Annotated in this window: 44 protein-coding genes and 2 pseudogenes; 12 read left to right on the forward strand and 34 right to left on the reverse strand. The window is 40.0% G+C overall.

Annotated features, from left to right (window positions below; all coding sequences use genetic code 11):
* Positions 1–813: 813 nt before the first annotated feature.
* The 15 genes and pseudogenes from QT327_RS15195 to radC all read right to left on the reverse strand — a co-directional run bounded on the left by QT327_RS15195 (position 814) and on the right by radC (position 19,007).
* Complete coding sequence (locus tag QT327_RS15195) at positions 814–1,965, reverse strand: beta-helix domain-containing protein (protein ID WP_130855803.1); 1,152 nt, start codon at positions 1,963–1,965, stop codon at positions 814–816.
* A 50-nt stretch (positions 1,966–2,015) separates the two neighbouring features.
* Positions 2,016–4,754 (reverse strand): TonB-dependent receptor, encoded by a 2,739-nt coding sequence (locus QT327_RS15200; RefSeq protein WP_289553245.1) that lies wholly within the window; start codon positions 4,752–4,754, stop codon positions 2,016–2,018.
* Positions 4,755–5,463: 709 nt separating this feature from the next.
* Positions 5,464–5,667, reverse strand: coding sequence for a hypothetical protein (locus tag QT327_RS15205; RefSeq protein ID WP_289553246.1), 204 nt, complete (start codon positions 5,665–5,667; stop codon positions 5,464–5,466).
* A 240-nt stretch (positions 5,668–5,907) separates the two neighbouring features.
* A complete protein-coding gene (locus QT327_RS15210; protein ID WP_289553248.1) occupies positions 5,908–6,825 on the reverse strand; it encodes an EamA family transporter in 918 nt (305 codons plus the stop codon).
* A 396-nt stretch (positions 6,826–7,221) separates the two neighbouring features.
* The gene (locus tag QT327_RS15215; RefSeq protein ID WP_289553249.1) at positions 7,222–8,079 is read right to left on the reverse strand and encodes a sugar phosphate isomerase/epimerase family protein; all 858 of its coding nucleotides are present in this window, start codon (positions 8,077–8,079) and stop codon (positions 7,222–7,224) included.
* A 29-nt stretch (positions 8,080–8,108) separates the two neighbouring features.
* Positions 8,109–9,005: an aldo/keto reductase gene (locus tag QT327_RS15220; protein WP_289553250.1), complete on the reverse strand. Its 897-nt coding sequence runs from the start codon at positions 9,003–9,005 to the stop codon at positions 8,109–8,111.
* 5 nt (positions 9,006–9,010) lie between these two features.
* Entirely contained in the window at positions 9,011–9,724 is a 714-nt protein-coding gene (gene bamJ, locus QT327_RS15225) for a BamJ family beta-barrel-assembly machinery protein (RefSeq protein WP_242627172.1), read from the reverse strand.
* 260 nt (positions 9,725–9,984) lie between these two features.
* Positions 9,985–11,319, reverse strand: a complete 1,335-nt coding sequence (locus QT327_RS15230) for a GH1 family beta-glucosidase (RefSeq protein WP_289553252.1) — start codon at positions 11,317–11,319, stop codon at positions 9,985–9,987.
* The gene (locus tag QT327_RS15235) at positions 11,316–12,308 is read right to left on the reverse strand and encodes a glycosyltransferase family protein (RefSeq protein ID WP_289553253.1); all 993 of its coding nucleotides are present in this window, start codon (positions 12,306–12,308) and stop codon (positions 11,316–11,318) included. The genes QT327_RS15230 and QT327_RS15235 overlap by 4 nt, the downstream gene beginning before the upstream one ends.
* 132 nt (positions 12,309–12,440) lie before the next feature.
* Positions 12,441–12,968 (reverse strand): Mpo1 family 2-hydroxy fatty acid dioxygenase, encoded by a 528-nt coding sequence (locus QT327_RS15240; protein ID WP_130855796.1) that lies wholly within the window; start codon positions 12,966–12,968, stop codon positions 12,441–12,443.
* A gap of 153 nt (positions 12,969–13,121) precedes the next feature.
* Positions 13,122–14,675: a ribonuclease Y gene (gene rny, locus QT327_RS15245; RefSeq protein ID WP_013667203.1), complete on the reverse strand. Its 1,554-nt coding sequence runs from the start codon at positions 14,673–14,675 to the stop codon at positions 13,122–13,124.
* A gap of 331 nt (positions 14,676–15,006) precedes the next feature.
* Entirely contained in the window at positions 15,007–15,297 is a 291-nt protein-coding gene (locus QT327_RS15250) for a cell division protein ZapA (protein WP_041387595.1), read from the reverse strand.
* Between the two features lie 36 nt (positions 15,298–15,333).
* On the reverse strand, positions 15,334–15,642 hold the full coding sequence (locus tag QT327_RS15255; protein ID WP_013667205.1) for a hypothetical protein: 309 nt from the start codon (positions 15,640–15,642) through the stop codon (positions 15,334–15,336).
* 26 nt (positions 15,643–15,668) lie between these two features.
* Positions 15,669–18,067, reverse strand: a pseudogene (gene pheT, locus QT327_RS15260) (phenylalanine--tRNA ligase subunit beta).
* 238 nt (positions 18,068–18,305) lie between these two features.
* Complete coding sequence (radC, locus tag QT327_RS15265) at positions 18,306–19,007, reverse strand: RadC family protein (RefSeq protein WP_013667208.1); 702 nt, start codon at positions 19,005–19,007, stop codon at positions 18,306–18,308.
* 177 nt (positions 19,008–19,184) lie between these two features.
* Here radC and QT327_RS15270 point away from each other — a divergent pair, with 177 nt between their 5' ends.
* Positions 19,185–20,051, forward strand: a complete 867-nt coding sequence (locus QT327_RS15270; protein WP_130855792.1) for a 3-keto-disaccharide hydrolase — start codon at positions 19,185–19,187, stop codon at positions 20,049–20,051.
* A gap of 52 nt (positions 20,052–20,103) precedes the next feature.
* Here the strand turns inward: QT327_RS15270 and rpsT are convergent, their stop codons facing one another.
* A complete protein-coding gene (rpsT, locus tag QT327_RS15275; protein WP_013667210.1) occupies positions 20,104–20,358 on the reverse strand; it encodes a 30S ribosomal protein S20 in 255 nt (84 codons plus the stop codon).
* A 249-nt stretch (positions 20,359–20,607) separates the two neighbouring features.
* On the opposite strand from rpsT, the gene QT327_RS15280 reads away from it, so the two are divergent.
* The 3 genes from QT327_RS15280 to QT327_RS15290 all read left to right on the forward strand — a co-directional run bounded on the left by QT327_RS15280 (position 20,608) and on the right by QT327_RS15290 (position 23,416).
* A complete protein-coding gene (locus tag QT327_RS15280; protein ID WP_289553256.1) occupies positions 20,608–20,823 on the forward strand; it encodes a phospholipase C/P1 nuclease family protein in 216 nt (71 codons plus the stop codon).
* A 53-nt stretch (positions 20,824–20,876) separates the two neighbouring features.
* On the forward strand, positions 20,877–21,419 hold the full coding sequence (locus QT327_RS15285; RefSeq protein ID WP_289553258.1) for a phospholipase C/P1 nuclease family protein: 543 nt from the start codon (positions 20,877–20,879) through the stop codon (positions 21,417–21,419).
* A 122-nt stretch (positions 21,420–21,541) separates the two neighbouring features.
* Positions 21,542–23,416, forward strand: coding sequence for a TonB-dependent receptor plug domain-containing protein (locus tag QT327_RS15290; protein WP_149105721.1), 1,875 nt, complete (start codon positions 21,542–21,544; stop codon positions 23,414–23,416).
* 56 nt (positions 23,417–23,472) lie between these two features.
* Here the strand turns inward: QT327_RS15290 and QT327_RS15295 are convergent, their stop codons facing one another.
* The 3 genes from QT327_RS15295 to QT327_RS15305 all read right to left on the reverse strand — a co-directional run bounded on the left by QT327_RS15295 (position 23,473) and on the right by QT327_RS15305 (position 27,563).
* Positions 23,473–24,528, reverse strand: coding sequence for a sugar phosphate isomerase/epimerase family protein (locus QT327_RS15295; protein WP_130855789.1), 1,056 nt, complete (start codon positions 24,526–24,528; stop codon positions 23,473–23,475).
* A 192-nt stretch (positions 24,529–24,720) separates the two neighbouring features.
* Entirely contained in the window at positions 24,721–26,049 is a 1,329-nt protein-coding gene (gene xylA, locus QT327_RS15300; protein WP_130855788.1) for a xylose isomerase, read from the reverse strand.
* 32 nt (positions 26,050–26,081) lie between these two features.
* On the reverse strand, positions 26,082–27,563 hold the full coding sequence (locus QT327_RS15305) for a xylulokinase (protein WP_130855787.1): 1,482 nt from the start codon (positions 27,561–27,563) through the stop codon (positions 26,082–26,084).
* A gap of 257 nt (positions 27,564–27,820) precedes the next feature.
* Between QT327_RS15305 and QT327_RS15310 the strand changes: the two genes are divergently transcribed.
* From QT327_RS15310 to QT327_RS15325, 4 genes are all read left to right on the forward strand, one after another.
* A complete protein-coding gene (locus tag QT327_RS15310; RefSeq protein ID WP_289553260.1) occupies positions 27,821–28,846 on the forward strand; it encodes a LacI family DNA-binding transcriptional regulator in 1,026 nt (341 codons plus the stop codon).
* 73 nt (positions 28,847–28,919) lie between these two features.
* A complete protein-coding gene (locus QT327_RS15315; protein WP_165446954.1) occupies positions 28,920–30,215 on the forward strand; it encodes a TolC family protein in 1,296 nt (431 codons plus the stop codon).
* 257 nt (positions 30,216–30,472) lie between these two features.
* Positions 30,473–31,468, forward strand: coding sequence for an efflux RND transporter periplasmic adaptor subunit (locus tag QT327_RS15320; RefSeq protein WP_289553261.1), 996 nt, complete (start codon positions 30,473–30,475; stop codon positions 31,466–31,468).
* Positions 31,469–31,521: 53 nt separating this feature from the next.
* A complete protein-coding gene (locus tag QT327_RS15325) occupies positions 31,522–34,614 on the forward strand; it encodes an efflux RND transporter permease subunit (protein ID WP_013667220.1) in 3,093 nt (1,030 codons plus the stop codon).
* A 7-nt stretch (positions 34,615–34,621) separates the two neighbouring features.
* On the opposite strand, the gene mgtE is transcribed toward QT327_RS15325, so the two are convergent.
* Positions 34,622–36,001: a magnesium transporter gene (gene mgtE, locus QT327_RS15330; protein WP_013667221.1), complete on the reverse strand. Its 1,380-nt coding sequence runs from the start codon at positions 35,999–36,001 to the stop codon at positions 34,622–34,624.
* Between the two features lie 407 nt (positions 36,002–36,408).
* On the opposite strand from mgtE, the gene QT327_RS15335 reads away from it, so the two are divergent.
* The 3 genes from QT327_RS15335 (at position 36,409) to QT327_RS15345 (ending at position 39,249) form a co-directional block, all read left to right on the forward strand.
* Positions 36,409–36,747 (forward strand): hypothetical protein, encoded by a 339-nt coding sequence (locus QT327_RS15335; protein ID WP_013667222.1) that lies wholly within the window; start codon positions 36,409–36,411, stop codon positions 36,745–36,747.
* A 209-nt stretch (positions 36,748–36,956) separates the two neighbouring features.
* Positions 36,957–38,585: a SulP family inorganic anion transporter gene (locus QT327_RS15340; RefSeq protein ID WP_289553262.1), complete on the forward strand. Its 1,629-nt coding sequence runs from the start codon at positions 36,957–36,959 to the stop codon at positions 38,583–38,585.
* 1 nt (position 38,586) lies between these two features.
* Complete coding sequence (locus QT327_RS15345) at positions 38,587–39,249, forward strand: carbonic anhydrase (protein WP_013667224.1); 663 nt, start codon at positions 38,587–38,589, stop codon at positions 39,247–39,249.
* Between the two features lie 78 nt (positions 39,250–39,327).
* On the opposite strand, the gene QT327_RS15350 is transcribed toward QT327_RS15345, so the two are convergent.
* The 14 genes and pseudogenes from QT327_RS15350 to QT327_RS15420 all read right to left on the reverse strand — a co-directional run bounded on the left by QT327_RS15350 (position 39,328) and on the right by QT327_RS15420 (position 53,345).
* Positions 39,328–40,254, reverse strand: a complete 927-nt coding sequence (locus QT327_RS15350; protein ID WP_013667225.1) for a bestrophin family protein — start codon at positions 40,252–40,254, stop codon at positions 39,328–39,330.
* A gap of 25 nt (positions 40,255–40,279) precedes the next feature.
* Complete coding sequence (locus QT327_RS15355; protein WP_013667226.1) at positions 40,280–40,774, reverse strand: hypothetical protein; 495 nt, start codon at positions 40,772–40,774, stop codon at positions 40,280–40,282.
* Between the two features lie 168 nt (positions 40,775–40,942).
* A complete protein-coding gene (locus tag QT327_RS15360) occupies positions 40,943–41,908 on the reverse strand; it encodes a sensor histidine kinase (RefSeq protein ID WP_289553264.1) in 966 nt (321 codons plus the stop codon).
* On the reverse strand, positions 41,908–42,315 hold the full coding sequence (locus tag QT327_RS15365; RefSeq protein ID WP_289553265.1) for a hypothetical protein: 408 nt from the start codon (positions 42,313–42,315) through the stop codon (positions 41,908–41,910). Before QT327_RS15365 ends, QT327_RS15360 begins: the two co-directional genes overlap by 1 nt.
* Positions 42,316–42,380: 65 nt before the next feature.
* The gene (locus QT327_RS15370) at positions 42,381–43,076 is read right to left on the reverse strand and encodes a response regulator transcription factor (protein WP_013667228.1); all 696 of its coding nucleotides are present in this window, start codon (positions 43,074–43,076) and stop codon (positions 42,381–42,383) included.
* 121 nt (positions 43,077–43,197) lie between these two features.
* Entirely contained in the window at positions 43,198–43,503 is a 306-nt protein-coding gene (rpsJ, locus tag QT327_RS15375; RefSeq protein WP_013667229.1) for a 30S ribosomal protein S10, read from the reverse strand.
* A gap of 61 nt (positions 43,504–43,564) precedes the next feature.
* Positions 43,565–45,673, reverse strand: coding sequence for an elongation factor G (gene fusA / locus QT327_RS15380; RefSeq protein WP_130855780.1), 2,109 nt, complete (start codon positions 45,671–45,673; stop codon positions 43,565–43,567).
* Between the two features lie 173 nt (positions 45,674–45,846).
* The gene (gene rpsG, locus QT327_RS15385) at positions 45,847–46,314 is read right to left on the reverse strand and encodes a 30S ribosomal protein S7 (RefSeq protein WP_013667231.1); all 468 of its coding nucleotides are present in this window, start codon (positions 46,312–46,314) and stop codon (positions 45,847–45,849) included.
* A 19-nt stretch (positions 46,315–46,333) separates the two neighbouring features.
* Entirely contained in the window at positions 46,334–46,747 is a 414-nt protein-coding gene (gene rpsL / locus QT327_RS15390; RefSeq protein ID WP_002993550.1) for a 30S ribosomal protein S12, read from the reverse strand.
* 113 nt (positions 46,748–46,860) lie between these two features.
* Positions 46,861–47,825, reverse strand: a pseudogene (rimK, locus tag QT327_RS28260) (30S ribosomal protein S6--L-glutamate ligase).
* Between the two features lie 68 nt (positions 47,826–47,893).
* Positions 47,894–48,325 carry an ATP-dependent zinc protease family protein gene (locus QT327_RS15405; protein WP_130855779.1) on the reverse strand — a complete coding sequence of 144 codons (432 nt, stop codon included), beginning with the start codon at positions 48,323–48,325 and terminating at the stop codon, positions 47,894–47,896.
* A 42-nt stretch (positions 48,326–48,367) separates the two neighbouring features.
* Positions 48,368–49,543 carry an AIR synthase related protein gene (locus QT327_RS15410; RefSeq protein ID WP_013667234.1) on the reverse strand — a complete coding sequence of 392 codons (1,176 nt, stop codon included), beginning with the start codon at positions 49,541–49,543 and terminating at the stop codon, positions 48,368–48,370.
* Positions 49,544–49,667: 124 nt separating this feature from the next.
* Entirely contained in the window at positions 49,668–51,857 is a 2,190-nt protein-coding gene (locus QT327_RS15415) for a glutamine synthetase III family protein (protein ID WP_130855778.1), read from the reverse strand.
* A 510-nt stretch (positions 51,858–52,367) separates the two neighbouring features.
* Positions 52,368–53,345 (reverse strand): cation diffusion facilitator family transporter, encoded by a 978-nt coding sequence (locus QT327_RS15420; protein ID WP_149105723.1) that lies wholly within the window; start codon positions 53,343–53,345, stop codon positions 52,368–52,370.
* Between the two features lie 208 nt (positions 53,346–53,553).
* Between QT327_RS15420 and QT327_RS15425 the strand changes: the two genes are divergently transcribed.
* Complete coding sequence (locus QT327_RS15425) at positions 53,554–54,759, forward strand: pyridoxal phosphate-dependent aminotransferase (protein ID WP_013667237.1); 1,206 nt, start codon at positions 53,554–53,556, stop codon at positions 54,757–54,759.
* Positions 54,760–54,791 lie beyond the last annotated feature (32 nt).

The raw sequence follows: 54,791 nt of genomic DNA on the forward strand, positions 1-54,791 counted from the left end.
GTCGGTGATGGGAATAGGCCCTACGTCCTCATTTAACTCCTACTCCATTCACTATTAACTACTCACTACTTCCTATTCATCTCCTTCCAGTGAACAAGGGAATCTGGTAGTTGGGAACATGCCTTACGTCCTCATTTAAGTCCTACCCCATTCACTATTAACTACTCACTACTAACTGCTCCCTATTAACTACTCACTACTCCCTCCAGCCTCAAACCAATCCCTAATGACATTAAAACAAGCCTAACTAGTATTGACGTAAAGTCAACCGGGATCGTCATAAAGACAACCATATTTAATACAAATTTGATCACCTTTATTATAAAGCCGATCAACATAAATGTAACGGCAATTAGCTTTGCTTTAAAGAAGTACGGAATTACCTCAATTCCAATTGACTTTAACGTAATCCCAATTGTCTTTATAGTAAAGTCAACGGTTTTTACTATAAACCCATATGACTTTATTATAGATGGAAACGTCCTTCATATAAGGTCGATCAACTTTGCTACAAAGTCGTACAGCAATGAAATAAACCCAAAAGGATTCATCATAAACCCAACCGACTTTGAAGTAAAGACGACCGGAATTAAGGCAAAGTTGTACGGAAACAAGATAAAGGCAAACAACTTTAAATTAAATCTGAATGTGTTTATTATAAAGCCAATAGTGTTTGCTATAAGGACGAACGTCTTTGAAGTCAGGTTTTAGTTAAACCTAACAGTCATCCTATATCAAACATCCAAGTATAGATAACAAAAAAGCGGCTATCTAACAGGATAGCCGCTTTAAAGCATTTATGTTAACAATAGACTAGTTGGCAGTTAAATGCGACTCAGCCCAAGTTGACCAATTAGGACGAGCAGCACCGTTACCAGCGCCCGTAGCGTTAGGATCTTCTTCGTACGTTCCAGCAGTACCTTTATTTGGTACGTTATCAAAACGAACTTGTTTCACTTTATTAGCTTGAAAATGAGCTAAAGATTCTGCACCACTTGCAACAACGCCTTCTCCAGCGATAAAATCTTTTAGATAAACATTGGTGATTGAGCCTAATGTACCACGACGCAACATCATTCCCGCTTCCGAAGTTACAGAGGTGCTATTACGACCTATTAATGTTAAATTTGTTAACGTCGGACTTGAAACAGGAGCTAAAGTTGGATTATCCTGGTTGCTGTCCGCTTCAATGCCACGGCTATCTGAAGAATAAGTTGTAGCTGCAGATTGATCAGCATACAAGTTCGTCACTCTACCATTCCAGCCTTCAGCCCAGTCAAAGGAATCATCTTGCGACCCGATCACTGTCAAATTTTCAGCATTTACCGAACCTCCAAACCATTCTACACCGTCATCGGAAACTTGATTGATAAATATATTGTTTACAGTAGTCCCGTTACCAACAGCGTATAACGTAAGCGCATTGAATTCAGATTCGTCATTAATTTTATTGCCTGAATACTCAATAATGATGTGTGATAAGACACCTGAATTATCAGTATTATTATTACCGCCATATATCAAACCAGCCACTTCTGCTTGTGCATTTGCACCTTTATTAGTGCCAGCATTTCCGCAAATAACAATGCCACCCCATTGCCCAGCAGCAGGTGTAGCAGCGCCTGAAGTAAATACTATTGGATTTTCCGCTGTTCCGGCAGCATTGATCATAGCACCTCGTTCAACAGCTAAAAAAGCTACATTTGTTACATTCTCTGAATATTCCGCTTCAATACGCACACCTGGTTCAATTGTTAAGGTTGCTCCTGACTTAACATAGACCGGACCACGCAAAGTATATGTTCTCCCCGCGGTTACACGAGCGTTTCTATCGATATTTCCACTAATAATACCATCCTCAAAAGTAATTTCTCCACCATCAGGGCCTGGATTATTATCATCATCGCTGCTACAGCTTGCAAACATAGTTGCGATAACCATCATGCTTAAGAATAATTTTTTCATAATTGTCATTTTGAATGAATAACTCTGTTGTTTTCTGTTTTTATTTTTGTCTAAAAAATCTTGTATTTAATACCTAAACTAAAGTCCAATCCTCTCCTGTAGTTATATACCTCTACACTTTGATCGGTATTTTCCTGTTCCATACGCACTTCATTATTTAATAAGTTATTAATTTTCAATCCTACCTCCCATCTTTCATTTATTGCAGTGTTTGAAATAAAATTCAAAGTAGGGTAGCCTTTTTCTACTATGTTCCCTCTACCGAAAGCTCCCAATGAAAAAATTCGATCATAGAAGTAATTTCCTACGACAGCAACAGTTGGCCTGATTTTTCCAGTATTTAACTTATAAGTCAAGTCTGCATTCACCAACAAAGGCGAGGCTCCTTGTAGGCGATCATGATCACCATTAAAATTAACACTCATTGTGTAGTCGGTCTCTTCCGCAACTTTCTCGGGATCCAACTCTTGGCGACTATACATATAAGTTACGTTCATCCCTCCCGAAAAACCGCCAGCAATGTTCTTTCTCATCTCTACTTCGGCACCAAATACGTAAGCATAATCTCCAGCATTTAGAAATGAAAACAAGTTCGATGCCGCTGACGTGATTAATGTTTGGCTAATCGGATCTTTGATATATTTACCAAAGATTCCTGCCGAAAATAATTCATCAGAACTTGGAAACTGCTCCCATTTGATATCTAAATTATAATTGTCTGCGGGCTTTAACGCTCCGTTTCCGAAGGTCAAAGATGTCACATCTTCGTATTGAAAAGGGGCTTTTTCTAAGAATTGAGGAAGCGTATAAGATTTACTAGCTGCTACTCGTAAGTTTTGATTTTCCGACAAAGCATATTTAAGAGTAGCTTCAGGTAATATAAAAATTTTATCAATGTCCGCTTGATCAAAATCTACTATGGGTTGCAGAATATTTACGTCCCATGTCATTTTTTGTAAGACCTTGTCTGCTCTTAACCCCAATGTATAGGTAAGTTTTTTGTTTGGACTATGCTCAAAAAGGGCGAAGCCACCATGTATATTTAAATTAGCGTCGTATGTTTGGGGAACCAAACTTAAAACTCTTGCGGTTTCAAAGCGAAACGTTGGACCTGTACCAGTAGCAGTTGTAAAGTTATCTGCATTCAAAAATGCATCTAGATTGTTAGGATCAGCTGCTATGCCGGACTGTTGGATGCGAGCGTTAATTTGAGTAGCTTCGAAATCCCGTTTTTTATACCGTCCGGTGTAACCCACACTTAGTTTTCCGTCGTATTCCCCTGCTTCATTTTCAAACAGCTTATAATTAAAAGCAAATCTCCCTGCGACTTCTTTCTCATTAATATATTGAAAATACCTATTCTGATTATTTACCTGAGAATTGTTGAACTCAAAACCTCCACTGTTACTAGTTGATAAGGTACTAGTAATCCGATCAGGCATATCAGCATTGACGATACCATAAGATGCTCCCCAGTCTAAAGATAAACGTTCTTTTAATTGATGTTCTCCGAGCAACTGATTCAAGAATAATTGGTTTTGCTGGGTCAATGTTTGTCGTGTAAATTGTATTGGTTCATCTAATGGAGCCACATCATAATCATTCACAGCACTAGAAGAGCCATTAATGAATATGCTATTCCACCTTAATCGGTTTTTTGAATTAACTCGATAATCTAGGTTGAACATACCAGTGGTATTCGTCTCGTAAACATTCTTCTCTATGTTGAAGTAATCGGCATTGACGATATCAACCCTTGAACCCATTACTTTCTCAGAACCTTCTCTAAACTGATAATTGTTTTTATGAGAGACAGTTGCAAAAACATTTAATCTCCCTTCTTGGCCTATCTGAAAACTTTTTCCCCCTTGAATAGAAAAGTCATAATTAAAAGGCTTATCAACAGTATTAGGCGACCATTTACTCCCGAAAGTATATTGTTGCAGCGTAGTAGGTGGCTTAATATTATAGAAACCAAAGCGTTTCCCATTATCTGCTCTTTTAAAATCAGACCGAAAAGCATTTGTGTTTAAACCACCACCAATTTCTACGCTTAGTGTAGGATTACCAACGTGTTCCTTCGAAAGAATGTTAACAGTAGCACCTCCAACATCACCATAGTCCTCTGCAGTATATGTTTTGCTAATGCCAATTGATTGAATAACATCCGTTCCAAATAAATCTAGCGAGATGTTCTTACTTGTTGGCTCATTCGATGGCAACGGCAAACCATTTAACAAGGTATTATTATAACGATCTCCTAAACCGCGGACAAACACACCCGTTGTCCCTTCTTGTTTGGCAATACCAGTTACTTTCGTAATAGCGACTGCAGCGTTGCTAATACCTTTTCGGCTCATTTCCTGTGAGCCAATGCTTTGTGTAATGACCGCCGAGTTCATCTGTTTTCTTAACAAAGCCGATTCAGTATCCTTCCTTACTTCACCAACAATCACCACATCATCGAGCATCTGCGCATCAGAGGCCATGGCTACATTAAGATTAACGTTGTTTCCGGCTTTTACAGTGACTGTATCCCGTAAAGTTTGGTAACCTACATAACTAAACACGAGGATATGAGTTCCAGGATTAAGTTCTAATTTGAATTTTCCGTCGATATCTGTATTGGCACCCAACTTGGTACCTTGCACGGCGACGGACACCGCGGGCATGGTTTCATTATTTAATGAAGCATCTACCACAACACCACTAACGATTCCCTTTTGTTGAGCAAAAGTAATTGAACCGCTAAATAATAGAGTTAAAAAGATTAGGGTCTTGACTTTCATGTAACTTGTAATATTCCGCTACAAAGGACGCAAGAACAGGTAAACAGAATGTTAAGTTCGTATTATTCTTATATATATCTATTGTTAATATAGTGTTAAGACTAAACAAGGATTGAATTGTTAGACATACCTTGTCATTGGAATATTAAGCATAAAATCAGCATTTTATATAAAGCTTAACACTTCCATAACCTCTTTATAATATTGCTTTCGCAATTCGAGACTATAAAATAACTTAAATAAAATCTTCATGATTTCGGAACTCGTAAATGGATCATTTCGTGTTCGTTCATAAAAAACACCCCCTCGAAGTGATGTTATAAATCATCAACAGTTCAAAAAAGATAACGGAGACAGCTATCTACTTGTATTTAAATGTAAGACTAAGCACATATACACTGCCTGAAGCTGCGCTGCTTAGCATGCCATAGTCTAAAAAGCATAATCAACTTCGGGTTAAATTCGTACCAAATTCGAGATTTCATCAGATGTTTACCAGATCCCATCAGGTTTTTATCAGATAAACCTGACTAAAATCTGATAAAACCTGCATAATACCTAATAAACTTACGAATTTGATACGGAGTTAAGGGGTAATTGAATGGAATAAAAAGGGATTACCACGTGGATTCGATGAATCATCAGGCATAAGACAGAACGTCGTAGATACTATTTAAGCACCTGTCGAAGATAAGATCTGAAAAGCTATCTAGTTACTCCCTCGCTCCTCCCCATCCTCTCCCCAGCGAGCTAACTTGAGCGGGGTTGAAGGCGCACTTAATGGAGCGTTTCCCCAAGGATCTCGCCACGAGTCCCCATTGAGCTCCGACCAAGGTGAATCGAACCACCGAAGCCATCTCCAAAAGAGGTACAAGCGAGGGGCCCAAACTTCTTTCACACGATCTTTGTTCATGCTTGATCGCATATATAGCTTAGTTCGATAGGAGTCCGATAGGTATTGCTTAAAAAGCCGTGTTTTGGGCCTTTTTACGTACCATATAAGGATATCACTGGGATATAGGGCGAATGGGACACGGATGGAGCACGGCTCAAGGTCGGATCTAAGTGCTTGCAACAACCGCGTCCCAAATCAATTCAGTAGAAGCATACTAAAATAGATAAAAGGCTAAACCAGGTACATATAATGCTTAAATTATGGAGACAATGCAGAACCTGATTGTTTTTCTTTTTTGTTTTTTAGTGATTTATAATAATTCATTGTCGATATTGCTGCCAACATCACAAGTATGCCTACAATCTGCACGAACCCTAGTTGTTCATTCAGGACGATGCTTGCACAAAGGACGGCGACGGGAAGCTCGATCGTCATTAGTATGGAGCTGATGCCTGCTCCGACCTTTGGAATAGCGGTTGCAAAAAGCGCTGTAGGAATGGTCGTTCCGATGATGGCAAGAAAAACTGCCATCATTGCAAATTCATAGCTGAAATAGCTTCCCACCAAAATCGTTTTTACATTGATGATAAAAATAGTCAATGCAGAACCCGTCATGATTACCATGCTTTTAGGCAACCAACCCACCGCGTGGCCAACCCTACTATTCGCAACGATATAGATGGCATAGGTCAACGATGAACAAAGTGCCAAGGCAATACCGATCCACGAAAAGGATTGGACATCTTCTCCGAAAAGGTTTGCGGCCATAACCGTGCCGATAAGAATGAAAACAACCGTCAGCAATTCCGACTTATTTGGCTTTTTACCGAACACAGTCCAATCCAGTAATAGACTGAACCATGTAAACTGCATAAGAATTACGATAGCAAGTGATGCGGAAATATAGCTTACGGACTGATAGTATAAATAATTGGTGAGACCAATCGCTCCGCCTGTTGCTAAGAGAGATATAAATTCATTCCGTGCGAGGCGTACTTTTCCCTTACGGGAAAGGAATTGGGCTGTCCCGAGAAATACTGCTGCCAAGAATGCTTGTGAAAAGGATAGTTCACCGGCATGGTACCCGCGTGAATAGAATAACTTTACGAACGAGGACATTGTACCATACATGATGCCTCCCATTAAGACCATTATGATGTATTTTAAATTTGTCATTTCAAGATTGTTAGAAAATAATTACGTTAATACCTGCTTAGAGGCCAAACAACCTTGAATGGTCACATGAAAATGTAGACAATATCCCCTCACTGAAAAAGTGAGAACATGAAAATGATAAATCCGGTTATTTAGCCTTTAGGCTACTGGAGGGGGCGTATTTGAGGAAAATTGTTTATTCATAAGAATATATGATAATTAAGGCGAATATAATAAATTCTTGATGTATTTAAAATCAGTGGAAATGTTTGTAATAAATAAACGAAAGCCCCGCCTTGCTGTGACACGATAGCTTCAAAAAAAATTTTACGTTGATTTGTAAATAAAAAAGCCACTGCAGTGTGCAATGGCTCCATTCTATACTGTATAACTTACAACGTATAGCTTAAACTTATCCTACTCTAAGTCTTTCACTAATTTGCGGAAGTTTTCAGCACTAGCCGCGATATCTACAGAATTGGCTAACCAATTGTATTCGTATTCCGCTGAAAGCATCCCTTTAAACTTTTGGTTTTTTAATTCTTGCATCACCCCTTTTATATTTCCTACACCGGTACCCCAGTGTACGTCATGTGCATCTCTGGATTTTTCGTTCAAATCTTTAAAATGTAAATGGTTGATATGTCCTTTATACTTTTGTAGACATTCTATGGGATCTAAACCGGAACGTACCCAGTGGCCAATATCGGCACAGGCGCCTACATATTTACTGTTTGCCAGTTGGATAGCATTTAACACAATTTCAGGGCTCCAGTAGTGGGTTGGATTCGGATGGTTGTGAATGGATACTTTGATTTTAAACTCAGTAGCCAACTTTCCGATTAAAGGAAGATCTTCTTGCTTAGGCTCAGTATTGATATTTTTAATACCCATGGCTTTGGCAAACTCAAAAAGTTGACGCCAAGCTTCCGGCGAATCGGCGCTTACAACACCGAAAGCAACCAAGGTAATTCCTTTGTCTTTCAACAATTGCAAAACCTGTGCTCTTTTTTCTTTGCTCATGGCAAAATCCATTTTACCTTCTATCCCACCACCAATAGTTTGACCTGGATAAGCTTCAATATACTTCAATTTACAGCTATCTACTTTAGCAATTGCCTCGGCGAAAGTAAATCGGTTAAAACTATAGGCCTGGGCGCCTAATTTCCAACCTAATTTTTCTTCCGGCCTATCTTGCGCTTTTAAAACGCTTGTTGTAAAAACGATTGCTACGATAGCAATCAGGCTACTCCATACATGTTGTTTATAGTTCATCTTGATTTTATTTGGTTTGTGGGTTTATTCTATCTATGGCTATCGTAGGTAAAGCTTCGGACTTGCGTTCTTAACACCTGCAGTTCATCAGATGATAGTTTCGGCCGGTTTTTCAAAATGCTTAACCCTTCATCTAACTGCTCTTCTGTACGAAAGCCTGTTACGGCCGAAGCTACTGCCCGATTTTCGAGTACATAGGCTAATGCCACAGCAGTATCCGATGTATCCAACTTTCCGGCTAGTTTATGAATGGCTTTAGCGGCTTTGAGTACCTCACTCGAACTGAATTGCAAATAATCTCCTTCTTTCTTTCCAAGCAATCTTCCTTGAGCCAAAGCTCCTCTACTGATTACACTAATATGGTGATCAGCTAACAACTTCAGTATCTCCTCTTCCGGACGATGATCCAACAGACTGTATTGCATCATCACCGACACAATACTAGATCGCTTAATATATTCGCGAATGACATTTGGTCGAATCGATGAAATTCCATACCACCTAATTTTACCCTGTTGCTTCAATAGTTCGAAGGCCTCAATCGTCTCATCTATTGGATCTTCTATGGTACCGCCATGAAGCTGGTACAGATCGATATAGTCCGTCTGCAAACGTCGAAGGCTTTGCTCTACCGCTTTGAGAATGTACTCTTTCGAAGGATTCCACTCCCAGCCATTTCCATCTGGTCGCCATTGATTTCCAACTTTTGTGGCAAGAACAATCTCTTTTCTGACCGATTTCAGCGCTTCGCCAACATAGGTTTCGTTCATCCCTTTATCGTAGAGATCGGCCGTATCGAAAAAGTTAATGCCATTGTCAAAAGCTTTACGTAATAAGTGACTTGCATGCGATTGGTTTTCTCCTAAGGACATACAGCCAAAGCTGATTTCGCTAACTTTTAAATCGGATTTTCCAAGCGCATTCATGAATACTAGCCTCCTATTTTAAGCAGCTCAACATCAAATACCAAAACGCTAAATGGAGGAATATCGTTTCCGGCGCCGCGCTCTCCATATCCTAATTGATAGGGTATATAGAAGCGATAGTGCGCCCCAACAGGCATTAACTGCAAGCCTTCCTGCCATCCCTGAATAACGCGATTTAATTGAAATGAAATCGGTTCGCCCCGATCGTAAGAGCTATCAAATACTTTTCCACTTAAAAGTGCACCCTTATAGTTTACGGTAACGGAATCTGTCGCCAATGGTTTCGGTCCGACAGCGTCCCGAATAATTTCATATTGCAAACCACTCGTTGTAGTATGAACCCCTGCTTTCGTTTTGTTTTGTGCTAAGAAGGAATCACCCGCAGCTGTTTGCTCTTTCTTTAAATCTTCTGCTGCCGCTGTTAACACGTCGCTGATAGCCTTATATTCATCTTCTTCTTTTATACGGATAGGACTCTCTGAAAAATAGTCCTCGATAGCCTGTGCTACTAATTTTCCGTTTAGATTTTTCAATCCTCTCTTCTTTAAATCTCTTGCCATACTTAAACCAAAGGCATAAGAAGCTGAGTCGATTTTACTTTCGAACATGGGTGTAACTTTATTTTGCTTGGGTATTATTTTTTGTTTCGTTTTTTGCTGCGCGAATGTAGGAAGTGCCGACACAGCTACAAGACCCGCGATAATTAATGGTTTGATCATGATAGGCAAACATAAAAAAATTAGTTGAGTGGGGAAATAGTTAGTGGGAAAATAGTTAAGGGAGTAGTTTTAAGTTGCGAGTTGTGGGTTGCGCGTTTTCTTCCCCTCCTATGTCTTAGGAGGTATCAAGTATCAACACTTCCTGTCTTACATCCTATGTCTATATTAAGCTATAGGCATGAACTATTCTACTCTACGCAAAAATTCATCATTCATTATTCATCATTCAACATTCATCACTTAAGACCCTACTTAACAAATCAACGACTTAACCACTCTCCATACCATTTCCCGCTTTCTTTAACGATACGTTTTTGCGTTTCAAAGTCGACATGCACCAGACCGAAGCGCGGATGGTATCCTTCCGCCCATTCAAAATTATCGGTAAAGGTCCATACAAAATAGCCACGCACATCCACTCCCTCCTCTTTAGCGCGCAAGACCTGCTGAATGTGATCTTGTAAATATTTTGTCCGCTCCGCATCATAAACACGATCACCGATCACTTCGTCTTTAAATGCAGCCCCATTTTCGGTTATGATAATAGGCGGCATATTGGGATAGCTCTGAAATCTTTTGAGTGCCTCATAGATAGATGATGGATAAATCTCCCAATCCATCGCCGTCGTGTGTTTTATCCCCCTTTTGCGAGGTTCAACAATGTTAGCCCACACATAAGGCATCAGCATTGAAAATTGGATAACCTCTCGGGTATAAGTTTGAAGTCCAATAAAATCGAAATTAAAAGCAATATTATCTTCATCGCCGGGGAGGATGTATTTCTTTAAATTTTTAAGCGCTTTGACAGCGTCGATGGGATATCCCATCCCTAAGATAGGTTCTAAAAAAAGGCGATTCATAATAGCATCAGCCCTTCTAAGTGCATGGATATGTCTCGTCTTAAGGGATATGGGCTCGAGCACCGAATGTGAAAAAGTAGTGCCTACCATTGCCGTAGGATAACGCTCTTTTATAATTTTGGCCCCTCGGGCCATGCTAAGGGTAGCATGGTGCACCGCCGGCAAAAAATAACGGAGGCCCCACCGTCCCGGCGCGTGCTTTCCGAAAAAATAGCCCGCACCAACGAAGGCAACCGGCTCGTTCATAACCATCCAATGCTTTACACGATCGCCAAAAGAATCAACACATAAACGGACATAGGTCTCAAACCATTCTAAAATGGAACGGTTGGTCCAGCCACCTTTGTTTTCCAGTGCTTGCGGAAGATCCCAATGATATAAGGTTACCCAAGGCGTAATTCCATGTTGGATACACGTATCAATGACCCGGTTATAAAAGTTGATACCCTCGCGATTAATTTCTCCCACACCTTCCGGCAGTATACGTGTCCAAGCAATGGAAAAGCGAAAATGCGGGATATTCAGCTGTTTCATTAGTAAAATATCGTCTTCATACCGATTGTAAAAATCGCACGCAACTTCCGCATGATGCCCGTTTCTGATTTTTCCTTTCTTTTTACTAAAAACATCCCATATGGATGGGCCTTTCCCGTCAGCATTATGCCCCCCTTCTATCTGATAAGCGGCCGTAGATACGCCCCAGATAAACTCTTCACCAAATAAACTGCGATTCATATATGGAGGTGCGTGGCTAAAATCTTATCTACAATCTCTTGTGTATTGTCAGGGTAACTAACTTTTACCCCCTGATCGGTATTTATCCAGCGCGCAATAGCTTCATCATTCTTTGATTTGAGATTTTTGATAACCGGTACGCCCATTTGCATTAACGCCGCCGCATTTAAATGTTGCTCATATTGATTTTTCATCGGAACAACCATTAACTTCTTACCCAAAAAAAGCGCTTCAGCAGGTGTCTCAAAGCCCGCCCCGCATAAAATACCATGGCAAGAGGCCATACTTTCCACAAATTTCTGATTATTAATAGGCTGAACGTTCACATTCTTGAGTGAAAAGGGCACTCGATTATGCTTAGAGAACACGTCCCATTGAACTTGATCAAAGCGTAGCAGGCTTTTTAATAGACGTGCGTCATCATAGGCCGGTAGGTACACCGTATAGTGCCCCTTATCACTGATTTCCTGCTCCCGGATTTGCCTTCTGATAACCGGTGTAAATATAGAGGGACTGTAAGGCTGAAAATGGAAGCCGTAACTTACATCTACGGGGGCATAATGCTTTAAAATAAACTTACCCATCATGTCCACTTCTTCAGGCTTTGGCGATTTGGAATCCAAAACAGCTGATTGATGGCTCATGCCGATGCAAGGGTGTTCACGTAGATGACAGGCCCAAGCCGTTACAGGTTCAAAATCGTTGATCACGAGATCATAATCCTCAACAGGCGTTTCATTTACCTCTTTTACGATATCTCGAACTTTATTACTCATAAAAGTTCGCCAAAGGTCAACACCGCCTGCTTTTCCAAAGATAAAGCTAAGCCCGTGCTTACGATATTTGACCTCAAAAGGCAAATCTAAATCGGCTTGGATACCGCTCACAAGAATATCTACCTCTGCCCGTTTTTTTAAACAAGGGATCACATCCATCGCCCGGCTTAAATGTCCGTTACCTGTTCCCTGTACAGCATACAATATCTTCATTTGATAATGATAAGTACTATACTTAATCTTTTGGTTAGGTTAAAGTTAATTATTTGTAACCAAAATTGTTTGTTGTTGGTTACTGGTTATTGGTTGTTAGGATTGAAGACCTAACAGCTAATACCTAAGACCTTAATACGGTATTCCTAGCCTTTTGAAAATAAAATGCCATAACCAAACCGGACCGATTAAAAGAAACTTGATATCTGTCAAAAACGATGGTTTCTTACCTTCAATTTTGTGACCTATAAATTGTCCGATCCATGCTATAACAAAAATGATCAGGCATATCAACCAAGGTGCAGGCCCTCCTGCTTTTTCCCAATACTCCAGTTGTACGATAATATAGCTGAAAACCCCAAAGCTAAAAAGCATCGCATAAGATAACGTAGGAGCTAAACGGAGATAGTAGTAAACCACCAGTGCCATTGCGATGGTAAACCAGTTAATAAAGCCATTATAGCGCCCTAAGAATTCAAGATGTGGAAAAGGAATGAACCAGATAAGCCCGGAAATACTAAAGGTTATAAGTGGAACACAGATCCAATGAATCAGTTTGTTGCTTGAACGTTGGTGGTGTTCAGCATATTGCTCAAAATAAAGATCAATAGGGCGTTTCTTTGTCTGTATTTGCTTCGCCGACTTAAGCTGTTTTGACATAAGAGTAAGAATTTAGAGGATGCCTAAAAGCTTTCCCGATGTTCATTCGACCGTGTACTCATATCTCAACTTATTTCGATTGCCTACCAGCGATGAGCAAGCAATCGAAAAAATGTCAAGAAAAGGCCTTTTTAAACAACCTCCTTGTATTATTTATTTTGCAAAGGCCACTGATCGGGTTTCGCGGATAACCGTAACCTTAATCTGCCCGGGATATGTCATTTCGGTTTGTATACGATTGGATATATCTGCCGCTAATATTTCTGCCTGGGCATCAGTAACTTTTTCACTTTCTACCACCACACGCAATTCCCTACCGGCTTGTATCGCAAACGTTTTTTCCACGCCTGGATAAGAAAGTGCTAGCTCTTCCAACTCTTTTAAACGCTTGATATAACTTTCAACAACTTCTCTCCGTGCTCCCGGTCTCGCACCGGAAATAGCATCGCAAGCTTGCACAATTGGAGAAATAAGTGAAGTCATTTCGATTTCGTCATGGTGAGCTCCAATGGCATTACAAACTTCCGGATGTTCTTTGTATTTCTCAGCCAATTGCATACCCAAAATCGCATGAGGTAATTCCGGGTTATCATCAGGTACTTTGCCAATATCATGCAATAAGCCGGCACGTTTTGCCAGTTTTACGTTTAACCCTAATTCAGCTGCCATGGTTGCACAAAAATTAGCCACTTCGCGCGAGTGCTGCAACAAGTTTTGCCCATAAGAGGAACGATAACGCATTCTGCCAACCATCCGGATCAACTCCGGATGTAAACCATGAATGCCTAAATCAATAACGGTACGTTCGCCAATCTCTACAATTTCGTCTTCTATCTGCTTTTTGGTTTTCGCTACAACTTCTTCAATGCGGGCGGGGTGAATACGTCCATCTGTAACCAATCGGTGCAAAGCAAGCCGCGCAATCTCTCTTCTTACCGGATCAAACCCGGACAAGATAATCGCCTCAGGTGTGTCGTCAACGATGATCTCTACGCCAGTAGCTGCTTCCAATGCACGGATATTACGTCCTTCACGACCGATAACGCGTCCTTTGATTTCATCATTTTCTATGTTAAAGATGGAAACCGTATTTTCGATAGCGCTTTCGGTAGCCGTACGCTGTATAGTTTGAATGACCACCTTTTTTGCTTCTTTACTGGCGGTGAGTTTGGCCTCATCTACAATGTCTTTTATCTGGATCATTGCTTTCGACCGTGCCTCTTCTCTTAGGTTATTTACCAGTTGTTCTTTCGCTTCTTCCGCCGATAAACCCGCAATTGTTTCTAACTGCTTAATGTGCTGCATTTTCAAATGCTCCACCTCATCCTGTTTTTTGTTGTTCAGCTCAATCTGACGTTCCAGATTTTTCTTAACGTTATCAAGCTCTTGCTTTTCCCGATTAACTTGCTCTAATTTGGAATTAAGTGATTGTTCTTTTTGGCGAAGCGAGTTCTCCTTCTGATTGATCGCATTATTTTTTTGGTTAACTTCGCGCTCGTGTTCGGCCTTTAAATGAAGAAACTTTTCTTTTGCTTCCAATAAACGATTTTTCTTCAGCATCTCCGCCTCTTGTTCAGCCTCTTTTAAGATACGTTTAACCTTATTCTGTGCTGCAATTTCTTGCTTCTTAAGTAAGCTACGGAGTAAAAAGCGTCCGATCAATACGCCAATAGCCAAACCTAATAACACATAAATTACTATTTCCATGTTGTTTATATATATATTTAGTTGATAATAGAACCGGGGGATCATACTATCCCCGTTTCTAGAACCGTTGATTGCTTAATCATCGTGCAAAACCAACACCTTTCCCATAAGGTCAGGAAGGTTTACGCAAAAAAACAACGCAGTTAAAAATAGGTTCCAATTATTTTAAACTTCTATATACAGGTTTAGCGTACTAACTATCTCCAGGTGGCGAAAGCAAAATGGAGTATGTCTATTTACGCTTCTTTATATTGAAGTGTTAAGTTTAAAAATAGTGAAACCCGAATTAACTGCGGTTAAATCTTATAGCTCTATATTTCAAAAGAACGAATCAATCTTTAAAAAACTCGGATAGCAATTGATCTAATTGGTAAACTTTATCGGATACGCTTGTATCCTCTTCTCTCACCTTTTTTTCTGCTTTTAAGGCTGCTGTAGCATAATGCAATACAGCCATGGAAAGCAGATCTTGCTTATCTCTTACCGCATAATTCTCCTGTAGATCTTTTATACGGTCGTTAATTAATTTCGCTGCATGACGGATAATCTCTTCTTCTTCCATCTCTATCCGTAAAGGATATATCCTGTCTGCAATATTTATTTTTATGGAAATATCTCCCATAGAATGAGCTTGATTCACTATATAATTTGGGTTACTCTATTTTAGTAACTCAATACATTTATCTATTTCTCGCACAAAATCGTTAATTTTTTGCTTGATGTCAAGTGTTTTTTCATTAATGACTTCCTTTTCTACCGGTGCACCTTCCAAAGAACGGGCAACAGTTAGCGCCTTCAGTTTCTCCTCCAGATCCTTATTTTTATCTTTGGACGCTTCAAATGCTACTTTAATGGATTGATTCTCCAATTTAAGCATGTCGTTTTCTTCTTGTAAAGATAAACATAATTCAATCAGTTTTGCTGTTTTCTCTACGACATTATCTAATTGCGCTGAAACCGTTGACATCTCTATTTAGCATTTTTAGTTAGCCTCTATCCCTTTCTAATTTCTGCACCTACTTCTTTTTCAAAGTTAAGTATTAATTTTGTATCACCGAATCAATTTGTTTATCTGTTAAGGTTTTTTCCTCGTCTTGCAACTCAAAGCTCAAAGCGTAGGACTTCTTTCCCGCCGGCAACTTGTCACCTACATAAACATCAAAAACACCTACTGATTTGAGAAGTTTACGTTCGGTTCGTTCGGCTATATTCTTTAAAGCGTCGAAGGTTACTTGCCGATCAATCAATAGCGATAAATCTCTTCTTACCGCAGGAAATTTGGCTACTTCCTTATAGGTGATTTTATTTTTACGGATGGCCTTTAGTAGTAATTCCCAATTGAATACCGCATAATATACCATGCCGTTCACATCGGCTTTTTTTAAAGCCTTTGTAGAAATTGCGCCAAATTTCACTAAGGTCTTTTGTCCTTTAACATATTGTAGGCCATATGAAAAATGCACGCTCTCCAAGTCTTCCGTTTTGAGATCGCGAATGTTAAGACGCTTCACTAAGGCATCAACTGCTGCTTTTATATCGTAAAAAGAAACGGGCTGCGACGGTTGGTTCCATTGCTGGGTATGTTGAGCGCCCGTAATGGTTAAACTTAATTGCTGTTCTTCTTCGTAAACGCCGTCTACCATATGATAAGTCTTCCCGAACTCAAATAATTTCAAATCGGGATTTTTTCGCTTTTGATTATATGCAACAGCTTCTAATGCGGAAAAGAGCAAGTTTTGTCGCATGACGTCCAAATCACTGCTTAAGGGATTTAGTATCTTAACCACTGTCTCTTCATTATCGGCATAGGCTAGTTTAGTAAGCGAGTTGGATAAAATCTCATTAAATCCATTGGCTATTAAAGTATCCGCAACAAGGTTCTGAATCACTTCTTTGTCCGGTTTTGCAGAAGTATTCAATGAAGCCTTGATTTGCTGCTTCATCTCGATATTATTATAACCGTAAATGCGCAAAACTTCTTCGGTAATGTCAACCTCCCGCGTCACATCAACTTTATAGGGCGGAACAGAAACCGTCAAAACGCCTGCGTCTTTGCTTGCTACCTGTATTTGTAATGCCTGTAAAATATCAACAATATTTTCGTCAGTGATATTTTTACCGATCAAACGTCGAACGTTGTCCGGATTGACCTCAAAAACAAAGGGTTTTACCGGAGCAGGATAAGTATCTGATATCTCGGAAGATATTTCTCCACCTGCGACTTCCACCATTAGCAACGCAGCCCGTTTAAGCGCATAAACGGTCATATCGGGATCTGTACCACGTTCAAATCGGAACGAAGCATCTGTTTTCAAGTTATGTCGCTTTGACGACTTTCTAATAGAAACGGCATCAAAATAGGCGCTTTCCAAAAACACATTCATAGTCGTTCCGGTAACGCCTGAATTTAGTCCGCCAAATACGCCAGCAATGCATAGGGGCTTCTCCTCGTCACAAATCATAAGATCTTCCGAAGATAGCTTACGTTCTACCTCGTCTAATGTAACAAAAGCCTCGCCTTCTTTTGCGTTGCGAACGATAATGTGACTACCTGCTACCTTATCTGCATCAAATGCATGCAGTGGTTGCCCTAGCTCGTGAAGGACATAATTGGTGACGTCAACAATATTATTAATGGGTCTTAAGCCAATTGCCCTTAGTTTTTCCTGTAACCACTCAGGTGAGTCGGCAACTTTTACGCCACTAATACTCAGGGAAGAATAACGCTTACAAGCATTGGTGTTATCCACAGTGACAGGCATCAAACGACCCGATCCCGCTTTGAAGGAGCTAATATCCGGCAACTTTACTTCCTGTCTCAAAACAGCCGCTACATCCCTAGCAACGCCTAAATGAGAGGCGGCATCAGCACGATTCGGCGTCAGCCCGATTTCGAAGCAATAATCGTCTTTTACACCGAAAAAATCTTTAGCCAAACTTCCAACGGGTGCGTCAGCGGGCAATACCATAATTCCTTCGTGCGATTTGCCCAAACCTATTTCATCCTCCGCGCAGATCATCCCTTCGGAAACTTCTCCTCTTATTTTCGATTTATTGATTTTAAAAGGCTCACCCTCCAATGGGTAAACCGTTGTACCAACGGTTGCTACTACTACTTTCTGGCCGGCAGCGACATTTGGAGCCCCGCAGACAATGTGTAATAAAGAAGCTTCACCGACATCGACCGTAGTAATACGCAGTCTATCAGCATTTGGGTGTTGCTGGCAAGTTTTCACCTCTCCGATCACTAAACCTGTCAAACCCCCAGGAATGCCCTGGATTTCTTCAACACCTTCAACTTCTAAACCAATATCTGTTAATATTTGTGAAAGTTCGTTCGGGTTTTTATCAGTAGATATAAATTGTTTGAGCCAGTTGTACGATATCTTCATGGAAATAGTCTGTTTTCTTTGCTTTTTTATTTCGACGTTGCTAGGGTGACAGATTAAATAAATATCGCCAATAAAAGTTTATTAAATCCAGACTCAATACGGAGGCTGCAATAAACAGGCTACCTGTTAATCGTCCCACCGGTTGCAACGCTAAAAATTGTTGCAAACTTAGCATATTTTTTATTTTTATCGTACTTTGAGATAAGATAGATCACGAATATTAACTTGAATTCGGTTACTAGATATCTCCATGATCTAAAAAGCTGTAATAGCCTTCATCGGAAATGATGAGATGATCCAGTACCCTAACGTCAAGCAGTTTCCCTCCCTCAACAATTTTCTTCGTCAGCTGTTTGTCTGCCATGCTTGGCCTCAGCGAGCCGGAAGGATGGTTATGGCTTAAGATCAAACCCGTTGCCTTTGCCTGCAATACCGCTTGGAACACACCCTTGGCATCAACAGCCACTACACCGCTCCCACCTTTGCTTATTAATTCCTTTGCAATTACCCTATTATTTGTATTTAATAACAGAATCCAGAATTCCTCATGAGATAGATCAGCATAAACCGATTGCAACACCTGATAGGCATCTTCGCTACTCTCAATTTGAGGCTTTAGTACCGAGGCATTCTCTTTTCTCCGTCGTCCCAGCTCCAAAGCAGCAATGATGGCAATAGCTTTCGCCTCTCCTATTCCCTTATAATTGCATAAATCTGCAAGGGTTAATCGCGCTAAGTCACTCAGGTTGTTTTCCACATCACTTAAAATACGCTTACTGAGCTCAACAGCGGTTTCCTCTTTTGATCCGCTGCCTATTAAAATGGCTATCAGTTCAGCGTCACTGAGTAAACGACGGCCATTTAATAATAACTTTTCTCTTGGTCTGTCTTGTTCTGCCCATTGTTTTAAACGCATTCTTTTGGTGTAGGTTTCCTGCATAATTTTAATTCTAAGGTTTAAAAAAGATTTTCAGGTTCAGTGAAATTTATAGGACTAAGATAGTAAATTTCGGTTGGAAATCCTCTCTCCTCCTCCCGATAGCTAAAACCCAAATCTTATAGTAGCAAATTCATCTAAGTTTACTATTTTAGGCCTTAATTTACGCAATTATAAGCAATGAACAAATTACTACAGTTAGGAATGTGCGCATTGATCGGCGGAACGCTATCGGCTTGTCAACACATTCAATCGAAAGAAGCAAAAATGGAAACACCGTCTTGGGTTGATTTATTCAACGGAAAAAACCTTGATGATTGGACGGTAAAGATTGCCAAACATGAGGTTGGCGAAAATTATGCTAACACGTTTCGGGTGGAAAATGGCGTTATCAAGGTAGGCTACGAAGGATATGATCAGTTCGACCAACAGTACGGACATATTTTTTATAATAAACCGTATTCTTATTATTTGTTAAGAGTTGAATATCGATTTGTTGGTGAGCAAGCAAAAGGCGGTGAAGGTTGGGCCTGGAGAAACAGCGGTATTATGCTTCATGGGCAGGAACCTCATACTATGTTAAAAGATCAAGACTTTCCGATTTCTCTTGAAGCACAACTTCTTGGCGGGAATGGAAAAGAAGAAAGAAGCACCGGAAATTTATGCACGCCGGGTACCGAGGTCGTTTATAAAAATGAGCAATATACGCCTCATTGTTTGAACTCTAATTCAAAGACCTATGCCGGTGATCAATGGGTTACTGCGGATGTGCTAGTGCTCGGTGATTCCATTATCAAACATATCATCAATCGTGATACCGTAATGGTTTATACCAAGCCGACGATAAATGGTGGTGGCGTTAGCAATTACGACCCTAAAGTGAAACAAGATGGGAAATTGCTGAGCAGCGGATATTTTTCCCTGCAAAGCGAAAGCCATCCAATAGAATTTAGAAAAGTTGCTATTATTGATTTAGAACCTTATGCTAAAGATCCAAAAAAGTTGGATGGTATATTGAAGGAAATTCGTGAAAGGGACACCAAATAATAAAAGGGGTTGTGGAAAAAATCCCAACCCCAAAAATCTTAAACTATATATCTTAAGCTAAACCGTTAACGAACTTCGTCAATTTAGACTTATTGTTAGATGCTTTGTTTTTATGAATCACGTTTTTCTTTGCTAAACGATCTAGCATTGATATTACACGAGGTAATAAAGTAGCAGCTTCTTCTTTCGAAGTTGTCGCACGTAATTTCTTAATAGCGTTACGCGTTGTTTTTGCTTGGTAACGATTTCTTAAACGCTTCGCAGCGTTAGCTCTAATTCTTTTAATTGAAGATTTATGGTTTGCCATTTTTTTAGCCTTTAATCCTTAATGTTTTTTTTCGGACTGCAAATATAGAATTAAGATTTGGATATTACAAAAAAGTTTTAAAAAGAGTTTGAAACGAATCTTGCTTATGAATCGTATCCTGACATTTTTATTAGCCTGTACAACCATATTTTTCTTAAGTTCTTGGGGCTTTTATGCCCACAGAGAGATCAATCGCTTAGCCGTTTTCACTTTACCAACCAATTGGCTCCTTTTTACAAAAAACATCTGTTGTATTTAAGTGAACACGCGGTGGATGCTGACAAAAGAAGATATGCCAATGAATACGAGGCGGCCCGACACTATATTGACATCGATGCTTATGGAAGCCATCCATTTGATAGTTTACCGAAGCATTGGTCGGAAGCCGTCTCAAAGTACGGCGAGGATACGCTCAACAGCCATGGTATTGTGCTTGGCAGATCGATCGAACCTACCGTCTTTTAACAAAAGCCTTTAGCGATGGCGAACTTTCGAAGATTCTACGATATTCTGCTGACTTGGGGCACTATATTGCCGACGCACATGTTCCACTTCATACGACGCACAATTACAATGGTCAATTGACCAATCAAGTCGGGATCCACGCGTTCTGGGAAAGCCGTCTTCCTGAATTGTTTGCTCATCAATATAATTTTATTGTCGGCCGTGCCCGGTATGTTGCAGATCCGCTAGATGAGGCTTGGAGAATCGTCCAGCAAAGTTTTTTACTCGTCGACAGCGTGTTGACTTTGGAATCTACGCTTAACGATCGGCATCCCAAGGAAAAAAAATACACCTATGAAAACCGGCTACGTACATTGGAAAGGGTCTATTCCCGTTCTTACTCAACAGCTTATCATCGATCATTGGGCGGAATGGTAGAAAGACAGATGAGGAAATCAATCTTAGCTACCGGCAGTTTCTGGTATTCGGCATGGATCGATGCCGGGCAGCCCGATCTGGAAAATCTTTTAAAAATTGATAGCCGCCACCTGGTTAATCCCGAAAAAGATAGCATCCCCCCTAATGGTAAAGCCTTTGGCAGGGAAGAATGGCAATAAGTAATCCGGACTACCTCTAATATTAAAACCGGACTACCTAATCTAACGTAATAGCTGTTTAATTTGCACCGGTTTCTACTATGAGAAACCGGAAGAAGCACTTTTAAAAACACCTAGCTGTCATGAGAGTTTTTACGTTTATAGTCTTTTGCCTCTTTACAAAGGCCCTATTAGCACAATCGCCCCTATCATCTATTGACACGGATACCGTAACTACTTCACTAAATGAAGTGATTATTAATGAAAATCGCCTTCAGACACCTTTTTCGGAACAAAACAGAAATATCAATATCCTAACGAAAGAGCAAATAAAGAATTTACCTGCGCGTTCGGTTAGTGAGTTGCTCAGCTTTATACCCGGTGTGGATGTTCGACAGCGAGGTCCGTGGGGTGCACAAGCGGATATCAGTATTGATGGGGGTACTTTCGAGCAAACGATGATTTTGATCAATGGTATTAAAGTAAATGATCCACAAACCGCACACCATTCCATGAATATCCCAATTCCTATCGGAGCCATAGAACGAGTGGAAGTTATCCGTGGGCCAGCGGCTCGTGTCTATGGTATAAATAGTTTAACCGGAGCCATTAACATCGTCACCCGAACACCTGATAACGATTTCTACGAGGGAACTGTCCAACTCGCTTCCAGTTTAAAAAGCAAGGAAGAAGGCAGCGGCCTTTATAACGGACGCACTATCCAATTGGGCACCGGATTCGCAGATAGTACTGCGACGCATCTCGTATATGGAAGTCATGATTCCGGAAATGGATATCGTTATAATACGCCCTACAATAACAGCAAGATTTTTTATCAAGGAAAGATAAAAAACCATCATGAGGGACTGTGGAACCTCATGGGAGGCTATACCTATAATAATTTTGGAGCCAATGCTTTCTACGCTCCGCCAAATGACAAAGAAGCAAAGGAGATTGTACAAACCGCCCTTTTTTCGCTTGGGTTTACCAGCAGCACTTTAAATCGATGGAAGTTTTCACCGCGACTGAGTTATCGATATAATTATGACGACTATCGTTACAACCAATATAATTTAAGCTTGTTCAGAAATTTACACCATTCTCATGTAGTTAACACAGAGTTCAATGCTACCTATGGCACAGGAAGGGGTGTATTAGGATTAGGTATAGAGTTGCGAAATGAATTTCTCATCAGTACGAATATGGGTGATCGACAACGAAATAACTATGGCCTGTACGCTGAGTATAAAACTGAATTTTCGGAACGGTTAACAGCTAATATCGGCGCCTATTTGAATTATAACACACATTTCGGCTGGCAGGTATACCCTGGCTTAGACTTGGGCTATAAATTAGCTCCTCATTGGCGTCTCTATATCAACGCGGGTTCGGGACAGCGAATTCCTTCTTTCACCGATCTTTACACCAATGGTGGAGGCAACGTTGGTAATCCTGATTTAAATTCCGAAAATGCTTGGTATACAGAAGGGGGATTAAAATATAACAATGAGCGTAGTTTTGTAAGCATCAGTTATTTTTACAGGAAAATAACTGATTTTATTGATTGGACAAGGGCTAACACCGATGAAAGTTGGCGTGCTTCCAATTTTATGCAAAATCAAGTGCAGGGTTTTAATGTAAATGCCAATTGGCAATTGAGCACCCTCGCTAATAGTAACTGGTATCTCGGTCTTGCCTATAATTACCTAGATCCCAAGGTAAAGGCAGTTTACCGGGATCCTGTTATGTCCAAATACGCCATTGAGAGTTTAAGGCATCAAGCAGCACTGCAATTAAGCTTTAGATCAGAACCTATATCATTCAGTATATCAGAACGTTTTGTTGAGCGGATAAGTTATAAAAATTATTTTTTAACAGATGTAAAACTGAGCTATAACTGGAAGAATTACAGACTGTTCTTAGACGCCAATAATATATTCGATACGAGCTATATTGAAGCATCAGCTATTCCGCTGCCGGGACGGTGGTTTAATCTCGGATTTAATTGCAGTTTCTAAATCTAAGTAAGAGGTCGTCCGGAAACTACTTTCTAGACGACCTCCTACTCTTTGATCTAGCGGATTCCTAGTATCTCTTTATTGAGTTTCTCATTCACCCCGGTAGAAGCAAAATCATCGAATGTTTTATCCGTTACTCGAATAATATGTTCACTAATAAACTTAGCCCCTTCTTTAGCACCATCTTCGGGGTGTTTTAGTGCGCACTCCCATTCCATAACAGCCCATCCGCTAAAATCGTACGCGGTGAGTTTACTAAACACTGACTTAAAGTCTACCTGACCATCGCCTAACGACCTGAATCGACCCGCACGTTCAACCCAACCCTGATATCCTCCATAAACACCTTGTTTACCTGTTGGATTAAATTCGGCATCTTTTACATGAAACATTCTAATACGCTCATGGTAATGATCTATATAGGCTAGGTAATCCAAGCATTGAAGTACAAAGTGAGATGGATCATATAAAAGACAAGCTCTTTTGTGGTTATCGACTTTATCTAGAAACATCTCGTAGCTAATACCATCATGTAGGTCTTCCCCCGGATGAATTTCGTAACATAAATCAACACCAGCTTCGTCAAATGTATTTAAGATGGGTAACCATCGATTAGCCAACTCTTTAAAGCCTTCTTCCACTAGACCCGCAGGGCGTTGCGGCCAAGGATACACGGTATGCCACAGCAAGGCACCGCTAAAAGTAGCATGCTCGGTAAGGCCAAGATGCTGTGAGGCTTTCGCTGCATATTTGAGCTGCTGAACCGCCCATTCGGTACGAGCTTTCGGGTTATTATGATACTTCTCCGGAGCAAAGCCGTCAAACAATTTATCATATGCGGGATTCACTGCTACCAGTTGTCCTTGTAAATGGGTTGATAACTCCGTAATCTCTAAACCGTAACTATTTACAAGCCCTTTTATTTCATCAGCATAGGTCTTGCTTTCAGCGGCTTTTTGCAAGTCGAAATAAGAAGTCGCCCATGTGGGAATTTGTATACCTTTGAACCCTAAATCTTTAGCCCACTTACAAATAGAATCTAGGGTATTAAATGGTGGATTTTCTCCAATAAATTGTGCTAAAAAAATGCCTGGTCCTTTAATTGTTTTCATCTATTATTTTTTTTAATTGCTGATGAGAGCTCGCGTAAATAATATTGCTCTATGTGTCAATATTATTTACGTCTCGGTTTCATTCCAAATTTTACTTTTTGTTGGCTTTTCTAATACTGAGGGTTCAATATATTACATTTTTTTGAGCAAACCAAAAACCCTGCTTATGGGGCAGGGTTTCCGAGTACATTTTTAAATATACCGATTAATCAGATTCTCCAAATATTCTTGTTTACCACTGATTGCTTTCGGTTCACCAAGCGAAATCGCCAGGTTTCGAAGATCCGCTAACGATAGCTTTCCTTCCTCATAGGCTTTGCCATCACCGCTATCGAAAGAAAGGTAGCGCTCTCTTCTTATTTTAGTATAGTCAGAGTTTTTCAAAATTTTGTCTGCCACTAATAAAGCACGTGCAAAAGTATCTGCGCCACCGATATGTGCGTAGAATAAATCGGCCGGATCGGTTGAGTTTCGTCTAATTTTAGCGTCAAAGTTAATACCGCCTCCAGCAAAACCACCCGCCTCTAAAATGATCAACAGGGATTCCACCAGTTCGTTGATATTATTCGGAAACTGATCCGTATCCCATCCATTTTGGTAATCGCCACGGTTAGCGTCAATGGAACCTAATAATCCCGCATCCGCAGCTACTTGTAGCTCATGCTGGAAAGTATGTCCTGCTAAGGTAGCGTGGTTCACTTCCAGATTTAGCTTAAAATCATTTAACAAGTCATATTGACGTAGAAAACCTATAACAGTCGCGGCATCGTAGTCATATTGATGTTTTGTAGGTTCACAAGGTTTGGGTTCAATGAAGAAGGTGCCCTTGAAACCTTGCGAACGTGCATAGTCTTTTGCTATATGTAACATCTTCGCCAAATGCTCCTGTTCCCTCTTCATGTCCGTGTTCAGCAAGGTCATATAACCTTCCCTACCACCCCAGAAGACATAATTTTCACCACCTAAAGCGATTGTTGCGTCGAGCGCCGCTTTGATTTGTGCGCCCGCGTGTGCCACTACATGGAAATCAGGATTCGTTGCAGCGCCGTTCATATAGCGTTTATGACTGAAGAGATTAGCCGTCCCCCATAGCAATTTTACGCCACTAGCCTGTTGTTTTTCTTTTGCATAAGCGACTAATTTTTGTAGACGTTCTTCATTTTCCATAACATTATCTCCATAATCCACTACATCTACATCATGGAAGCAATAGTATGGCATGTCAATTTTGGTAAAGAACTCAAATGCGGCATCCATTTTGTCTTTTGCCCGCTGAATTACGTCTGCGTGCTCATCCCACGGAAACACATGCGTTTGACCACCAAAAGGATCCGAACCCGTTCCGTTGAATGAGTGCCAATAGGCTACAGCAAAGCGAAGATGCTCTTTCATGGTTTTACCTCCTACTACCCGGTTAGGATCGTACCAACGATAAGCTAATGGGTTATCACTTTCCGGACCTTCATACTTTATTTGTCCGATTCCTTTAAAATACTCGCGTTCTCCAATAATAATTGACATATGATATCTATTTATTAGTTTATTATAATACATTATTTCAGTTGATTCTCTAATAGATGCAGCCATTGACCATATTCCTCCTCATAGTTCCAGTTGGGATTTGGTTCAATTACCCTAAGTGCTTTTGCGTTTTGAAAAGCCTCTTTCGATGAATTAAAAACGCCGGCACCAATACCTGCTCCAAGCGCAGCTCCAACACTGCCATCGTTATTGTAAAGTTCGACGGGGGTATCCGTTACGTTCACAAAAATCTGTGTGAATAGGTCACTTAAAAATAAATTAGCTTTACCCGCACGTATCACCTCGGGAGACATACCGTTCTCTCTCATAATATCAAGACCATATCGAAAAGCAAAGGCAATTCCCTCCTGGCTAGCTCTAAATACATGTTCACGCTGATGCTTATTTAAATCCAGATTGGCTAAGTGCGCACCAAGTATACGGTTTTCCAAAATCCGTTCGGCACCGTTTCCAAATGGCAGTATCTTAAGTCCATCGCTTCCTAAGGAAACTGTCGAAGCCAGCCTATTCATATCCTCATAATCAAGTCCCTTTCCGAATTGTTCTTTAACCCATCTATTTAAAATCCCCGTGCCGTTTATACAAAGCAATACACCAACCTTCGGGTCATCTAACCCGTAATTGACGTGAGCAAATGTATTCACACGCGAGAGGCGATCATAAACAAGTTGGTCACTTACACCATAAATAACGCCGGATGTGCCTGCCGTTGCGGCCACCTCTCCCGGATTTAAAACATTTAAGGATAATGCATTATTAGGCTGGTCTCCTGCCTTATAACTTATAGGAATACCGGCAGCAAGACCCAATTTATCGGCTATCTCCTTGCTAAGCCTGCCGTGTTCCCCGAAAAGGGGTGCCACTGTTGGTATTAGATCTTCTCTAAAGCCAAAATAGTCCATAAGTTCTTTGGATAATCGCTTGTTCCGAAAATCCCAAAATATCCCTTCAGAAAGAGCTGAAATACTTGTCGTAATGGTTCCTGTTAATTTCATGGCAATATAATCGCCTGGAAGCATTACTTTATATACGCTATCATATAGAACTGGTTCATATTCTTTTATCCATCCCAATTTAGCAGCGGTGAAATTTCCGGGAGAATTGAGCAAGCTAGCAAGAGCGGCTTCTTCTCCTAATGCACGAAAAGCCTTCTCTCCTATTGAAACAGCCCGACTGTCACACCAGATAATCGCGTTACGAAGATTATTTAACGCTTTGTCAACCATGACCAATCCATGCATTTGATAAGCAATACCAATAGCCTTAATATCTTGCGGGTTATAACATTTTTGATTGTTTAATGAGCGGATCGCTTGTTGAACATGCTCCCACCACATATCGGGTGATTGCTCCGCCCAGCCTGCCTCGGGAGTTAAAATCGCTGTCTCCTCTTCTTCGGGATATCTTAACGAGGCGACACAGCTTTGCTTGTCAGCGTCTACCACTGATATCTTAATAGCAGATGTTCCAATATCTATTCCTAATAATAACATAGATCTCCAGTTTACTTAGGTTAATGCTAACGTTGGCATAAAAATAGAACTAAAGAATGAAAATTGCAATAGGCAGCGTATTATTTTATTGTTTTTGGCTTCACAATGATATCGCCCGCTGCTATATAGCAAAATTGCATATCACCTTCATTTTTTCTATGTTTGATAAATTATTTCGTATATTTTCTATAATAGCCGTGGATCTTTGCTTTGGTGGTCTAGTTCCGGCAACCCAAGTTTAAATATTATATTACCGAATGAAGAAAGTCACTATACTGGATATTGCCAAAGAACTGAACATCACATTTTCAACTGTTGCAAGGGCCTTAAATGATCATCCTGCTATTAGTAAATCAACAAAAGAAGCTGTAAAGAAGACAGCCGAGAAACTAGGGTATAGTAAAAACAAGATTGCCTCTTCGCTACGTTCGGGCAAAAGTAATATCATCGGTGTCCTCGTCCCTTCGTTGGACGTTAGTTTCTTCAGCTCAGTGGTACATGGTATTGAATCTATTATGAACCAACATGGATATTCGATACTTTTATACCAATCGCAGGAATCCTATAAAAAAGAGGACAAAGGTATTGAAACGCTGCTTAATTCGCGTGTTGATGGCATCATTACCTCATTTGCTATCGACCGTGAAGATAGTACCATCTTTGAGGAAATTATCTCGAAAAATATTCCGCTTACGTTTTTCGATCGTGCGTTATATCAATTGAATGCACCGTCCGTTACTATAGACGATTACAAAGGTGGCTATATGGCAACAGAACACCTCATCCAATCTGGGTACAAAAAGATCGTCCACATTACAGAAACAAGGGATCTATCCATTTTTAAGGAACGTCTAAAAGGTTATTTAGATGCTTTGAAAGCCTATAATATTCCCGTTAACGAGGATTTAATTCTTAAGGGCAACTTATCGCTGAATTTCGGTAAAGACTGTGTAAAGGAGTTGACAAGCAGAGGCATCGACTTTGATGCTATTTTTACACTAGAAGACTTTACTGCTATGGGAGTTATACAGCAGTTAAAATCACAACAGATCAGAATACCGGAAGAAGTAGGTGTAATAGGCTTTGCCAACGAAGCTTTCGGCAGTCTGGTTACGCCATCTCTTTCAACCATTGATCAACAAACGCATTTGATGGGACAAGAGACAGCACAGTTATTTTTGACGATGTTAAAAGAGGGAAGTTTTTATAAAATGGCCCCGCAAAGAATCAAGCTTGACCCCTTACTAATCGTAAGGGAAAGTTCAAAAGGCCCACAACTTTAATCTAACTCTAATATACTTATAAAGTATTCCTAATAAGGCGTGCCTCATCTTTGCTGCATTATAATGAATGATAATGACGGCAAAGACACCTATTCTATTGGTTATATTTTTTCTTTCTTCCATTTGTAGCGTCTCTTACGGACAGATAAAACCGGATACGCTCCGCATATATCCCGAAGAAGCGGAACAGCTATTTCTTCGCAATAACTTATCATTGATAGCCGAACGATTAAATATCGATCAGGCAAATGCTTTGATACTGCAAGCGAAAGTTTGGCCAAACCCAAACTTGAGTATTGATGAAATCAACTTGAATCGCAATTCTACATCCGAATCCATTCCGCCTCTATTCGGAAGCTTTGCGCGCAATCAACAATTTACCGTACAACTCGAACAATTGATCTTAACGGCTAGGAAAAGAAAGAAAAACATAAGCCTTGAAGTCAGCAATAAACAATTAGCGGAAAATACGTTCATCGATTTTTTACAATCATTAAAAGTAGAGTTTAGGGCGCTTCTGGCTAATTTATTATTTAATCAGGAAACTTTTTCGGATCTGGAACGACAAGCACAGCTCGTTAACAAGCTAGTAAAGGCACAGGAGGTGCAACTGCAGGAAGGAAATATATCGCAAGCCAGCTATCTACGCCTCAAGGCGCTTGGAATTGAGCTGCTCAGTGAACTTAATGAAACTAGCGAAGAACGCAATAAGTTGCAATCAAATCTAAAAACGCTTATGGCCATTAGTGGTTCTACCTTCATTGTACTAAATGACAATAAACTTAACGAAAAGACGATTAATAAATGGTCCGATATGCCCTATACGGCATTGCTTGAAATGGCTGATCATCATAACAGTCAACTTAAGATTGCCAATAGTCTAAAAGAAGTTTCATCATCTACATTGGCTGTTGAAAAAGCAAAAAGGATTCCAGACCTGACTGTTAATTTAAACTATGATCGCAATGGTTCTACGATGTTCAATTTTTTCGGTGCCGGTATTTCGTTCGATTTACCCTTGTTTGATAGAAACAAAGGCAATATTAAGTATGCCACAATTGAGATGAAAAAGCAGGAGCAGTTGACGGAGGAAAAGAGAAACGCCATTCGCAATCAGCTGGACGAGACCTACAAAAACATCCGCCAGCGGATTCAGCTTTATAGAAGTTTCGATGCCAATTACCTTGTTCAGTTAGAAAAAATGCAATCATCTATCGCCAATAATCTACTCAGCCGCAACCTGAGCCTGCTTGAATTTCTTGATCTCTTCGATTCATTTAAAAGCAATAAACAATTGTACTACAAAACGAAAAGGGATATTCAATTACAGGCTTGCGAACTGACCTATATAATTGGCAAGGATCTGTAGCTGGATAGGAAAAATTGAATAGGTATGAGAAAGTAAGCTTCAACTAACATATTAACCAAGTTTATTCAAAGCGCTTCGGCGCTGAAAATAGCATTTATAGATAAGTACCTTAAACAGGTGATACATAAACAAATTCATTCTAATGAGAAAAAGTATAATATTTATTTCGTTCATTATAGCCTTAGGTGTAAGCTCTTGTAATTCAAGTAAAGAAAGCAATGGAGGTCAAGAAGAAGAAAACATAAAAAAAAACCTGTTTGAACGATGATCTTAAAAAAATAATATCAACCGAGACGATCCGAACAAGCGTTGAAAACAAGGAAATTCTCAAACTTACCGGAAGTGTTAGCTATGACGAAGATAAAGTTTACAAATTTGTACCGCTATTAAGCGGTGTGGTGCAACATGTGGGATTCAGCCTTGGCGACTATGTGAAGAAAGGTCAGATATTACTTGAAATAAGCAGCACAGACCTGAATGATATGGTTGCCGGTTTGAATGAAGCCGAACTAAAATTAAAAATTGCACAAAGACAATTAAGCGCAACCCAAAATTTATATGCCGATGGCGTAGCTTCGGATAAAGAAATTTTAGAGGCACAGGCTGATGTAAGTAATGCACAATTCGAAATTAAAAAGACCAAAGCAAGCTTAGATATCTTTGGTGGCAATATTGAAAAAGGAGTACTGGTTATCCGCTCAAAGAATGATGGGTACATCGTGGAGAAAAATATTGTAAATGGTCAGCAGATAGAAGCGGGAGGAGAACCGCTGTTTGTAATTGGCGATTTGAGTAGGGTTTGGGTAAAAGCTAACGTGTATACCGGCAATATTAGTAGTGTACGAAGGGGACAATCTGTCAATATAGAAACAACAGCCTATCCAAACAAGCATTTTAATGGGGTTATTAATCGTATTTCCAATGTAGTGGACCCAAACGAACGTGTTCTGAAAGCCATTATTGAGCTAGACAATCAAGACTTACTATTAAGACCGGAAATGATGGCTACCATTGATGTTTACTTAGATCATCAAGTTCACAGCATGGCCATTCCACATAACGCCGTTATTTTTGATAATGAAGCGTATCATCTTATTAAATACAATAACGATTGTGATTTAGAGGTGGTGGATTTTACACCTAGCTATGAAGACAATCATTATTATTATGTGTCTGATGACCACCTTCATGACGGTGATCGTATTATTGGTAAAAACAGTTTATTAATCTATAACCGATTGATCGGAAGATAACAATTTGTTCTAAGTTATTTTAAGCGCTATCCCCTACTCATACTTTATTTCAAATGATTAAACTTGTAGAGAAGATTGTTGGTTTTTCACTGAAGAATCAACTGATTGTTTTCTTTTTTGTGGCCCTCTTGATAGCCGCCGGCGTCTATGCGTATAAACATACTCCTATAGAGGCCTTTCCTGATGTTACCAATACACGTGCACGGATCATCACGCAATGGCCCGGGAGAAGCGCCGAAGAAATAGAAAAGTTCATTACTTTGCCGATAAGCAAGGAAATGAACACCATTCCCGGTAAAACAGAAGTCCGCTCCATATCACTTTTTGGCCTATCTGTGATCACTGTCAATTTCAAAGATCATATAGAAGACTTTTACGCCCAACAGTATACAGCCAACCGGTTGCGTGCTGTTGATCTACCCGAAGGGGCTGAAGCAGAAATAGAGCCGCCCTATGGGGCAACCGGCGAGATTTTTAGGTATGTAATTAAAAGTGAAAAAAAGATTCCGATTAGAGAGTTATCTGCATTGCAAAACTGGGTTATTGAAAGAGAACTTTTATCCGTAGATGGCGTGGCAGACATTGTTAGTTTCGGTGGTGAGGAAAAGATATTTGAAATAAGAGTTAATCCCGCTGAGTTAGCAAACTATAATTTGACGGCGCTTGATGTGTATGATGCGGTAGAAAAGAGCAATATTAATGTGGGAGGCGATGTCATTCAAAGGGGCGATCAAGCCTATGTGGTTCGGGGCGTTGGTTTACTTGACAAGGTAAGTGATATCGCCAGTATATTGATAAAAAATGTAAACGGGGTACCCGTACTGGTAAAAAATGTGGCCGACGTCCAGATTAGCAGCAAACCAAGATTAGGTCAGGCCGGATTAAATGAACAAGACGACCTGATCGAAGGCATCGTCGTGATGTTACGGGGCGAAAACCCAAGTGAAGTTATTGAACGATTGAAAGAACGTATACAGGATTTAAACGATCGTATACTGCCGAAAGGTGTTAAAATTGAAGCTTTTCACGATCGCACGCATCTTGTGGAGAAAACGGTAGATACTGTAACGCATAACTTGATTGAAGGTATTGTACTGGTATCCGTTGTCATATTCTTATTTCTATTTAACTGGCGTACAACCGTAATCGTTGCTTCCGTCATCCCACTGGCGTTTCTGTTCGCAATTTTGATGCTGAGGATCCAGGGTTTACCCGCCAATTTAATTTCAATTGGTGCTATTGATTTCGGATTACTTTTGGAAGGTACGATGGTTATTGTAGAGCACGTATATGTAAGTCTCGACAAAAAGGCGAAGCTATTGGGAATGGAACGCTTCAACAAAATTGCTAAAGGAGGCATTATAAGAAAAAACGCAAAGGGCGTCGCAAAATCTATCCTTTTTGCCCAAATCATATTGATCATCGCACTGATGCCGATTTTTACTTTCCAGAAAGTTGAAGGCAAGATGTTTGCACCCTTAGCTTTCACTTTGGGGTATGCACTTTTAGGATCGCTTTTATTATCGCTCACCTACGTTCCGGCCATGTGCAAGCTCTTATTGAATACCCATGTGGTGGATCGGCACAATCCCGTTGCCGAGTTCTTTCGTCGGCTCATTTTCAATTGTTATCAATTTGCCCACAGGCATATCAAAGCAACCCTGTTCTTTTTTGCTTTGCTTTTAACAATTTGCAGCATCGGCTTTACCAAAATTGGTACAGAATTCATACCTGAATTGAATGAGGGTGCCATCTATATACGAGCAACCCTACCAAATAGCGTAAATCTCGACGAATCGGTACGTTTAACCAAAGAAATGAAAGAAAAATTGAGAAGATTTCAGGAAGTGAAGTTTATACTGACACAAACAGGACGACCTAACGATGGAACGGACCCAACGGGTTTCTTTAATATAGAATTTCACGTACAGCTAAAGGACGACAACGAATGGCGAAAAAACATAACGAAAGAAGACCTCCTGGAAGAGATGGAAGCAACGCTTAATGTTTATCCGGGGATTAATTTCGGCTTTAGCCAACCCATTATGGATAATGTGGAGGAGTATGTTGCCGGTGTTAAGAGTTCTTTAGTGGCAAAAGTATACGGTGATGATCTATACAAATTAGAACAAATTGCGGATAGTATCGCCAAAAGCCTGAATCAGGTAAAGGGGATTGAAGATCTATTAGTTTTTAGAAATATAGGCTTACCGGAATTAAGAATACGCTTGAGTGAGGCCAGAATGGCACGATACGGTGTTTCCATGCGTGACGCACAAGCCGTTGTTGAAATGGCTATTGGCGGAAAGGCGGCGTCTACCTTTTATGACGGAGAAAAGATGTTTGATATTCGCGTACGCTATGATAAGCCCTTTCGGGATACAGAAGAACAGATTAAAAATATTTTAGTTCCCTCAATCGATAATGCTAAAATTCCGCTCTACGAAATTGCTGACATCGGGTATCATTCAGGCCCTGCCTTTATTTATCGGCAAGGGAACTCGCGCTATATTGCCGTCGGCTTTTCAGTCAGGGGACGTGACCTGGGCAGCGCAATTAAAGAAGCACAGGATAAGGTAACGAAACAAGTGTCTCTCCCCTCATCCTACAGATTAGAGTGGGCGGGTGATTTTGAAAACCAACAACGCGCTTTAAGTAGACTGGCCGTTATAGTGCCTGTGTCGCTGCTGCTAATAGCCTTTCTTTTGTACTTAAACTTTGGCAACTTAAAGGATACACTCATTTCGTTAATAACCATTCCTTTTGCCTTTATTGGTGGCTTCATATCTTTATGGTTAACAGGAACTATTTTTGGTATTTCTGCCGGTATTGGTTTCATTATTTTGTTCGGTGTAGGAACAATTGATGGAATTATTCTTATTTCGGTTATGAAAAGTAATTTAATCAAGGGCAAAGATCTATCAAATGCTATTTCGGAAGGAGTATATGACCGAATTAGACCGGTGTTTATGATTGCTATTATGGGATCATTAGGTTTATTACCAGCTGCCCTTTCTCAGGGAATGGGTTCTGAAATACAGAAACCCTTAGCCATCATGATCGTTGGGGGGCTCTTAATCTGCATGATACTGAGCCTTGTTGTTTTACCACAGGTATTTTACCTGGCCTATAAAAAGAAAAAGTAATAATCGATTAAAGCAGCGTACCCTTTAGAATCGATGTCGCCACGGTGAAATAGATGACCAACCCCGTAACATCCACTAAAGTAGCAACAAAAGGAGCCGATGACGTGGCGGGATCGGCTCCCAATTTTCTTAAAATAAAGGGAAGCATGGAGCCAACCAAAGAACCCCATAATATCACTCCTACCAGGGATAGGCCTACGACCATACTGATTAAAAACCAGTCTTGCCCATATTCGCCGAAAAGATGATAACCGAATATCCGCAATAAGCCAAGCACACCTAAGATAACGCCTAATATGACACCGGATATCAATTCCCTTTTAAAGACTCTAAACCAATCAGATAGATTAACCTCTCCCATAGCCATCGCCTGGATAATAAGAGCAGAAGCTTGCGAACCGGTATTCCCTCCACTTGAAGTAATCAAAGGAACAAAGGTCATCAATACAACGGCTGTCGCCAATTGTACCTCATATTTTTCAATAACGGTAGCTGTAAATAGCTGACCGATAAACAACACCATTAACCATGGAGCCCGTTTTTTTACCAGATGCCAAATTGATACGTCCAAATAAGGCTCGTCCAGCGCTTCGGACCCCCCCATCCGTTGTATGTCCTCAGTATACTCTTCATTAGCTATCCACAACACATCGTCCACCGTCACGATCCCCAACATAATTCCCTGCTTATCAGTTACGGGTAGAGCCACCCGGTTGTTCATCCTAAATATATTGATAGCTTCTTCTTGTGGATCGAAAGCATTAAGGGCGATTAATCGATTATCCATTAGATCGGCAACCTTTACATCGGGAGCGGACAAAAGTATTTCGCGGATTCGGATATCGTCAAGTAACACGCCTTTATCGTCTATCACGTAAATGACGTCAATGGTTTCGGAGTCTTTCCCATATTTACGTATGTGTTCCAGTGCTTGCGCCACGGTAAAGTCTTGTTTCACCGTTACGTAGTCCGGTGTCATCAACCGACCTACACTATCCTCGGGATAACCCAATAATGTCAGAGCCTCCTTTCTATCCTCAGGCGGCATTAATATAATCATCTTCTTCACGGCGTCGCCGTGAAGTTCGCTAAAGAAAGCTGTTCGATCATCCGGGGGCAACTCGTTGATCAGTTCAGTTATTTTTGCACCGGATAGTTTCTTTATAATTCGCTCTTGCGTAGGGAAATCTAAAATCCTAAAGACATTAACCGCTCTATTGATACTGAGCGTCTCAATAAATGTAGAACCATATTCGGGCAGTTCGTCGATGAGATCTTCTACCTCGGATATATTTAGGCTATCCAGATATTCTTGTAGCTGTTCCTTATCACCTTCGGCAATCAATAATTCTATTTGTTCTACCAGAGTGTCCAGGTTATTCTCCATACAAAAGCCCTCAAGTAAAGTTTTTACATAAAAATTCTATTTGCTGCAAAAGTCGCCTTTTTTATTGAATAATCTCAAGGTAATTTATACATTTCACCTAAAAATAAATTTACCCTTAATGCTTCATAAAGCTCATTTTCATTGCCCTCGCTTTAAGTACTGACATAGGAGCTTGCGTTCAAAAGCCTTTATCATCCAGCTATTTTGCTTTGGCCGATGATTCTCGTGTCTTATTAATATCGATCATATGAAGATCACGACTGAAAAACAAAGCCTGTCTGGTTTAGTTTTTAAACTCCCTAACTTTGTCTGACTTTCGTAATTTTTTTATTCATTAAAATCATATATAAATGTTTTTTGTTTATTTTAGCGACAGGTATAATATGAAATTACCAACTTAAAATAGCATGAGAACGAAAAGGATCAGAAAAGTATATAGCGCTCTTTTTCTTTCTATCTTCTTTTTGAAGATGGCTATTTCAATCGCACCTATATATGCTTCTTTATACGATAGCAAACATGTAATGGCAGTTATCTTGCAATTAGAGATTGAAAACCACTCCGGTAAATCTAATTGTGGCGACACCAATATTGAAAATTTCAGCAAAGAATTCGCAACGGTAATTAATTGGGACATTTTCATGACTCCTTTACGTTATTTAGCTATCAAGCAATATGTTACAGATGATGACATCAGCGTAAAGTCATTCTACCCTTCTGTCCCAACGCCGCCTCCAAATTGTTAAACAAGTAATTCCCAAATTAATTTTTCCTAAAGCTATAGCACCCACATACCTTATTGGTTATGCGAGCTAGTAAAGGACTGATATACTCCCACAATCAGCTCTTTATAATCGTATAACCAATAATAAAGATTCGGTGCTGTATTGTAGGGATAACATATACTTGCTTAAAACAACAAATAATTATCATTTATCTAACACATTAAAATTTTATGCTAGGCACACGTTTTTCAGCATTTTTTAAAGTTGCCAAAAGAGACTTAAAGTACGACTTACCCGCAAGTGTGGTCGTCTTCCTAGTTGCCTTACCCCTTTGTTTGGGGATAGCAATGGCATCGGGAGCACCTTTATTTGCAGGTCTATTGACAGGAATTGTCGGAGGACTCGTAGTAGCCTCTATTAGTGGTTCGCAATTAAGTGTAAGTGGCCCTGCCGCCGGCTTAACGGTTATTGTTTTCGGTGCTATTCAGTCGTTAGGTTCGTATCATGTTTTTTTATTAGCTGTAGTCTTGGCGGGCATGATACAACTAGTTCTTGGTATGATTAAAGCAGGAACCATCGGCAACTATTTCCCTTCAGCAGTTATCGAAGGTATGTTAGCTGCCATCGGTATAACCATTATCCTTAAACAGTTACCCCATGCATTGGGATATGACGCTGATTTTTTTGGAGATGAAAGCTTCAAGCAATTAGACGGAGACAACACGTTATTAGCTATTAAAGCCGCTTTCGGAGCGATCCATTTAGGTGCTACTATTATAACGGCTTTATCCCTCCTAGTATTAATCTACTGGCCAAAACTTAAAAAGCTGAGTATAGTGCCGGCGCCTCTTATGGTCGTTGTTTTCGCCGTATTGCTTAATATCGCCTTTAAGGGCAGCAAGCTCGAAATTGACCCAAAACATTTAGTTGAGATACCGGTTGTTAACTCTTTTAATGAATTTTTAGGCTTATTTCAGTTCCCTGATTTCACTGCGATCGTAAACTATGATGTTTGGATAGTTGCATTTACAATTGCTATTGTTGCGAGTTTGGAAACACTTCTCTGCATTGAAGCGGTTGATAAACTAGATCCCTATAAGCGTGTATCTCCTACTAATCGGGAGTTGGTTGCGCAAGGAATTGGAAATATGACAACCGGTATGTTAGGTGGCCTTCCAATGACTTCCGTAATTGTGAGGTCTTCCGCAAATGTTAATGCCGGCGGAAAGACCAGGCAAAGCGCGATGTTTCATGGCTTCTGGTTGCTATTGGCACTATTAATTATTCCTGCCATTATTAATATGATACCGCTCGCCTGCTTAGCGGCCATACTATTGGTTACCGGATACAAATTAGCCAAAATCCCCCTATTTACCCGCATGTACCGAAGAGGGCTCGATCAATTTATTCCGTTCGTTGTTACGATATTAGCAATTGTTTTTACTGATTTATTAAAAGGGGTCGGTATTGGCATGGTAGTGGCTATATTCTATATCTTACGTAACAATATGCGCAATCCTTTTGGATATGACCTGGAGGAAAGCAATGGAAATAAAAAAATAAAAGTATACTTATCTGAAGAAGTGTCCTTTCTAAATAAGGCAGCTATTCAACAATCATTATATAATTTGCCGAAAGATGTAACGCATATTATCGTGGACGGAACCAGTAGCCGTTTCATAGACAAAGATGTTGTTCAAGTAATCAAAGACTTTGAACAAAATGCGCTCAGTTCGGGAAAACGCGTCGAATTGATCGATGTGTATGATAAACGAGAAGCGCCGAATATCCATCATTTATTTAAGAAAATACAACCAAGAACAAGAAAAAAAAAGATTAAACCAATAAAACAAATTTAATATGTCGAACAAAGCTTTTAAGAATCCCATTTTAGAAGAAACATTTAATAGAATTAAGGCAGGAAATGACGCATGGGTTAATGAAGTAGCAAGCGATACAACGGGCTTATTTAAAGAATTAGCCAAGGGACAACGTCCTGAGATTCTTTGGATCGGCTGCGCAGATAGTCGTGTACCGGCAAATCAAATCACGCATACAAGACCGGGAGACGTTTTTGTGCATAGAAATATTGCAAATATGTGTATTCATTCGGATATGAATATGTTGAGTGTATTGGACTATGCAGTAAATGTATTAAAGGTTAAACATGTTATCGTTGCAGGGCACTATGGTTGCGGCGGCGTGGCTGCTGCTCTTAGTCAAAAGCAGTTTGGCTTAATTGACAACTGGCTTTGCCATATTAAAGACGTTTATCGCTTACATAAAGGCGAAATCGATGCTATTACCGACTCTACTGCTAAGGTGAATCGCTTGGTTGAACTGAATGTTGCAGAACAGGTATTTAATCTCTGCACCTCAACCATCATCCAAAACGCCTGGAAGGAAAGGGACGATTTAGCTGTTCACGGTATGGTTATTGAACTGGAAACAGGCAGGTTGATTGACCTTGACTTAACTTTTACAGAAAGCACCCAATTGGATGATGTCTTCGCTTATAAATAATAGGCTATGGCGATTATAGTTAAAAAGCCGGTAGAGATAATCTCTACCGGCTTTTTTAACGGATAAAGGTTAGGTTAATTAAAGTATATAGAACATTTTTCGATCTGCATTTTTCGCTTCATCTCGCTGATCTTCCATTCGATCATCAAGCCACATTTGCATTAAATCCCGCTCGATTTTTGCGGAAATGGTAGACATAGGCGTATCCGTCGGCTTATTCTCAAATGGATCTTGCAAATGTACAGCCATCTTTTCTATTAAAAGGAACAACGTACCGATGGCGATAACCAAAGGAATAGATATATATCCGAACAAACCGAAAAGGCTGAATGGCAGCACCGTAATGAATAGATAAATTGCCAAACGTATATATAGTGTATACGTTTCAGGAAATACCGTACTTTTTATGCGTTCGCATTTCCCCATCGAATCGGTCAGCTTCATTAAGGTTCTCTCTAATTCAATCTGTTGAAATTGGTTTAAAAGCCCCTCATTTGTCGCCCTATTAATGTCCATGCCTTGCAACTTAAGTAAAGCATTAGGTACATTGTCATAAGCCTTGACAAACTCAAAATCAGATTCGGATAATAACCTTTTGATATCTTTATACGGATCTTGTTTCCGCAACGACTTCGTTAACGCATAATTCCATGCGATTTGACGTTTAATCAGTCTTTCTTTCAATTCGCCGGTGCTTCCTGAATCGTAAAGATTTCCAATAAATGTAATAACCTGCCTTGCGAAACTTCTTGAATCATTTACGATAGCTCCCCAAACAATGCGGGCCTCCCACCAACGATCATAAGCTTGATTTGAACGAAAAGCCAGTAATAAGGAAATAACCGTTCCAAGAATCGCAGGCACTCCTCCTATTGGAATGTCAAAATTAAATATGTTCAGTTGGTGTGAAACCGTCACAACAATGGCATATATGGCAACCAGCGCGCTGTCGTATTTTACTTTACCAAGCACGTATCCTATGGGTATATTGTTTTTCAGTAGCATAAGTAAATTCTTTAAGTTTTTTGATTTATAGGAGCGCTCTTTCTAATTCCCGAGCATAAATTGCTTTCTCCTCCTCGGTTAATTTACTGCCCATCTGCTTTCTTGATGGAACCCATTTATTCCATTTACACCTTTCAATTAGATCAATGGGATCGGAACTCTCCTTGGTAATCATCTGTAATTCAATAGAAGGATCGTAAACAATTTCATCGATACGGTTTGCATCCAAAAAGTTTCTAAAAAGTGCAATTGTATTCCCGTAAAAGTATTCAAATCTTACATCTTTAATCCTTTCGAACTCATCCTGTATACATCTACAATAATTTTCGAACGATCTTGGGATCAATTCTATTTCTTTAGTCCTTTTCGACAAAAGCAACAAATCAGTTATAGAATCAGAAAGTTTCACTACGCTAAAGAATAAAACAGATACCTCTTTTTCATTGCAAGACAAAAGATAATCGGTCAGAATATCCAATGATTGGCCTGAAAAATCAGTCGGAATAAGAATTTTCTTCATAAAATGTCTCCTTTTAGCTTAAAAATCAATAAAAAAGAACATTGCTAAAGCTCCCACAAACAATTGCTCATTTTACCTAACTTTACAAAGAAATAAGAAACTCATTAAAGAAGATTAAGGATAAAATTAAAATAGGATTAGAGTTTTAGGCAAAATCAAGCTATGACCTTATTTATGATTGGCAACGCTTGGCAGTAAAACAGTGATATCTGTTCCGGAATTTACTTGGGTTCTAATATCGATTGTGCCTCTGTGTAAGCGAATTATTTTTAAGGCTAAAGGTAACCCTACACCATGTCCTTCATAAAAATGAGTATTGGATGCCCTGAAAAATGGTTCGAAGATGTATTTCTTTTCTTGTTCGGGGATACCTATCCCTTCGTCTAAAACATTAATGAGAATATGTTTATTAGAAGTTTTTAAATGAATTCGTACTGGCTTGTTGTCGGAGTATTTGCAGGCATTTGTCACAATATTAGATAAAGCCAGCTGTAACAAATGTTCATATCCCATCACCGTAAGTTCATCTTCCTCCTCCGGCAAGTCTTCAAAGGTTAACCTCAATTCACAACCGGGATTCACCTGATCGGTGATCTTTTTAATATTCATTAAAAGCTGATCCATGCGCACCCGCTCTTTTGGTTGCTTACTTTTATCTGCAGACGTTTTGGCAAGGTAAAGTAAGCCACTGATAATCTCCTGTAATTTATCAGCTTCGCTAATAATGACCGACAAGGATTGTTTATGTGATTCTGGCAATTCACCGCTACCCATAGCCAATTCTGCTTCCCCGGATATAATGCTAATGGGAGTTCGTAGCTCGTGAGAAGCATTACTGATGAAATTACTCTGTGTATCAAATGCAGTTTCCAATCGATCCAGCATATCATTAAATGTTGTGGTAATTTCAGCCAGCTCATCCGTTCCTTTACGTCCAGGCAAGCGTAGATGCAGGTTATCAGCCGTTATTTCCTGCACTTTTTTAATAATTTGCGAAAAAGGTTTGAAAATTTGTTGAGAAAAAACCTTGCCGATGAAATAAACAACCAGAATAGATATAAAAAAACCGATGATCAATATTTTTTGAAGCATGGCCAGTTCACGGAAACCGGAAGGGTCTTTGGCGTAAACCACTACAATGAAATCGCCTTTCTCCGACTTAAAAATCGACCGGCAAAAAAATCGTTCCGGTTATTATATCGACTACGGCCTTTTTTTAGTATTTCCGTAAAAAAGCTCTTCGGCAGTTGCGGCGCTCCCTTTTTTGGAATTACCTTTCCATGTTCAACACGAAAGAAGAAATCGCTTTCTGCCGGTAATCTTTCGAGATAACGATTTCGTATCCGTCGGTAATAGTAGATGGTCAGTTCGTCTTCCTGCATATATACCTCAGCACCGATATTCACCCTTGCCTCCAAGCGCTTATAGAAATCTTCAAAAGCATACTGCTGCGTAAAAAAGAAGATAGCTCCCATTAAAATGGAAATTAATCCGAGCGCAACACAGAAGAAAAGAAGGACAAACTTACTTTGGATTTTCATCTAAGTCAACATATTCTTTATCATCAGAGAAGCTTATACCGCACTTGTTTCGACAGTCTCAATATTTAAGCTTCTTTGATCGAGTAACCGACTCCTATCATCGTATGAATCAATTTTACGTCAAAACCTTTGTCTACCTTCTTCCTAAGATAGTTTACGTAAACGTCTACCACGTTGGTTCCCATATTAAAATTGATGTCCCAGACATGTTCTAAAATCTCGATTCTCGTTAGTACTTTATTTTTGTTTTTCATCATAAATTCCAGCAAACGGTATTCGGTTGCCGTTAAGGCAATTTCTTTACCACCTCGAGTAGCGATCCGCGCATCCATATCTAATACTAAGTCCATAATTCGAATAGTAGACGAAGCTGGATTCTGCTGACCGTTAGTGCCATTTGCCCTTCTCACCAATGTGCGAATGCGAGCTTTCAGTTCCTCGAATTTAAAAGGTTTAACCATGTAATCGTCCGCTCCTGAATCCAATCCGGTTACAACATTGTTTGTTGCACTTAATGCGGTTAGCATTAGAATAGGAACGGGGTTATTTTCTTTACGCAACAGTTGGCAAACTTCAATTCCACTAATTCCAGGCAACATGACATCCAAAACAATAAGGTCAAATGCGTTGTGGTATATCATGTCCAAGCCCAATTCTCCATCGGAAGCAATCCGAACGTCATAACCATCTGCGCTGAGTCCCCTTTGAATTAACGATGCTAATTTCGACTGATCCTCGATAACTAAGATTTTATTGGCCATACTTATTAAATAAAAAAGCGTTAATTGCTAAAATACACATTTTATGGCTTATATCATGTCCCTAAACAAAAAAAGCGAGGGGTTTGGCCCTCGCTTCTTGTTCTAAAGAAAACTAAAATCATTAAACTTTGATTTCAACTTCTACACCACTAGGCAATTCAAGTTTCATCAGAGCGTCAACTGTTTTTGAGTTAGAGCTGTAAATATCTAACAATCTTTTATAAGAGCATAACTGAAATTGTTCACGCGCTTTTTTATTCACGTGTGGTGAACGTAAAACGGTGTAAATTTTCTTTTCAGTAGGAAGTGGAATTGGACCGCTTACTACAGCTCCTGTAGGTTTTACAGTTTTTACAATCTTTTCGGCTGATTTGTCAACCAAATTGTAATCGTACGATTTTAATTTAATTCTGATTCTTTGGCTCATTATATGTTATATTAATGATGTTCCGTTAGAGCTATTTATAACGGAACATCAGATTTAAAAATTAGGCTTTAACTTTACCCTTTGCTTTTGCAATCACCTCGTCCTGAACGTTTTTAGGTGCTTCTGCATAGTGATCAAACTCCATGGTAGAAGTAGCGCGACCGGATGTAATTGTTCTCAATTGAGTCACATAACCGAACATTTCAGAAAGTGGCACAAGTGCTTTAATTACTTGAGATCCGTTACGTGTATCCATACCTTGAAGCTGTCCGCGGCGACGGTTTAAGTCACCCATTACATCTCCCATGTTTTCTTCCGGTGTAAGCACCTCAATTTTCATGATCGGCTCCATTAACACGGGGCGACATTTCGGTAGTGCTTCACGGAAGGCAGTACGGGCGGCAATCTCGAAAGACAGTGCATCGGAGTCGACCGCGTGGAAAGATCCATCTACCAATCGAACTTTCATATCCGTTACCGGGAAGCCCGCTAACACACCATTTACCATGGCTGCTTCAAAACCTTTCTGTACTGAAGGAATAAATTCACGTGGAATTGCTCCACCTACGATTTCATTCACAAATTGTAAGCCGCCTTTCTCGTAATCTTTATCGATTGGAGAAATAACTACTTGTATATCCGCAAACTTACCACGACCACCGGTTTGCTTTTTGTATACTTCGCGGTGCGCAGCTTCTGCCGTAATCGCCTCTTTATAAGCCACTTGCGGAGCGCCTTGATTTACTTCTACTTTAAATTCGCGCTTCAAACGATCAATTAAGATATCTAAGTGTAGCTCACCCATACCTTTGATAACCGTTTGGCCTGTTTCTTCATCACTTTGTACCACGAAGGTAGGATCTTCTTCAGCTAATTTACCCAAAGCAACACCCAGCTTGTCAACATCGGCTTGCGTCTTAGGCTCAATCGCCAAACCAATTACCGGTTCGGGGAAAGTCATGGATTCTAAAACAATTGGATGTTTTTCATCGCAAAGGGTATCCCCGGTTTTGATATCTTTGAAACCAACAACTGCACCGATATCACCTGCTCCGATATTTGGAATAGGATTTTGCTTATTCGCGTGCATTTGGAAGATACGAGATATACGCTCCTTATTGCCTGAGCGTGTATTATAAACATAGGAACCTGCTTCCAATATGCCCGAATAAACACGAATGAAGCATAAGCGGCCCACAAATGGATCCGTTGCAATTTTGAAACCTAGTGCAGCAAATGGTTCGTCAACAGAAGGTTTACGAATAATTTCTGCATCAGTCCGAGGATCTGTTCCTTTTACCGCTTCTTGATCTAGCGGGGACGGTAACAACTCCATTACTAAATCCAACATGGTTTGAACCCCTTTATTTTTAAAGGACGATCCACAAACCATTGGCACAATAGCATTGTCAATTACCGCTTTACGAAGTGCTGTTAAGATTTCACGTTCTGAGATCGAGTTAGGATCTTCAAAGAATTTCTCCATCAACGATTCATCGTAACCCGCTACCGATTCCAATAGCTTCTCTCTCCACTCGGCAACTTCGTCAACCATATCCTCAGGGATAGGCACTTCAGTAAAGGTCATACCCTTATCTTCTTCATTCCAAACGATCCCACGGTTATTGATCAAATCAACAACTCCTTTGAAGTTATCCTCAGCACCGATTGGTAATTGCAAAGGAATTGCATCAGCACCTAACATATCTTTTACTTGCTTAACTACCTTTAAAAAGTCAGCACCTGAACGGTCCATCTTATTAACGAAGCCGATACGTGAAACTTTATAGTTATCTGCCAAGCGCCAGTTAGTTTCGGATTGAGGTTCTACACCGTCAACTGCAGAGAACAAAAATACCAATCCGTCCAGTACACGTAAAGAACGATTTACCTCAACGGTAAAGTCAACGTGTCCCGGTGTATCTATAATATTTACCTGATATTTACTTCCTCGATAGTTCCAGAATACAGTGGTAGCAGCGGAAGTAATGGTAATACCGCGCTCAGCTTCCTGGACCATCCAGTCCATGGTTGAAGCTCCCTCATGCACTTCCCCAATTTTGTGGTTAACTCCGGCGTAGTATAAGATACGCTCGGTAGTAGTGGTTTTACCAGCATCGATGTGTGCGGCAATACCGATATTCCTTGTGAATTTTAAGTCTCTTGACATCTTTTTTATATTCCCTAAAGGTGTATTTAAACTCTTATATAAATGTGAATCTACTATTGGTAAATCCACTTTGCTTTATACTTCGGCAAAAAACGACACAGATTAAATTGACACACACTAGTTTGTTACATGCTATTGTGTTATTCAATTTAATCTGTGTCATTGTAATTGGATTAGAACCTAAAGTGAGAGAAAGCTTTGTTAGCTTCCGCCATCTTATGGGTATCTTCTTTTTTCTTAACAGCAGCACCTTCACCTTTAGAAGCTGAAATTATCTCACCGGCTAATTTCTCGTACATAGTTTTTTCACCACGTTTACGAGCATAGCTGATCAGCCACTTCATTCCCAAGGCAATCTTACGTTCCGGACGAACCTCTGTTGGTACTTGAAAGTTAGCACCGCCTACACGACGTGATTTTACTTCAACTGAAGGCATCACATTGTTTAGTGCTTTTTTCCATGTTTCCAAGCCATTTTCATTGGTTTTTTGTTCAACCAAATCAACAGCATTGTAGAAAATTGAGTATGCAATGGATTTCTTTCCATCGTACATCATGTTATTTACAAAACGTGTAACCTGAATATCGTTAAACTTTGGATCAGGTAAAATGATTCTTTTCTTTGGTTTTGACTTTCTCATCTTAATTTCCTCCGTTTAACTATTTCTTTTTACCTTTTGCAGGAGCTGCAGCAGCTTGTCCTGGTTTTGGACGTTTTGTTCCATACTTAGAGCGACGTTGATTACGACCGGCAACACCGGAAGTATCTAAGGCACCGCGAATGATGTGATAACGCACACCTGGTAAGTCTTTTACACGACCTCCGCGGATCAATACAATCGAGTGCTCTTGTAAATTGTGTCCTTCACCAGGGATATAGGCGTTCACCTCTTTTCCATTGGTTAAACGTACACGAGCAACTTTACGCATGGCTGAGTTTGGTTTTTTAGGGGTAGTGGTGTATACACGTGTACACACACCTCTTCGCTGTGGACAGCTGTCCAACGCTGGTGATTTACTCTTATCAACCAGAGCTACTCTACCTTTTCTAACTAATTGTTGAATAGTAGGCATTTACTGTTTTTTAATTTGCTTTTTGTCCTATTTCTATTAAAGTCCGCAAAAATATGAAAAAGAATTTGATAATCAAAGCATAATCGATTGTAAAAGAAAGATTGACCGGGACACTAAAGTGTCTGCCCCACCTTACTCTTCTTTTTCCTTTCCTTTGGCTCTTTCTTTAGCTGGTGTTTCTTTTCCAAAAATTCGATAATGTGGGTAGCAATGTCCTTTCCGGTAACCTTTTCTATACCTTCTAAACCCGGTGAAGAGTTCACTTCCAAAACAAGCGGACCTCTATCAGATTGCAACATATCTACTCCACAAACGGTTAGGCCAAGCTCAGCGGAAGCTCGTAAAGCGGTTTCTTTTTCGGCTTTCGTTAACTTGATGACGGTAGCAGATCCACCTCGGTGAAGATTCGATCGGAATTCGCCTTCTTTAGCAGTGCGCTTCATTGCGCCTACCACTTTACCATCTACTACCAACACCCTGATGTCTGCGCCTCTCGACTCTTTAATATATTCCTGTATCAAAATGTTGTTTCCAAGCCCATAGAATGCTTCGATCACCGAGCTGGCAGCCTTTCTGGTTTCGGCAAGACAACGCCAATACCCTGTGTTCCTTCTAATAGTTTGATCACAAGAGGCGCCCCTCCTACCATCTTTATTAAATCATCGACATCATTTGTTTGTCGTGCAAATCCCGTTATCGGCATACCAATACCGGCACCGGATAAAATCTGCATACATCGTAATTTATCTCTGGATCGCGTAATAGCCTGACTTGGATTAGCGGACGCTACTCCCATAATTTCAAATTGCCTCACTATAGCCGAGCCGTAAAAGGTTACCGAAGCACCTATTCTGGGGATGATTGCATCGATATTGGACACATCCTGCCCTTTGTAATGTATACTGGGCTCCCCCTGTTTTATGCCTACATAACACTGCCTATGATCTAGCACAACACATTCATGCCCTCTTTTTAGGGCCGCCTCTACCAAACGCTTGGTAGAATACAAATTTTTATTGGTTGACAGTACTGCAATCTTCACAATATGTATAAATAAATTGAACGCAACGATAAACATGTGTTTCAACAGCAGCTGATCATGTTTTGTTTCGAGAGGTCAGTTGTGATTCTTTCGTTATTAGGTTTCTATTTGGTTTTGCTTTCTTTTTTTGATAAATTTGACTTGGAGACGTCGACCAGAAATTTCTTCCGGATAAAACTTCTTCCAAGTAACATCGGAAATTCCATACCCGACCGATCACGAAGCGAAATTTCAATCTCGTGATTTTCATTAAATATAGAGATTGCTGTTTTTACTATGAATCTATTTTCTTCACTCCCAAACGAGTTTTTAACCTTTCGCTCTTTATGGTATGGAAGCATATAAACTGTTCCATTTCCCCCAAAATTGTCGTCCAAGGGGATGAAACGAACAAAATTTTTTCGCTTTACTTTAACCAGTTCGATGAACTTACAATGTAATACGGATGTTTTGGCTCCCGTATCTATTTTGGCTGGAACATTATAAAGTTTAAAATCTATAAAATCGACAGTCTCCTTCCAGCCGATAATCTTCATAATATTAACTAATTTCTCAACTATAATGTATGCGTAAGATAATTAATAGTAAACAAATTCCCCAACTTCGGAATGGACGGTTACCTTCTTTTGTTCACTATCTTCAACTCTTCCTACTATTTTAGCCTCAATGCCAAATTTTTCTGCGATGCGAATGATATCGACTGCTCTCGCCTCCGGAACGTATAACTCCATTCTATGTCCCATATTAAAGACTTTATACATCTCCTGCCAATCAGTCTTTGACTCCGTTTGTATCAGTCTGAACAAGGGAGGGATCGGAAAAAGGTTATCTTTAATAATATGGAAACGATCAATAAAATGCAGAACCTTTGTTTGTGCTCCACCACTGCAATGAACCATCCCGTGTATATCTTGGCGATAATGATCGAGCACTTCCTTCATAACGGGCGCATAAGTACGGGTTGGCGAAAGGACCAATTTTCCGATTGTAATCTCCTCGCCGTCAATAGTAATCGTATCGGTAAGCGCTTTGCTTCCCGAAAAAACAAGCTCATGAGGAATTGCGGGGTCGTAACTTTCTTTATATTTTTCAGCGACTGACTTATTGAACACATCGTGACGGGCGGATGTCAAGCCGTTTGATCCCATTCCGCCATTGTATTCAGACTCATACACAGCTTTTCCGTAAGAGGAAAGCCCTACAATAACATCTCCTGCCTCTATCTTATGATTTGAAATCACGTCAGCTCTCTTCATGCGGCAGGTAACTGTACTGTCGACGATAATTGTTCTAACCAAATCGCCGACATCCGCCGTTTCTCCCCCGGTCGAATAGATGCCTATCCCCAGATCTCTCAGTTCTTGAAGGATTTCTTCCGTTCCATTAATGATTTCTGCGATTACTTCTCCGGGGATTAGACTCTTATTTCTTCCTATGGTGGACGAAATTAATATATTATCTAAGGCTCCAACACAAAGCAGATCATCGATGTTCATGACGATTGCATCTTGTGCAATACCTCTCCATACCGATAAATCACCGGTTTCTTTCCAGTAAACATAGGCCAATGAGGACTTGGTGCCTGCACCATCGGCATGCATAATGTTACACCAATCATCCGCCCCGCCTAAAATATCCGGTATTATCTTACAAAACGCTTTTGGAAATAAGCCCTTGTCAATGTTTTTAATGGCATTATGCACATCTTCTTTACCGGCCGAAACACCGCGTTGGTTGTACTTTAAATCTGACATACGGCTGCAAAAGTAACTAATCCTAATGATATTTTAGACACCTTAATATAAATATAATACGATGGGGTAAAAATAAAAAATCCCCAAGGGAAACCCTTGAGGATGTATTTTTTGGCCGCCTCTTTTATCTTACAAACAGAAGTTCTCTCAATTTTGGAAGAGGCCATTTGCGATCGTCAACAATCTGCTCAAGTTTATTGAGATGATAACGAATCTTATCAAAATACGGCTTCACATTTTCGTCATAAGCGATAGCTTTGTCACGAACATCTTCCAAAACATTGGCTTTCTTACGCTCTTGTCTCATAGCTTCAGCTTCTTCAAGTATTATATTGATATGCTCACCGATACGCTCCAATAATTCAGATTGCGATTTATAAGCAGAAGCTTTTACACCGAGGTCTTTTAAGCCTTTAACGTTTTCTATCAGCTCATTCTGATAGGTAATAGCCGCAGGAACAAGTGAACTGTTAACGATTTCGCCTATTACACGGGCTTCAATTTGAATCTTTTTGAAGTAGTTTTCCAATAAGATCTCATGGCGAGCTTCACCTTCACGCTTAGTCATGATCCCTAAAGATTCGAACATCTTTTCGGTTTTTTCGCTCACGTAAACATCTAAAGCTCTTGGTGTTGTTTTGATATTAGACAATCCGCGTTTCGCTGCCTCGTCTTCCCACTCTTTGCTATATCCATTACCTTCGAAGCGGATAGCCTTTGATTCTTTAATATACTTACGAACAACGTTTAAGATCGCTAGATCTTTCTTCGTTCCCTTCTTTATTTGTTTGTCTACTTCAACCTTGAACTTAATCAACTGCTCTGCAACGATCGCATTTAATACCGTCATCGGACTGGCTGAGTTTGCAGAAGAACCTACAGCACGGAACTCAAACTTATTTCCTGTAAATGCAAAAGGAGAAGTCCGATTACGGTCTGTATTATCTAATTGTAAGGTAGGGATTTTAGGAATTCCATGCCACAATTGACTATCCGCTTTCACTTTCTTCGCAACACGTGCCGTTTCAACTTCGTCCAACACCGCATTTAATTGGCTGCCCAAGAAAATAGAGATAATAGCAGGAGGAGCTTCGTTCGCACCTAAACGGTGATCGTTGCTGGCTGTAGCGATAGAAGCTCTTAACAAATCGGAATGCTCATATACCGCACGAATAACATTCACGAAGAATGTCAAAAACATCAGGTTATTTTTAGGGGTTTTCCCCGGAGACAGCAAATTGATGCCGGTATTGGTAATCAACGACCAGTTGTTGTGTTTGCCCGATCCGTTAATATCAGCATACGGTTTTTCGTGTAAAAGAACTTTGAAGTTATGACGCAAAGCCACTTGATCCATCAAGTTCATTAACAATTGGTTGTGATCAATTGCTAAATTGATTTCCTCAAACATCGGAGCGCATTCGAACTGTGAAGGGGCTACCTCGTTGTGGCGTGTCTTCAATGGAATACCCAGTTTCAACGCTTCTTGCTCCAGGTCAACCATAAAAGCTAGTACCCGCTCAGGAATAGCACCGAAGTAATGATCTTCCAATTGTTGACCTTTAGCAGACATATGACCAAATAAAGTCCTTCCCGTTAATTGCAAATCAGGGCGACCGTTAAATAAGGCTAAATCAACCAAGAAATATTCTTGTTCGATACCTAAAGAAGCAAAAACTTTTTCAACGCCTTTATCAAAATATTGTGCAACATCAACAGCCGCCTTATCTAACGCGTTTAGGGTTTTTAACAAAGGAGCTTTATAGTCTAATGCTTCACCTGTATATGACAAGAAGACTGTTGGAATACAAAGTGTCTTGCTGCCTCCTGTTTCATAAATAAATGCAGGTGAAGAGGGGTCCCAGCCGGTATAGCCTCTTGCTTCGAAGGTATTACGAATACCACCATTCGGAAAGCTGGACGCATCCGGCTCCTGTTGCACTAACGCATCAGCTGTAAATTTCTCAATGGCTACACCATCACCGCCAGGCTCAAAAAAGGCATCATGCTTTTCTGCAGTTGCGCCCGTTAAAGGCTGGAACCAGTGAGTGTAATGGCTTACCCCATTGCTGATCGCCCAACTTTTCATAGCCTGAGAGATATGCTCCGCTAAATCAAAATCGATCGCCTCGCCGGCTTCGATTACACTTGTTAATTTCGCGAATACATTTTTCGGCAAATACTCTTTCATCTTCTTCACGGTAAAAACATTTTTACCAAAGTATGAGGAAGCTTTTTCTCCAGCGGCTATCACTGCTGGTCTTTTGTCACGAGAAATTGCAGCTTCAACTGCGCTAAACCTGAGATTTGACATGCTTTTGTGTTGATTTTATTATTTTTTTGTCTTTGTTTAGAGATTATGCCGTAAAAATCATCATATTTTTTCGAAATTTCCTAATATTTCTTCAAAAAAAATATCAACAAAGTAAATATTATCTGAATATGTTGTTAAAATACACAAATGGGAATCATAAAATGGTGCTCGCCTAGGTCGGGAATTGAGGCCTAATTTTAAAGAATTTTGAAGGATAAATTAGAATTTTGAAATATTTTTCAATAGAAAGAAAAATCCACTCACATAGACACAAAGAAAATGGCGCGATTTTAGGATATTCAAAATAGAGTTAACAGACACTATTTCGTTATCAATTGCAATGTCCAAGCGCGTAATAAACGATTATAAAAATTATTATAGTCGATAAACATCCACCTCCCAATTTTTTGGCGGTAAATCCTGCAATTAGTGCTCTAAAAAACTTATTCATCGTTAAGGTGCTTTATTAGGTAAACTCCTTAACCATTCAATTTGTTTTTCGTAAGAGCGCTAGACATCAAAATGCTTTTTATTTCTCATAACAAGTGGCGCATCCCAAACGATATCCACTTTTTTTTCCTCACTCCTAATAGGGCAATTCTTCATATTACAATAGTGACAGCATGCGGGCAAACATGGGTCTGCGTGAATAAAGAGTTCGGTATCTATATGTACTTTCTTATTGATAAGGGCGTCAACTTGAGACACTTCCTCGTGCACTTTTATCAAATCAAAATAGTTGGGTAAAGTCATATGGCAATCGATATGGAGTTCGTGTCCGTAGCGTTGAACCCGTAAATTATGAACATCGATCCAGCTGTCCTTCCGATTTTCTTCCAATATTTGCACAACCTGGTTTATTAATTCGAAGTCGGACTCATCCATTAAGCCACCGATCGACTTCCTTAATAATTTGTAACCACTAAATAAAATGTAAAAGCCTAATCCTAAGGAAAGCACTATGTCAATTTGCTGTACACCTGTCATATAGAGCAGAAGTAATCCTACCAATAAGCCTAAGGTGCTGTATGAGTCAACTTGTAGATGCTTGCCGTCGGCCATAATAGTGAGCGAATACAAGCTCTTACCTTTTTTTATCATGTAAGTGCCCAACGCGAAATTAACCAAACCCGTAAAAGCCAGCATGCCCATTCCCTCTAGCAAATTACTAATTTGCTCTGGAAAGAAAATATTATAAACAGCCTTGCCGACAATTAAAAGTCCGGCGATAAATATCAAACCGCCTTCCAGAAAGACCGAAAAGAACTCTACCTTGCCGTGACCATAAGGGTGATTTTCATCCTTGGGCTGCGAAGAAAGGTGAATGCTATAGAAGGCAAAGCCGCTCGCTATTACGTTAACGATGCTTTCAACAGCATCGGTCAGAATCGCATTAGAGTGCGTTATGAGGTAAGCTGTGAATTTAAACAGCATTAAAATGATACCGGTACTCAGCGAGTATAATATAATCCTTTTCTGTTCTTGCACGCGCAGACTGCTTAAAGTGCAAAGGTAAAAATTAAAAAATCATAACAATGTGAATTGAATGAAGGCCTCAAGGCATATTGAAAGAATTAGTCGACTTAATTGCACTTTGTTGCGAATATGCTATCCTAAATCACAGTTCATAACTTTTTTATCAAAAAGATTGTTATAAAATTTAAAATAGTAGAATTTTGCTTAGGTTTGTAATCTAATGGAAACACTATCAATATTATCTGAAAGAATCAATAACCTATCTGAATCGGCCACACTAAAAATGACCAAATTAGGTAGGGAGTTGGCAGCCCAGGGCGCCAACATTATTAGCCTTAGTGTAGGTGAACCTGATTTTAATACACCGGATCATATAAAGGAAGCGGCGAAGAAGGCGTTGGACGAAAACTATACGCGTTATTCTCCCGTTCCCGGATATCCCGAACTAAGAAAAGCCATTGTAAAGAAGTTAAAGGAAGAAAACGGTTTAGATTATGATATTTCGCAGATTGTCGTTTCAACCGGTGCCAAGCAATCACTATCTAACGCTATACTTTGTGTGATTAATCCGGGAGATGAGGTTATCATTCCGACTCCTTACTGGGTGTCTTATTCAGAAATGGTTAATTTGGCGGAAGGAAAATCGGTTTTCATTAATACCAGCATTGAAAGTGACTTCAAAATCACTCCAAAAGAATTAGAAGCTGCGATAACAGATAAAACGAAATTATTCATGTTCTCTTCTCCTTGCAATCCAACAGGTAGCGTTTATAGCAAGGATGAACTCGCTGCTTTAGTGGAAGTGTTTGAAAAGCATCCTCAGATCTATATTATATCTGATGAGATTTATGAGCATATTAATTTTAAAAGTCAACACGAATCAATTGCCCAATTTGAAAGCGTAAAGGACCGTGTGATATTGATCAACGGATTCTCCAAATCTTATGCTATGACAGGTTGGCGTTTGGGTTATCTTGCAGCTAGTAAAGAAATAGCAGCCGCAAATGACAAACTTCAAGGACAAACCACATCCGGAACTTGCTCAATTGCGCAACGCGCAGGAATTGCGGCCTATGAAGGCGGACTAGAATCGGTAAATGAAATGAAAAAGGCCTTTGAGCGTCGGCGCGAGTTGGTATATAACGCGCTGAAAGAAATTAAGGACGTAAAGGTTAATCTACCCGAAGGAGCTTTTTACTTCTTCCCTGATGTAAGTGCCTTCTTCGGACGAAAGGATGGAAATGGTAACACGATTGCTAATTCATCCGATCTGGCACTTTACCTATTGAATGAAGCGCATGTGGCAACTGTAGGAGGAGATTCATTTGGCAACAATGACTGCATCCGTTTGTCCTACGCTGCTTCGGACGAGCAACTAACGGAAGCATTGCGACGCATTAAAATTGCGCTTGAAAAATTAGTTTAAACGTATTCCGTATACCCGTATTTGATCACCGA

The organism is Olivibacter sp. 47, assembly GCF_030372825.1.
Classification (GTDB): domain Bacteria; phylum Bacteroidota; class Bacteroidia; order Sphingobacteriales; family Sphingobacteriaceae; genus Olivibacter; species Olivibacter oleidegradans.

Coding starts and splice junctions, on each gene's coding strand:
- rny (WP_013667203.1), bottom strand. CDS start 14,675: ATGGAAATAGTAATTTATGTGTTATTAGGTTTGGCTATTGGCGTATTG.
- QT327_RS15425 (WP_013667237.1), top strand. CDS start 53,554: ATGGAAACACTATCAATATTATCTGAAAGAATCAATAACCTATCTGAA.
- fusA (WP_130855780.1), bottom strand. CDS start 45,673: ATGTCAAGAGACTTAAAATTCACAAGGAATATCGGTATTGCCGCACAC.
- QT327_RS15405 (WP_130855779.1), bottom strand. CDS start 48,325: ATGAAGATTATCGGCTGGAAGGAGACTGTCGATTTTATAGATTTTAAA.
- QT327_RS15215 (WP_289553249.1), bottom strand. CDS start 8,079: ATGAACTATAAACAACATGTATGGAGTAGCCTGATTGCTATCGTAGCA.
- QT327_RS15310 (WP_289553260.1), top strand. CDS start 27,821: ATGAAGAAAGTCACTATACTGGATATTGCCAAAGAACTGAACATCACA.
- QT327_RS15240 (WP_130855796.1), bottom strand. CDS start 12,968: ATGTCAAAACAGCTTAAGTCGGCGAAGCAAATACAGACAAAGAAACGC.
- QT327_RS15290 (WP_149105721.1), top strand. CDS start 21,542: ATGAGAGTTTTTACGTTTATAGTCTTTTGCCTCTTTACAAAGGCCCTA.
- QT327_RS15230 (WP_289553252.1), bottom strand. CDS start 11,319: ATGAATCGCAGTTTATTTGGTGAAGAGTTTATCTGGGGCGTATCTACG.
- QT327_RS15195 (WP_130855803.1), bottom strand. CDS start 1,965: ATGAAAAAATTATTCTTAAGCATGATGGTTATCGCAACTATGTTTGCA.
- QT327_RS15370 (WP_013667228.1), bottom strand. CDS start 43,076: ATGGCCAATAAAATCTTAGTTATCGAGGATCAGTCGAAATTAGCATCG.
- QT327_RS15325 (WP_013667220.1), top strand. CDS start 31,522: ATGATTAAACTTGTAGAGAAGATTGTTGGTTTTTCACTGAAGAATCAA.
- rpsG (WP_013667231.1), bottom strand. CDS start 46,314: ATGAGAAAGTCAAAACCAAAGAAAAGAATCATTTTACCTGATCCAAAG.
- QT327_RS15365 (WP_289553265.1), bottom strand. CDS start 42,315: ATGAAAATCCAAAGTAAGTTTGTCCTTCTTTTCTTCTGTGTTGCGCTC.
- QT327_RS15250 (WP_041387595.1), bottom strand. CDS start 15,297: ATGGGAGATATTTCCATAAAAATAAATATTGCAGACAGGATATATCCT.
- QT327_RS15270 (WP_130855792.1), top strand. CDS start 19,185: ATGAACAAATTACTACAGTTAGGAATGTGCGCATTGATCGGCGGAACG.
- rpsL (WP_002993550.1), bottom strand. CDS start 46,747: ATGCCTACTATTCAACAATTAGTTAGAAAAGGTAGAGTAGCTCTGGTT.
- bamJ (WP_242627172.1), bottom strand. CDS start 9,724: ATGATCAAACCATTAATTATCGCGGGTCTTGTAGCTGTGTCGGCACTT.
- QT327_RS15200 (WP_289553245.1), bottom strand. CDS start 4,754: ATGAAAGTCAAGACCCTAATCTTTTTAACTCTATTATTTAGCGGTTCA.
- QT327_RS15315 (WP_165446954.1), top strand. CDS start 28,920: ATGACGGCAAAGACACCTATTCTATTGGTTATATTTTTTCTTTCTTCC.
- mgtE (WP_013667221.1), bottom strand. CDS start 36,001: ATGGAGAATAACCTGGACACTCTGGTAGAACAAATAGAATTATTGATT.
- QT327_RS15235 (WP_289553253.1), bottom strand. CDS start 12,308: ATGAAGATATTGTATGCTGTACAGGGAACAGGTAACGGACATTTAAGC.
- QT327_RS15345 (WP_013667224.1), top strand. CDS start 38,587: ATGTCGAACAAAGCTTTTAAGAATCCCATTTTAGAAGAAACATTTAAT.
- xylA (WP_130855788.1), bottom strand. CDS start 26,049: ATGTCAATTATTATTGGAGAACGCGAGTATTTTAAAGGAATCGGACAA.
- QT327_RS15335 (WP_013667222.1), top strand. CDS start 36,409: ATGAGAACGAAAAGGATCAGAAAAGTATATAGCGCTCTTTTTCTTTCT.
- QT327_RS15350 (WP_013667225.1), bottom strand. CDS start 40,254: ATGCTACTGAAAAACAATATACCCATAGGATACGTGCTTGGTAAAGTA.
- QT327_RS15355 (WP_013667226.1), bottom strand. CDS start 40,774: ATGAAGAAAATTCTTATTCCGACTGATTTTTCAGGCCAATCATTGGAT.
- QT327_RS15410 (WP_013667234.1), bottom strand. CDS start 49,543: ATGTCAGATTTAAAGTACAACCAACGCGGTGTTTCGGCCGGTAAAGAA.
- QT327_RS15220 (WP_289553250.1), bottom strand. CDS start 9,005: ATGAATGCGCTTGGAAAATCCGATTTAAAAGTTAGCGAAATCAGCTTT.
- QT327_RS15255 (WP_013667205.1), bottom strand. CDS start 15,642: ATGTCAACGGTTTCAGCGCAATTAGATAATGTCGTAGAGAAAACAGCA.
- rpsT (WP_013667210.1), bottom strand. CDS start 20,358: ATGGCAAACCATAAATCTTCAATTAAAAGAATTAGAGCTAACGCTGCG.
- QT327_RS15305 (WP_130855787.1), bottom strand. CDS start 27,563: ATGTTATTATTAGGAATAGATATTGGAACATCTGCTATTAAGATATCA.
- QT327_RS15210 (WP_289553248.1), bottom strand. CDS start 6,825: ATGACAAATTTAAAATACATCATAATGGTCTTAATGGGAGGCATCATG.
- QT327_RS15415 (WP_130855778.1), bottom strand. CDS start 51,857: ATGTCAAATCTCAGGTTTAGCGCAGTTGAAGCTGCAATTTCTCGTGAC.
- QT327_RS15295 (WP_130855789.1), bottom strand. CDS start 24,528: ATGAAAACAATTAAAGGACCAGGCATTTTTTTAGCACAATTTATTGGA.
- QT327_RS15340 (WP_289553262.1), top strand. CDS start 36,957: ATGCTAGGCACACGTTTTTCAGCATTTTTTAAAGTTGCCAAAAGAGAC.
- rpsJ (WP_013667229.1), bottom strand. CDS start 43,503: ATGAGCCAAAGAATCAGAATTAAATTAAAATCGTACGATTACAATTTG.
- radC (WP_013667208.1), bottom strand. CDS start 19,007: ATGCAGGAAACCTACACCAAAAGAATGCGTTTAAAACAATGGGCAGAA.
- QT327_RS15205 (WP_289553246.1), bottom strand. CDS start 5,667: ATGAACAAAGATCGTGTGAAAGAAGTTTGGGCCCCTCGCTTGTACCTC.